This is a genomic window from Vibrio penaeicida (assembly GCF_002933855.1).
Taxonomy (GTDB): domain Bacteria; phylum Pseudomonadota; class Gammaproteobacteria; order Enterobacterales; family Vibrionaceae; genus Vibrio; species Vibrio penaeicida_A.
The window spans coordinates 1-42,295 of sequence record NZ_BFAQ01000051.1 but is presented as its reverse complement, the minus strand read 5'-3'; the positions used below and the strand labels follow the sequence as shown (position 1 = coordinate 42,295).

Below are 42,295 nucleotides of genomic sequence, written 5' to 3'. Positions count from 1 at the left end.
CCGCTCGACGCCGAATAGCAAGCTATTCTCGTTTCCGCTCGACTTGCATGTGTTAGGCCTGCCGCCAGCGTTCAATCTGAGCCATGATCAAACTCTTCAATTTAAGATTTTGTTCGGCTCAATGAATACTGACTTCAAACTACGTATGTAATTTAAAGCTATTATCGTTCCAACAGAACGATAATGAATTGACTGTGCCAATGACTCCTTTCTAAAGAAAGTCATCATCGTATTGGTCACTCAGTTCATTGAAACCTAAATTGTTTCCGAAGAAACTATTTGGATTATCATCAACGAGTGCCCACACAGATTGATAGGTCTATATTGTTAAAGAGCGTTGCTTTTCGAGAAGTTTTTCTCTCAAAGCGGAGGTGCATTCTAGCGAGATAATTTGAAGAGTCAAACACTTTTTCAAATTTATTTTCTCAGAAGTTTTTCACCTCTCTAACACTGCTGAAGCCTTGTGGCGTCTGCCGTGTCAGTGAGGCGGCATTATAGGGAGATTAATGGAGTGCGCAAGACCTTTTTGATAAAAAATCGAAAAAAATGCGTTTTCGATGAATAATCCATCAAAAACGAAAAAAGAGGGTTAAAAAACCCTCTTTTTCTTTCATTTATCTCTACTAATTAGATAAATGCATACGCGTCAGCGTACATCTGATCTCGCTTAGCTTGTTTAGATTGAGTAAATTGCTCTCTTGCTGCGCCGGCCATTTCAAAACGACCTGCAATGTAGATATCTACATTCTCTAAACTATTAAAGTCTTCTTCTACCGCTTGAAGTACATTGCCTAACTTACCAGACCAATTTGCATCTGCTTCTTCTACTACAGGAACGAAGTGAACATTGCTGTGAGCATTTGCGATTTCAACCAACTCTTCTTTAGCATAGAGCTGGCACTCATCTTTCGCACCCCAATATAGGTGGATCGTGTTATTCAATTTTTGACTGACGCAATGGTCAAGTATAGAACGCACGTAGCTAAATCCGGTTCCACCAGCTATCAGTAACAGATCGTTAGTACTCTCTTCACGTACCCACGCATCACCATGTGGTGCATCTATTGCGATCTCGCTGCCGTCTTCCAGTGCTTTTTGCATTGCTTCGACGACTTCACTTGCATAAGCATTATGCTCCGCAGCACCGATATGCAGCTCGAGCTCTCCTTCGTGACGGCAAGGGCTACTTGCGATTGAAAATGGGCGTTTGTCTTTCTCCCCCATTTCCACCAGCAGGTATTGACCTGCTTTGAAGCTGACTGGTGTTTCTGGGTGCAACAATATTTGATAGGTGTTGCACGCCAAAGGCTCGATGGACTTTACTTGGCACTTAATTGTCATGGTTTCCTCTTACTCACTTTCGAACGTGAGCAGTAAATCACTTTCGGCGTATGCCTGACATGGGAAGATCCAACCGTGAGCTATTTCTTTTTCCGTAAGCATAGGCTCAAGGTGATAACTGACTTCCCCTTCTAATTTTCTGCACATACACATAGCACATGCACCTACTGTGCAACGATGCGGGAAGCGATAATTATTGTTGAGCGCTGCTTCCAGTATTGTTTGCCCAGTAGAAACTTCAAATACCCATTGCTGAGGCATTATTGTGACAGTTTGAGTCATTCTATTCCTAGTTGATCCCAAATCTCATCAATTTTTGCGACTACCGCAGGATCTTTCTTAATTGGTCGACCCCATTCACGCTGCGTCTCTTCTTCTTCGACTTTATTGGTAGCATCTAGCCCCATTTGGGTCGTTGGAAGATTGGCTTCTTGCTTCATCAGCGTGTCACGAGCTGGGTCCATACGCGTGGTAATCGCCCAAATAACATCATTCCAATCTCTTACATTCACATCCTCATCGCAAATGATGATGTATTGAAGATGGATATGCGCCTCAAACTCTTCCCATAGTGCGTTCATCAAACAATGACCTTGCCAGGCTTCCGTTTTGTTGATGCTCACAATTGCCATGCTTCTACCATTTGCAGCTTCAGGCAAATGCAGATCAATCAGCTCTGGGTATTTCTGTTTGAACTGAGACACTAACTTATCGACGACTTCCGTCTCAGGCATGGTTTCTTTCGGCTTTGATGAAACCGACAGTTCAGCTTCCCATTTGATGGTGGAATCCAATCCCATTTTTGACCCAAGCCCAACCACTGGAGAGGCAAAATCTAATGAGTCTATCGGTGTATTTTCTATCATGACCGTATCGTGGACAGGATCCATCTGCGTTGTCATGGCACGAACCACTTCACTCCAATCACGAGTATTTACACTCTCATCAACTACGATGACAAATTTGGTATACATAAATTGACGAAGGAAGGACCAGACTCCCATCATGACTCGCTTGGCATGTCCTGGGTATTGTTTCTTCATCGACACGACGGCCATGCGATAAGAACATCCTTCGGGTGGCAGATAGAAGTCCGTAATCTCTGGGAACTGCTTCTGTAAAATAGGCACGAACACTTCGTTCAATGCTACCCCTAATACTGCGGGTTCATCTGGCGGACGACCTGTGTATGTACTGTGGTAAATCGGGTTTTCGCGCATCGTCACATGAGTTACCGTAAAGACGTGGTGTTTCTCCACTTCATTATAGTAGCCCGTGTGGTCACCATAAGGACCTTCGTCGGCATATTCATTTGGATCTATATACCCTTCTAATACAATTTCAGCACTGGCTGGTACTTCAAGCTCGTTACTGACCGATTTTACGACTTCGGTTTTGCTGCCTCGAAGTAAACCAGCAAAGGCATATTCAGATAAAGTATCTGGTACAGGAGTCACAGCGCCAAGAATGGTTGCGGGATCAGCGCCAAATGCAACCGATACGGGGAAAGGTTTACCCGGGTTTGTTTCCATCCAATCGCGTAAATCGAGGGCTCCACCACGATGGGCGAGCCAACGCATGATAACTTTGTTCTTACTCAGCTTTTGTTGACGGTAAATTCCAAGGTTCTGGCGCTTTTTGCTCGGACCTTTCGTAACCGTTAACCCCCAAGTAAGAAGTGGTGCAACGTCTTCAGCCCAACAGCTCATCACCGGAATTTTGTCTAAATCGACTTGCTCACCAGACCAAACAATTTGCTGACAAGGTGCTTTTCGCAAACGCTTTGCTGGCATATTCAAAACTTGTCGAAAGACTGGGAGTTTGTCTAGGGCGTCTTTAAATCCTTTAGGCGGTTCTGGTTCTTTCAAGTAAGCCAGTAATTTCCCAACTTCTCGTAATTCGGATACGTCACCGCGCCCCATTCCTATTGCCACTCGCTCGGTCGTACCAAACAAGTTCGCTAATACTGGGACATCATAACCAATTGGGTTTTCAAACAATAAGGCAGGACCACCAGCGCGCAATGTACGATCGCTGATCTCGGTCATTTCGTAATGTGGGTCAACTGGGTGGGTAATGCGTTTTAATAAGCCTTCATTTTCAAGGTGTTCAATAAAATCGCGTAAATCCTTAAAACTCATAGACCTTTCTTGTAACAGGTTAAATTGCGCGCATTATATCAAAGACAAATGCAATATACTCTCGTTACCGATAAACTCTCGGCAAGGATAGATACGTGAATGGCGGAATCTAAGAGCAATTCTATTTGTCTTTTGTTCTCGAGAGCACTTGAAGCAACGATTTGGTGTTCAAGCCTCGATGATTTTCAGCCAATTGCTCAACCCATCCCCTGTGTCCATGCTTAACAAGGTTGCGAGCGACAATAGAAGCATCGTTTGACTGCTTGAGCTTCTTAATCAGAAAAGTTTTCACTTCCAACGGAATAGGATCTAAACGTGTCAACTCATCCAACGCAGCATCATGCAGTGATGGGTTATCACTCGCAAGCATGAGTTGCTGAAGTGAAAACTCGCTTTTGATTTTAGCCAGTCGCTTCAATTCTGACTTACTGTGACTATCCGCTTTCATGCGCCATAGCAACTTATAGACTTCTGGATCTTCGCTAACTTGAGCCATACGAACGACCACTTGGGTCGAAGGAAGCCAATTGGTGATGGGGTTTTGTGTGATTTGCTTTATAAGGTAGTCCAGCGCCTTAGGAGATAAACCGTCTAATTCACGGATCAACAACGCTTCTCTTTCTTTATTTTTCTTACTCACCCCTTCCGTTAACCACTGAGACAAAACCAGGTCGAGTTGCTCTGCTTTAAGGATAAAGGTCAATATTTGTTGGTCGCTATGCCAACGCTTCAGTAAGCGGCTGGCAACTGCACTGGAGTCAAAGGCAGGAACCGAGAATTCGTAGCCATCACCTTGTTTACGCACTTTATAAGGCGAAGGGCGACCAATTTGTTTTTGAACAAACTTAGCCATCTTAGGCGTGAGAATAATCTCCTTGTCTTCCATGTGCTCTAACAGCAGAAAACGCACTACATCTTGCTGAGGCAGACTAAGTCTTTGCAAAGCAAAGTCCAAAGAACTTACTTCATCTTCCAAAACTAACTGATAAAGCTCATCGGCTTTATTCAGGACTTGCTGGTCTAAAACCCACTGCTGAGCTTCCTCGTGTGACAGCTCTTTTGCTGACAATGGGGAAAACAATAGAAGTAAAGATATAAACCATGCCAACCTTCCATGTTGCATATTCACATCCTGTTAACGATTTTGTCTATTTTGCAACCATTATGAATTAGACGCAAACAAAAACACCACCCTTAAAGGTGGTGTTTTGTTAAACAATATTAACGTATTTTACTGTCGACGCATTGCATCAAAGAACTCATCGTTCGTTTTGGTCATTGCCAATTTATCGATAAGGAACTCCATCGCATCGATTTCACCCATTGGATGAACAATCTTACGGAGAATCCACATCTTTTGAAGCTCATCCGTTTTTGTTAGAAGCTCTTCACGACGAGTACCACTGCGATTAAAGTCAATTGCAGGGAAAACACGCTTCTCAGCAATCTTACGGTTCAGGTGTAATTCCATGTTACCTGTACCTTTAAATTCTTCGTAGATAACTTCATCCATCTTAGAGCCAGTATCAACTAGCGCTGTAGCGATGATAGTCAGACTGCCGCCTTCTTCTACGTTACGTGCTGCACCAAAGAAACGCTTTGGACGGTGCAATGCGTTTGCGTCTACACCACCAGTCAAGACTTTACCTGACGAAGGAACCACGGTGTTGTATGCACGCGCTAGACGCGTAATGGAATCCAAAAGGATGACCACGTTTTTCTTGTGCTCTACTAAGCGTTTAGCTTTTTCGATAACCATTTCAGCAACCTGAACATGGCGAGAAGCAGGTTCGTCAAACGTCGATGCAATCACTTCACCTTTTACTAGGCGTTGCATCTCAGTTACCTCTTCCGGACGCTCATCAATCAGTAGAACCATCAGTTCACATTCTGGGTGATTGTGCGCAATACTTTGTGCAATGTTCTGAAGAAGCATCGTTTTACCCGCTTTTGGCGGAGCAACGATAAGACCACGTTGACCTTTACCGATTGGTGAGGCTAAGTCCAGAACACGTGCAGTGATGTCTTCTGTTGAACCATTACCGCGCTCCATTACCATGCGCTCGTTGGCATGAAGAGGTGTAAGGTTTTCGAAAAGGATCTTGTTGCGAGCGTTGTCTGGTTTGTCGTGGTTGACGGTGTTGACTTTTAGAAGGGCAAAATAACGTTCACCGTCTTTAGGTGGTCGAATCTTCCCTGCAATGGAGTCACCAGTGCGTAAATTAAATCGACGAATCTGGCTTGGTGAAACATAGATATCGTCTGGACCAGCTAGATAAGAACTGTCGGCACTACGTAAGAAACCAAACCCATCTTGAAGAATTTCCAGAACCCCATCACCAAAGATATCTTCACCACTTTTTGCGTGAGCCTTTAAGATGGAAAATATAATGTCTTGTTTTCTTAAACGCGCTAGGTTTTCTAAACCCAGGCTTTCACCTAGTTTCACGAGCTCAGACACAGGTCTGTTCTTCAGTTCTGTCAGGTTCATAGTAGTGGATACTTGTTTAGTCAAAATAGGATCTGTTGTGTTAGTTAGAGAGATTTGGTCACAGGATCGACCAAGAAATGAACATTTGTTTAATTAGCGTGCGATAAATTAGCACTAAAATCAAGCCTAGTCTAGCCATTAAAAAAAATCAAAACCGTGCATCTAGATATGGAGCACGGTTTTATGACTAAGTTTGCATTCGCTATTAAATATTAGCGTCCAGGAACTCTTTCAGTTGAGTCTTAGAAAGTGCGCCAACTTTAGTCGCTGCAACGTTACCATCTTTAAATAGAAGTAGCGTTGGAATACCGCGGATACCAAACTTTGGTGGTGTACCCGAGTTTTGATCGATGTTTAGCTTACCGATAGTGAGCTTGCCTTCGTACTCGTCTGCGATCTCGTCCAAAATTGGAGCAATCATTTTACAAGGACCACACCATTCTGCCCAGAAATCTACCAGAACTGGACCTGCAGCTTGGATTACATCTTGTTCAAAACCGTCATCTGTAAGCTGCAAAATCTTGTCACTCATCTTCCACTCCGTTGTGTTTTTCAGGAACTGGTTGGATGATAACCAGTAAATAGATGCCCTATTGGAATGTATTTACTTTCGTAATGCAAGCTTAAGCTGATATTCTATACCCATGAAAAAGACGCATATCACAGAGCAAAAGTTCGCCGATTTGGATTTACACCCCCAAATCATTGAAGGGCTTGATAAAAAAGGGTTCGAGTTTTGTACCCCTATTCAAGCCTTGGCGTTGCCGGTACTGCTCACCGGCCAAGACATTGCAGGCCAGGCCCAAACGGGCACTGGTAAGACCCTCGCGTTTCTTACTGCTACTTTCAATCATTTACTGACAACGCCTGAACACGAAGGTCGCAATCCATCGCAACCACGTGCGATAGTGATGGCACCGACCCGAGAGCTTGCTATCCAGATCCACAACGACGCTAAGCCCTTGATGGAGTCGACTGGCGTTAAGATTGCTTTGGCTTACGGTGGCGAAAGCTACGACAAGCAACTGGCGACCATTGAACAAGGTGTTGATATTCTTATCGGTACAACTGGTCGTATCATCGATTTCTACAAGCAGCGTGTTTTCAACCTGAATAACATCCAAGCGGTTGTTCTTGATGAAGCCGATCGTATGTTTGACCTCGGTTTTATTAAAGACATTCGTTTCTTGTTCCGCCGTATGCCTGAACCGAAAGACAGGCTGAACATGCTGTTCTCGGCAACATTGTCATACCGAGTGCAAGAACTGGCTTTCGAGCACATGCACAATCCAGAGCATGTTGTTGTAGAACCTGAACGAAAAACAGGTCACCGTATTCAAGAAGAACTTTTCTACCCGTCTAACGAAGACAAGATGAACCTACTTCAGACGTTGATAGAAGAAGAGTGGCCAGATCGTGCGATTGTATTTGCCAACACCAAGTACAAGTGTGAATCCATTTGGGGGCACCTAGCCGCTGATGGACACCGTGTAGGTTTATTAACTGGTGACGTACCACAGAAGAAGCGTGAGCGTATTCTAGAGCAATTCACACAAGGTCATGTTGATCTGCTGATTGCAACCGATGTTGCCGCTCGTGGCTTACACATTCCTCAAGTTACGCACGTCTTTAACTACGACCTGCCTGACGATTGTGAAGATTACGTGCACCGAATTGGTCGTACCGGTCGTGCAGGCGAAAGTGGTCACTCAATTAGCTTTGCGTGTGAAGAGTACGCCATTAACTTGACCGCTATCGAGGATTACATCGAACACCCGATCCCTGTGTCAGATTATGATGGTAGCGCATTACTTGAACATCTGCCGGCTCCGCTTCGCCTACGCCACAGCAAAATGCAGCAGCGTCGCACTAACACTGGTGGAAACAAACACGGCGGTAACCGCAAGCGCCATTCGCGCCCAAGAGCACCTCGTCATCAGTCTTAAGGAACACAGCAAATATTTATGAGTCAGTCAGCTACTTCGCCGCTTTACGCTGCTATCGATCTCGGGTCGAACAGTTTTCATATGCTCGTTGTGCGTCACATAGATGGCAGCGTTCAAACCATGGCCAAAATCAAGCGCAAAGTGCGTTTGGCTGCTGGGTTAGATAAGGACAATAAACTTAGTACTGAAGCCATGCAGCGAGGGTGGGATTGTCTCAGCTTGTTTGCAGAAAGACTGCAAGATATATCGCCAGAAAACATTCGCATAGTCGGAACCGCGACATTGCGCACCGCAACGAATGTGGATGTTTTCTTAGAAAAAGCGAATGATATTTTAGGTTACGACATCAATGTCATTGCTGGTGAAGAAGAAGCTGCCACAATCTATAAAGGGGTAGCTCATACTTCAGGCGGCCTAGGTCGCCGATTGGTTGTTGATATTGGTGGTGCGAGTACGGAATTGATTATTGGTGAAGGTTTTGATGCAAAAGCACTCACCAGCTTGAAAATGGGTTGCGTTACTTGGCTGGAACAGCATTTTAAAGACCGACAGTTAACCATAACCAATTTCAATACCGCGATTGAAGCCGCCAAAAGCACCCTAGCCCCGATTCTAGAGCAGTATAAAGGCATCGGCTGGGACGTATGCGTAGGGGCGAGCGGTACTGTACAGGCACTTCAAGAAATCATGTTGGCACAAGGTATGGATGAAGTGATCACCCATGCCAAATTAAAACGCCTACAAAAGCAAGCTATGCTGGCAGATCACCTAGAAGAGCTGGATATTGATGGCTTAACGCTTGAGCGAGCTCTAGTTTTCCCTAGTGGTCTGTCTATCCTGATTGCCATTTTTGAGCTTATGGATATAGATTCAATGACACTGGCTGGCGGCGCACTGCGTGAAGGTATGGTTTATGAAATGATGGCAGAAATGCGTCAAGACGACATTCGAGCCAGAACTATTGCCAGCATACAGTCTCGCTACCAACTTGATTCCGAATATGGGGAGCTAGTCGCCGATTCAGCCAGCCAGCTACTCAAGCAATGTGGTGGCGAAGATTGGATTGCTGAACCACAAGCGCACTATCTCCTATCTTCTGTTGCGAAGCTTCATGAAGTTGGGCTGACTATCGATTACAAATGCGGTGGAAAGCATAGTGCGTACTTACTACAGCACTTGGATCTGCCAGGTTTTACCCGCGCGCAGAAACACTTACTGGCTGAACTCGCCAGGCGATACAGAGAGCAAGTAAGCTCTTTACCAGAGCAGCATGCATTGTCGGGTCAAAGTGCCAAGCGTGTACTGAGACTGCTTAGATTAGCCGTATTACTGACACACAGGCGATGCTCCGAACTTCAACCAAGAGTAACGTTGAATGCAGAAGGTGACAGGCTCGAACTGTGTGTCGACAAGCAATGGTTGGAAAACAATCCTCTTACCAACGCTGAGTTAGAAATTGAATCGAATAGACAATCCGACATGGGCTGGCCGCTTGTACTCAAAGCATGCTAATCATTAGGGATTGTTTCATTAAAATCTATTGAAATATCGAAGCCTCACATCATGCGAGGCTTTCTTTTTGGTAAACGCAACATTACTTAATCGCAACGGATGCCAATATGCGTCTCTTTCCGGTAAAAGGTTGTCTTGCATGCAGAACGGTGTAGTTGTTAACCAACAATACATCCCCTGCTTCCCAGCGAAAGTTAACACTGAGTTCTTCCATGGCAGTTTTGGTTTTCTCCATTACCTCCGCATCCATTAACGCTCCACCACCACTTGTCACCGCTCTGGTTGAAACATTTCGGCTATCATTCCATCCGTCATATACTGCAACGATAGAATTAAAGAACGTTTTCTCCTGCGTTTCTTCATCAAATCGGATTGCGGGCAAAATAGAGGTTTCTGTTTTCAATACGCCTTCTTCTCCCCATTGCCAACTCATTTCATGTTCACGTAACTTCACTTCGCATTCCTCACGCGTTTCTACGTGGAAAGTTTCTTTCCAAGAACGCCCAATAGGAGATGAGTTATCGGTAGCCTCTGGCATGTAACGTACATATCGAACACCTTCTTGCTCGATTTTTTCTGCAAACTCAGGGGCAATATCAAAAAAGCGTTGGCAGATCTCAGAAGAATGAAGAATGGACGTCGACCCACCGGTTTCAGAAGGAATATCACAGTAGAAGAAAATGTACCCTGGCGGATTGGGCGTCTGTGCCATTTCATGGTGAAACGGTATTTTTTCGGTCGCTGGGGCTTCATTAGCCGTCACTATACGCGATTGTGTCACCTGCACGCGAGGTGCTGCCCCACCAATGTAAGGCATGTTTTTGTAGTCCGAATGATTCAGAAGCTGCTCAAACAAATCAGCGCCCTGTACCGGAAATCCTCGTAATAGTATCGCGCCGTGAGTAATCAATTTTTCGTGAACCGCTTCTTTTACACCAGAAAACCAATTCAACATGGCGGTAGGTTCTAAAGCCACAGCATCATCAGGTGGAAGAATAACCAAAGGAAACGCGCGCCCATTAACGCTTTTTTGCTCCGGTATATTTCCAATATTCAAAGTCATTCTTCTCTCCAATAAATAAATCAATAGTGAATGAATTATAACCACCCTATCACACCCCACAGAAATGTAAATCAATTGTGAATGAATTTACATCCTGATCACGAAATACGATATATGCCATATCGTATCGTCGGTACTAAAGGGTTGAATTCCCCAAACCAATGCGATTGAGTTTGGTTATAAGAGTGGCTGTATGCGCAGCAATCTTCGCTACACAAACAAAAGACCTCTCCACTTTATTCAAGCCAATCGAGCTTTATGTCGAAAAGCGCTTAGTGGAGAGGCAGGAGCATTTCTATTTCAATTCAGCAGCGTAGGTATCGGCAATGGCTTTTTCGGCATTACCCGCTTCTGAGACCAAGAGCTCGTAGTACTTCTTGCCTTGTTTCACGTTCTTAGAGAACCATTGATACACTGGCTGTGCCTTTTCTTTGAATTGATCTTTCTCTGCTTTGCTAGGTACATACAGCTTTCCGCCAGCCTTTGAGAAATCTTGATAAGCTTTAATGGATTTGCGCTTAGGTGAGGCAAATGTCGCTTGTTGGAGTGCATAAAACCCATCTACAACCACTTTACGCAGATCTTCTGGCATTTTGCTGAAGTGCTCGTTATTCATAAACCACAATGCCGCCATGTACGCATGGCCATCGAGTGTTACGTACTTCAGCCCTGCTTCTGGGAATTTCATGCCCATAATGTCGGTAATACCGTTCTTAGACCCTTCCACAACACCTGTTTGGAAAGATGTATAAAGCTCTGGCCACGGGATGGGTGTAGGGCTTGCACCTAGAGATTTCACCAACTCCTGAGGTAAATCAGCCACAACGGTACGAATCTTCAACCCTTTAATATCATCCGGGGATTTCACCGTACGCTTTGTATTAGCAAAGTTACGCCACCCACCCGTATTACCGATGGTCATCAAGCGGACTTTGTTGCCCGAATCTTTCAAAATGTCGCTGCGCATTTCCTGCACAAACTGACCGCTTAGCACTTCTTCAGCAACTCGGTCGCTTGATAGGATGTAAGGTAAGTCGAGCACTTGCACGTAAGGGAACATGTTCGCGGTACCACCCGATGTGGACACATAAATATCGATAGAGCCATCTTCCAGTGCTTGTACACATTCAGTGCCGTTGCCACATAATTGAGTGCCAATGAATAAGTCCACCGAGATCTTTCCATTAGAGCGCGATTCCACAAAATCTTTGAACACGACCAAACCATCATAGTCTTCATCGTTTTCATTTGAGTTGGCTACGGCTCTTAATCGAAAATCTGCAGCTTGAGCAGCAGTTATCGACGACGCAAGAACCAGAGCAGCAAGACTGTTCACCATCGCTTTAGCAAATTTCATAATTTCTTATCCTTTTGAATGTTTCACTTTCCTGTTTTACGTGTTGCGCACTGGGCTTATTGTTATCGCTTTCCTCAGCAGCAGCACTTTCAGACCTTGCGGTCAAACATCAAGGTCACCCACCCGGCTGACCTCAAATTCATTGAACTAATCCAAGCCATTTTGGAATGGTCATGGAAACGGATGGGAAAAAGGTGATGATAAAAATCACCAAAACTTCGACAGCTAAGAACGGGAGTATCCCCTTGGCAATAGATTCCACCCTTTCTCCCGACACACTCGAAGCCACAAACAACACCAGCCCCATAGGTGGTGTGGCCAACCCAACGGTTAAGTTCACACTCATAATGATCGCAAAGTGAACTGGGTCTATTCCGATAGAGATAAAGATAGGGGCAAGAATAGGACCAAGAATGATGATGGCGGGACCGGCGTCTAGAAACATACCTACGACAAATAACAAGATGTTAATGGCAAACAGTAAAATCAGCGGGTTGTCACTGATAGCCAAAACCCATCCAGCCAAATCTTCTGCCGCGTGAGACAAGCTCACGACTGTCTTGAATGCCAATGCGGAGCCTACGAGAAGAAGAACCACGGCAGAAGACGACGCTGAGCGAGCAAAAATCTCGGGTAAGTCTCTTAGGTTTATGGTTTTGAGCATGAAAAGGCTCAGGAATAACGCATAACCCACTGCAATGGCAGACGCTTCCGTAGGTGTGAAAATTCCTCCCACAATCCCACCCAAAATAATCACGGGGGTCATTAAAGGCAGAATCGCGGCGCGAGTTGCTTGTCCGCGCTCTGGCCACGTTGACTTCTGGCTGGCTACAGGGAAGTTGTGCTTTTTCGCTAATAATGTTGTGACTCCCATCAACGCCAAACCAATCAACACACCCGGTACAACACCCGCCGCAAACAAGGCAGCAACCGACACTTCCATGGTGTAGGCGTAGATGATCATGATGCCAGATGGCGGAATAATAGGACCAATCACAGAACTGGCTGCGGTAATCGCCGCCGCAAAGCGCCGTGAGTAACCATTCTTCTCCATCGCGGGGATCAGCATAGAACCCAAGGCAGAAGTATCAGCCACTGCAGACCCGGATAGCCCTGCAAAAAGCATGCTCGACATAATGTTCACGTGTGCCAATCCGCCTCTAACATGCCCAATGAAAGCTTGAGAAAAGTTAACTAGCTGAAGAGTAATGCCTCCACGGTTCATCAATTCGCCCGCCAACATAAAAAACGGAATAGCCATCAAAGGAAACGAATCAATACCGTTGTAAATGTTTCGAAATAGCAGAGGTAAGTCACGATCCATATCCAACGCCAGCATCATTGCACCAGGGGCGAACAGCGTTGCAAAGAAAACAGGGAGCCCAATCAAGAGAAGAAGCAAAAATAAGGGTAAAAAGAGAACGAGCATCACTTACCCCCTCGCCGCTTCAGTGTCGGGCGATGAAACGCTAACACCTAAAATATTCTTTAGGATAAGCTCCACATTCACTATTAACATGGTAATGAAGCACACGGGCATAGCGAGGTAAATCCAAGCGCGAGATAGTTGAAAAGAAGCGGCACGGGTACGAAAACCACGCTCAAAAAACTCTAACCCGAGGCTAGATAGTTGGAACAACACCAGCGCAGAAAGAACCAGTAATGAGAGCTTGAGTAGCTGCGCCAACTTACTGGGAACAAAGTCGTGGAGCATTTCTATCGCAACAAACCCACCAGTTCGATAAGCACCAGCGGCAACAAATGCCATCATCCATATCATTAATGCCCTCGCCACTTCCTCTGGCCAAGGTAATGCGTTCGACAGTATGTAACGACAAAATACCTGCAATAAAATAGTCGCAACCATTGCAAACACTAAAACCCAAGCGATTTGACGACCCGCCCAAATCATGCGGTTGTTGACAGCTTCCAGAAGCCGCAAGCTTCCATGCAACACCTTCTTCATTAACTCTCTCCAGCGATAATCCGTTATCAGCTCTCACTGTAACGTGGGTGACATTCGGAATAAGAAGAGGTTAAGAATACGAAATCGGTTGAACATCACATATTTCACCACAAATGCACTATCTGGTTAAAATCGCTTTAACCTCTGGCATTTAGCTTCCCAATCCGAATAAAATCACTTTCATTCACAATTCATTTATTTTTTTAGTTTGCAAGATTACCCTAACAGTGTATTCTCAACATGTAAATCAAATGTAAATGAATTGATGCAAAAATGAGTATCTGTTTTAATTCAAACTAGTTACAAACTGCGGAAAATTCGAGAAAATAATGGCTATTGATTTTCAGTCCAATACCGGACAGAGCAAACAAAAGAAGCGCCCAAAGTACGTTCAGGTCAGTGAATTACTGATTCGTGAAATCAATGCTGGTCATTGGAGGGCGGGAGAAAGGCTGCCAGTAGAAGCAGAATTGGCGGTCGAGTTGAAGGTGGCGGTTGGCACTCTGAGAAAAGCGCTCGCTCTGCTGGAACAGGACGGCTTACTGGAACGTCGCCAAGGCAGCGGCACCTATGTCAAAAGCCCACCGAAAGAAGCCATTTACCAACTATTTCGCTTGGAGCTTCTCGAAGGTGGTGGCACACCACATGCCAACACGTTAACGGTGCGAAAAGAGCAAAATCCCGATGTCGCTGAACATTTTGGAGCGGAAAAAGATAGCTACTTTTGGCGAATAGAGCGCAAGCGGTTTCTCAATAATACGGTCATTGCGGCAGAAGAGATGTGGATCCGAGCGGAACACTGCGATTCCCTCAGCTCAGAAGAGTTAGATGAATCTCTTTACCGACATTACCGTGAACATTTCAATTTTTGGATAAGCCGTGTGGAAGACCGCATTAGTGTTAAACAAGCGGATCAATGGGCAACCGATATTTTAGGTATTGCTCCTCACACAATGATCGGCTGGATTGAGCGTATCAGTTGGTCAGATGATGAAAAGGTTGAAGAGTATTCCAGAACTTGGTTTAACCCTGAAACCTGTCACTACGTTTCACGCATGTCTTAAGATTATATGTCTTAAGGGCTCTTGATGCTCTTGAGGCAACGCCTCAAAAGTCAAAAGGAGTTGATATGGCAATTCGATACGCCATCATTGGATGCGGTATGATGGGACAAGAGCACATTCGAAATATTCTATTATTGCCTGGTGCCAGTATTACCGCTGTTTTTGAACCTGACGAACAGATGAAAACAGCCATTCATGCACTAGACAGCTCTATTGAATTCGAGTCATCGACCGAATCGCTTCTTAAACGTCAGGATATCGATGCCATATTGATCGCCAGCCCTAACCATTGCCATGCCGATCAAATATTGCAAGTAATCGAACACACTCGTTTACCCATATTGGTTGAAAAACCTATCGTCACATCACTAGAGCAAGCGCACCAAATTCGTTTAGCGGTAGCGAAACATACAGCTCCGCTTTGGGTTGCAATGGAATATCGCTACATGCCGCCTATTACCAAGCTTATTGAACTCATCAATAACGACCAAGCTGGTCGCGTAAGCCAGCTGAGTATCCGTGAGCATCGCTTTCCCTTTTTAGAAAAAGTAGGCGATTGGAACCGCTTCAACCGGAATACGGGGGGTACATTGGTTGAAAAGTGCTGCCACTTTTTCGATTTAATGCGCCTGCAAACGCAAAGTGAAGCAGTTCGCGTCTATGCTTCTGGTAGCCAACACCACAACCATATTGATGAACAGTATCGTGGTGAAACACCCGATATCCTCGACAATGCGTATGTCATTGTCGATTTTGCCAATGGTCAGCGTGCCATGTTGGAACTCTGTATGTTTGCCGAAGGCTCACGTTATCAAGAAGAGATTTCCGTAGTAGGACACCAAGGGAAAGTAGAAGTTTTTGTTCCCGGTCCAACCCGTTTTTGGAATGCGGAGCTTGGCGATCCGCCAACCCCTAAAGTTGTGATTTCGCCAAGAACACCTTCAGGACCTGAAGAAATCGATACCCCTGTCGACCCAGAACTACTCGAAGCTGGCGACCATAATGGATCAACTTTCTACCAGCATCAAAAATTCCATCAAGCAATCACGGAAAATGGAAAGGTAGAAGTCACGGTTGAAGATGGCTTAAAAGCCGTCATCATTGGGCTCGCTGCGCAGCAATCGATAGCAAAAGGCAAAGCGGTTGATATTACTGATGACGGTTGGGTATTTTAATTCAGCAAATACAAAGATCAAAAAAGGAGCTAATGCTCCTTTTTCTTTGAAATTCATACCCACACAAATACGTTTACGCTTGCTGCGTTTCCAGCTCAGGCTTTACAAGCGTTAGCTTCTTCACGATGTAATTCAACAGCACTCCGTACATCGGCACAAATAAACCTAAGCTAATAACCAGCTTAAAGCCGTAATCCACCAGCGCTATTTCTGTCCAATGCTCTGCCATAAAAGGATCGCTGCTTTGATAAAAAGCGATAGAGAAAAACGCGAGTGTATCTAAAGCATTACCGATAAGCGTCGAACAAGTTGGGGCGACCCACCATGCTTTCATTTGACGTAAGCGGTTAAACACGTGCACATCCAAAATCTGACCTAGCATGTATGCCATAAAGCTCGCGATGGCGATTCTAGCAACAAACAGATTAAACTCGGAAAGCTGCCCAAAACCTTGGAATTGACCTTCAAAGAAGACGACCGATAACAGGTAGGACACCGCTAATGCAGGCAACATCACAAGGAAAATGATTTTCCGAGCCAACGCAGCACCAAAAATTCGCACGGTCAAATCGGTTGCTAGGAAGATAAACGGAAACGTAAACGCGCCCCAAGTGGTATGAAAACCGAATATGGTAAAGGGTAGCTGAACCAAATAGTTGCTAGATGCAATGATGATCAGATGGAATAGAACCAAAAAGAAAAGGGCGTTGCGCTGCTGCGCAGGGGTAAAGTGACTCATATTGTACCTTTTTCGTTTTATTTGGGGGTGAGGGAACCCAAATCGAAGCAAAATGCTTCATGACTGTGAATTAAGGATGGGGATTATACTGCAACTTGAAAGCGGTGCAATAGATGATTTATTAGGCAATCGTTTAACTGTAATAAACCAGAAAATCGGTGTAAATTGAATGTTTCATGTGAAACATTCAATACCAATATCTATGCTCGGTAATCTCAAATGGCATTGAAGGGAAACATTACGTTAAAGAATATTGAAGCCTTTTTGGAATAGGCCAGCAAGGTAATCGAGGTCTTCCCCGTTATCTTCTTTAGAAAGCACTTCCAACCACAACGATTCGCTGTAATGCTCTGCTCTTAAAAACAGTTGGCATCCTTCAAAATCGATGAGCCATGAATGAATATCGGCATCCGATTGCTTTTCAAGCACATCGGCAGACAAGGTTTTGACTAGTGCCTCGCCAAGTTCAGGAAAAGAATCATAATCGAATCGCGGTGCTCGGATAATGATTCGACCCTGCTCTTTCTGATATTCCACCAAACCGTAATCTGTATTCATGTCATTAGTCACTTCTTGTTTACCCGCGAGAACCTTGTTTTACATCCACCTAATGTTCGCTATTACTTTTATTAGCTACCGTTAGTCAGGTGCTCCTGAATCAAATCTAAAAATGGATCAGCGTACTTTTCTAGTTTTCTTTGACCAACCCCATTCACCGCCAGCATTTCCCCATAAGAGGTTGGCAGAATATCCGCCATGTCTATTAAAGTGGCATCACTGAAAACAACGTATGGTGGTAAACCGTCTTCGTCAGCAATGGACTTACGCAGCTTGCGCAGTTTGGCAAACAGCTTTTTATCGTAATGCTTGTTCACCATCTTGTCCGATTTCGCTGTACGAGCTGCCGTATCTAGCCTTGGCACCGCGAGCTCTAGCGATTGCTCACCGCGTAGAACAGGGCGAGCCTCTTCAGTAAGCTGCAAAGTTGAGTTACGGGTAATATTTTGAGTAAGCAATCCTTTGTGAATAAGCTGCCTAATGATACTCACCCAGTAGTCGTGGCTGTGTTCACGTCCGATCCCATACGTAGAAAGCTTATCGTGACCATTTTCGCGTACACGAATGTTTTGCATGCCGCGCAGTACTTCCACCACGTACCCCATTCCAAAACCTTGATTGACACGATATACGCAAGATAGGGCTTTCTGCGCCGATTCAATACCATCAAAATGCTTAGGTGGATCAAGGCATATATCACAGTTACCACATGGCTTTTCGCTGTATTCGCCAAAATAGTTAAGCAATACCTGACGACGGCATGTTTGCGCTTCAGCAAACGCGCTCATGGCATTGAGCTTGTGAGATTCAACCTGCTTTTGAGGACCGTCGTCTTTCTCATCCAACATTCGACGTAACCAGTTAATATCGGCTGGGTCGTAAAGCATCATCGCTTCCGCGGGTAATCCATCCCGCCCTGCCCGACCGGTTTCCTGATAGTAGGATTCGATGTTTCGCGGAATATCAAAGTGCAGCACAAAGCGAACGTTGGGTTTATTGATGCCCATTCCGAATGCCACGGTTGCGACAACGACCTGAATATCATCTTTCTGGAATGCGTCTTGTACGTAGGCGCGCTCATCAGCATCCATACCCGCATGATACCCCGCGGCGCGAATGTGATTGTTGCACAGCTTTTCCGTCAGCATTTCGACTTTCTTTCGGCTACCGCAATAGATAACACCACACTGGCCTTGCTGTGTGGCAAGGAAGCGAATGACTTGCGATACGGGTTTGTGCTTTTCGGTCAATGTATAACGAATATTAGGTCGGTCAAAGCTGCCTAGGTATTCGAGCGGATCGTTAAGTTGAAGCCGAGAAATGATGTCTTTGCGGGTGGCTTCATCCGCTGTTGCCGTCAGAGCCATAATCGGCGCATAAGGAAAACGTTGCTTGAGCTCGCCCAGCGCAGCATATTCTCGGCGGAAATCGTGTCCCCACTGGGATATACAGTGCGCTTCATCTACCGCGATCATCGATAGCTTTAAATGTTCAAGCCTTTCTAGAAAATCCCGTGTCAGGACACGCTCTGGTGACACATACACTAATTTCAACTGACCAGAGTTCATTCGGTTATACACGCTGATCAGCGTATCGCGCTCCATTGAGGAATTAATACACTCGGCCGCGACACCATTGGCTTTTAGCTGGTCGACTTGATCTTTCATTAAGGAAATCAAAGGCGACACCACCAGCGTCACCCCTTCTTTGACCAATGCCGGGATCTGGTAACACAAGGATTTTCCGCCACCAGTAGGCATGATCACCAAACTGTCTTTGCCATCGAGCACCGAATCGATGACTTCTTCCTGCCCAACACGGAATGACTGGTAACCGAATACATCGTTCAATACCTTGATGGCACTGTTAGTTTCTGGATCTATCGGCTGAGCTAGAGCGGAGTCGGACATTCGATTCTCTGAGGGACAATTGGATTGCGGCAAAGCGTCATATTGTAGAGCGCTTTAACGGTTAATTAAACTTAAATTAACCTTTGCTGGAGATAATTCCTTGCACAGAAAATATCCCTAAAGACCTATTAAATTACTAGGGCATTAACAAGGCTATCGATATACTGTGTTTTTCCTCTAAATGTAACGTTCTGTTACGAAAACGCGAAAGATAAGAATGACGGAAGAGCAACAAAGGTCACGCCAAGGCGGCATATTAGCTGTACTTGCCTATACCATGTGGGGCATCGCACCCATCTACTTTAAAGCACTCGATAATGTCCCTGCTTTGGAAATCCTAAGCCACAGGGTAATTTGGTCGTTTGTGTTTTTAGCGATATTGCTGCACATAGGAAGAAGTTGGCATTCTGTCGTCACTGTACTTAAAAATAAAAAGCGTTTGGGTTTACTTGCCCTGACTGGGGTTCTGGTTGGTGTTAACTGGTTAATTTTTATCTGGGCGGTCAATGCGGATCACATGCTGGATGCCAGCTTAGGGTATTACATTAACCCTCTTCTTAACGTTCTGATGGGAATGATCTTTCTTGGAGAGCGCCTAAGAAAGCTACAATGGTTTGCCGTCTCACTCGCCACAATAGGTGTGATCGTTCAGCTCGTGGTCTTTGGTTCTGTTCCTGTCGTTGCCATTGCACTTGCCTTTAGCTTTGGTTTTTACGGCTTACTTAGAAAGAAAATCAATATGGAAGCGCAAACTGGTCTGTTTATTGAAACCATGGTGATGCTTCCTGCCGCCGCTATCTATGTCCTATTCATTGCAGACAGTGCAACATCAGATTTGAGCAGCAATGCATTAACACTAAACCTTCTGTTGTTGGCTGCTGGGATAGTCACCACTCTCCCCCTTCTATGCTTTACGGGAGCGGCGACGCGTATCAAGCTATCGACACTGGGCTTTTTCCAATACATCGGTCCAAGCTTAATGTTTCTACTAGCCGTATTGGTATACGGAGAAGCGTTTACACTCGATAAAGCTGTCACCTTCGGTTTTATCTGGAGTGCTTTGTTGGTTTTCAGTTTCGACGGAATTCGAAACGGTCGGAAAAAACGTTGACTGTCTGTTTTTTACAAGACAACGGTGCACGGGCTATGCTGTAGTCTGGTTATCTATATGGTGACTATCTGTAACTGACTACAGTACTCCGCTTTTTGTTTTCGATTAATCAGACTTAGGTTATGGACAACGTTAAATACTCTCTATCTGGCGATCCCAGTATCCAACTAATAGACGCCGATTATAAGAAGTTTGCCTTTTCTCGCCATTACCATCTCGACTTTCATATCGGGTTGATTCAGCGCGGCGTTCAAAACTTCAACCACTCAGGTAGCCGTCATCAAGTTGGTCAAGGGCAGATTATTGTCATGCCGCCAGATGAAATGCATGACGGTCATTCAGAGTTGCAGAGTGGCTATCAAGTGAAAGTGTTTTCGGTAAAACCAGAATGGTTTACAGATCAACTGGATCTGGGTAATAAACAAGCAATGACACACTTTACTCAGTTGATCATTAACGATCCTGCACTTTTCCACCAATTATCCTGCCTTCACACACAACTTATGCACAATAGGGTTTGCCAACTTGCGCAGGATTGTTTGCCTTTCGAAGGTTTCGACAGCATGTTGGATCGATATGGAAGCCTAAAGCCAGGAGTGGCTTTGCCTTTAGGTAAGACAACGATTCAATCTCTGCGTGAATACTTAATGGGGAACCTTGATCAGCCCATACGATTAAAGGCTTTGGCCGATATGTGTGACCTAACACCTTCTCAATTCCAGCGCCATTTCAAAGCCAGTATGGGGATAACACCTTACGCTTGGTTAATGAGGTTGAGAATGGAGCAAGCACTTAGCCTACTGTTGTATGGAGTCAACAGCATCAATGTCGCCATACAAGTTGGGTTTTACGATCAAGCCCACTTCGTTAAAGCCTTTAAAACCACCTATGGCACGACACCTAGTCAAGTTCAGTGTCACTAATTTACAAGATCTCTTGGTATCCATTTAAGATAATGGGGTTCTTTGCACTTTAGAGTCTGTTAGATGAATGAAACTACGCTATTGCTCACCCTTGCCACAGTCCATTTTATAGCGCTATTAAGCCCGGGACCGGATTTTGCGCTTGTGGTTCAAAATGCCAGCCGACATGGCAGGCAAACTGGCGTCTACATTGCATTTGGGCTTTCCGTTGGCATTCTATTGCATTCGGTCTTCAGCCTCACTGGCGTCAGTTACCTTGTTCACCAACACCCTTCTATCTTTCAGCTGTTGCAAGTCGCCGGTGGTGGTTACTTACTTTATCTCGGCTTGGGCGCACTTCGATTTGTCTTTCAATATAGGAACCAACCTATTTCCCAAGCCCCCTCGGCACCCAATATGGTGCTAAGTAATCGTAAACAAGCCTTTTTACGTGGATTTATCACCAATATTTTAAATCCGAAAGCGTTAGTCTTCTTTGTCAGCCTTATGTCTTCACTTGTCCCTGCCAGTATGTCCTTAAGCGGAAAAAGCGCAGCGCTTCTTATCTTATGGAGCCTTTCCTTTGCTTGGTTTTCGGCGCTCGCATGGATGCTTTCTACGGCTCGCTTTCAAGCAAAGTTGAAACGCATGTCGCTGTACATTGATGGACTATGCGGGCTGATATTTACAGGCATTGGACTCAGTATCTTGTATCAAGTTTTGAGTAACGTATTCACTTCTGGAATTTAGGCGTAGCAAATCTGGTACATTGCTTACAAAAGCATCTCCCGTATATAGACCGAATTCCGTTGTCCTGACAGGCTGAAGATCCAACAAAAGGAGAAGCTTATGTCATGGAAAACAACTCTCACACAAATGACGTCCTGCTCACTCTTGCTTGTCAGTTCCTTTGGCTTTGCAAATCAGGCAGCAGATGGCGTTGCACCGGAAGAAAGTACCGGGCTTGAAAATAAAACACTAACCACAGCTAAGAAATGGATGGTCACCGCCGCAAACCCAATTGCAACGCAAGCAGGGGCGGATATTCTCGCTGCTGGCGGAAACGCCATCGACGCAATGGTGACGGTTCAATTCGTTCTCGGACTCGTAGAACCCCAATCCTCCGGAATTGGCGGCGGCGCTTTTCTGGTGTACTGGGATGCCAAAGGCAATCGCCTCACCACCATTGATGGCAGAGAAACCGCTCCTTTGGCGGCAACCCCGACTCTATTTCAAGATGAACAAGGCAACCCGCTCAAGTTTTATGATGCTGTTGTCGGTGGTCGCTCTGTTGGTACCCCTGGAACTGTTAAATTGTTGTGGGATACCCACCAGCAACATGGAAAGTTATCTTGGAAGCAAGTCGTTCAGCCAGCAATCGACCTAGCGCGAAAAGGGTTTGCGATCAGCCCTCGCCTTGCTGGCTTGATAGCAAAAGATAAAGAACGCTTGAGCCGCTTTGATTCAACAAAAGCGTACTTCTTTAATGCCGATGGCACACCGAAAGCCGAAGGTACGATGCTTAAGAACCCTCAATACGCGGATACTCTGGCTCAAATTGCAAACAATGGGGCGAAAGCATTTTATTCCGGCAACATTGCAAAAGACATTGTAGAAACTGTGCAAAATGCACCAGGTAACCCAGGGGTACTTGGTATGCAGGATTTTGCAAATTACCGAACAAAAGAGCGCGCGCCTGTCTGTGCTCCCTATCTGTCTTATGACATATGCGGCATGGGTCCTCCAAGTTCTGGCGCATTAACGGTAGGACAGATCCTCGCCATTACTGAAAAGTTTGATTTGAAGAAGCTCGGTGCTGACAACCCAACCAGTTGGCAGATCATTTCTGACGCTTCTCGTTTAGCTTTTGCGGATCGTGGACGCTATATGGCTGACAGTGATTACGTGCCAATGCCGACACAAGGGCTACTCGAATCAGGCTACATTGCTGAGCGTGCTAAGTTAATTACCCCAAGCAAGGCACTAGAGAATGTCAGCGCAGGTTCACCTCCATGGAGCCATGCCATGCGTTTAGCCGATGATGAATCCATTGAACTGCCCTCCACCAGCCACTTTAATGTTGTGGACTCGGAAGGCAACGTTGTCTCAATAACCACGACCATAGAAAACGCCTTTGGATCGCGCTTAATGGTTCGTGGATTCTTGCTCAACAATGAATTAACGGACTTTTCTTTCAAAACGCATAAGGATGGAGCTCCCATAGCAAACCGACTTGAGCCGGGGAAACGACCTCGTTCTTCAATGTCGCCAACCATCATCATGCAAGATAACAAACCTTACATGGCGATCGGTTCGCCAGGGGGAAGCCGTATCATTGGTTACGTGGCTCAATCCATCATCGCGCATTTACAGTGGGGAATGGATATTCAACAAGCCATCAATCAACCTCATTTGGTCAACCGATTCGGCACGCTAGATGTCGAGAAAGGGACCGCTGCCGAGTCCATGCAGCCAGCACTTGAAGGCATGGGGTATAAGGTGAACATTCGCGATCTCAACTCAGGATTGCATGCCATTCGAATGAGCGAAGGCGGCTTAGAAGGTGCTGCCGACCCACGCCGTGAAGGTGCCGCTGTTGGTGAATAGGTGAATCTAGACGTTGTGCCAACGCCCTTGTGAGAGATCTCTTACAAGGGCGTAAGTGAACGCGGTTTCATTTATATCAACAAGAGAAAGGAATAAACATAAGGCATTGATATAAAACAAATAAGACTATATTGATGCTTATTTAAGCAAAGGTTTTTCCTACCCGTATATTGAGGAAAATCCTCAATCTCTTAATATTAACCCTGTCGGAAGGATGCTGACACGGAACAGGAAAAGCCAAGGATTTGGTTATCTTCAGGATGAAGATTTGATTATTTAGGATGAATAATCAGCATGGAGCAAAAAAGGACATTGAACGGACTCAATCGTTATCAGGAAGATAGCGCAAGGAAGACAATGGACACCTCTAGGATGAGGCAAGGAACAAACATCAGGATGATGTAAAGGACACCGCTCAAGGAACAAGTGAGCACGCTAACGAGGAACGTTGGCTGATCAGGATAAGATCATGGACACCGCTAGGATGGCGATGAAAAGGATTATGCTGAAGGATTCAGTATTGCTATCAAGGATTTGATGCATGGAGCAACTTTAGTAGCCGGATTGCTGCGAGTAAGATTATAACCCCGATGGGCATTGCTCTCGGGGTTTTTCTTTATCTGTACATAAGTAACCTTTCAGCCTAACGGTTTTATCACCTGTGCCAGTATTCAGTGATAAAGCTAGTCAGTGATAAAGCTAGTCAGCGATAAATATAGCCAGAGATAAAGCGAACCTGTAATGAGACAAAAAAAGCCCGCTTGCGCAGGCTTTGATTCCATTCATTGTCGCGGTTAGAGCTTTTCTAGCTTGGCGAATGCCGTTACTAACCATTTAATCCCTTCACCATTGAACGCGACTTGGACACGGCTTTGAGGACCACTGCCTTCAAAGTTAATAATCGTCCCTTCACCAAATTTCGGATGCATCACCCTCGCTCCTAATGAAAAGCCCGTTTCGTTGAAGTTTTCTTTCACGACTTGCTGACTAAACCGCCCAGATGATGCCGGTCGGCTCACTTGTGCTTTCATTCGAACTTCATCCAAGCACGTTTCAGGCAGTTCACGAATAAAGCGTGAAGGTTTATGGTACTTATCTTGCCCGTATAGACGACGCATTTCCGCGTAAGTGATGTAGAGCTTCTCTTTCGCTCGTGTCATACCCACATAGCAAAGGCGTCGTTCCTCTTCTAATCTGCCCGCTTCTTCAGCCGACATTTGGCTTGGGAACATCCCTTCTTCGACACCAACCATAAATACGAGGGGAAACTCCAACCCTTTAGCACTGTGAAGAGTCATGAGCTGCACCGCGTCATCGAATTCGTCAGCTTGTCCTTCACCCGCCTCAAGAGCAGCGTGCGTGAGGAATGCCGTGAGTTCTGATAGTTCTTCGGCTTCTTCTGGCTTTTCAAATTGACGAGTGGCGGTTACCAACTCCTCAAGGTTTTCAATTCGAGCTTTCGATTTTTCGCCTTTTTCTTGTTCGTACATCGCGTACAAACCAGAATTCTTAATCACATGATCGGTTTGGTGATGCATCGGCATTTCAAACGTATCGTCTTCAAGTGCATTGATGAGCTCAATAAATCGACTTAACGCACCAGCGGCTCGTCCGGCTAGAACCTTTTCTTCCAACAACGCTTGTGAGGCTTGCCAGAGTGTGGCACCACGATCTCGCGCAGCAAAGCGGATAGTTTCGAGTGTTTTATCCCCCATTCCACGGGTTGGCGTATTCACAACACGTTCGAATGCGGCATCGTCATTCCGGTTAGACATCAAACGCAAGTAACACAATGCGTCTTTGATTTCTTGCCGTTCGAAGAATCGCATACCACCGTAGATACGGTAAGGTAATCCGGACTGAATTAACGCTTCTTCCAGAACACGGGATTGGGCGTTATTACGATAAAGCATGGCGGTGTCGTTCAGTGCCCCACCTTTCTCTTGCCACTCTTTTATTTTGCTCACGGTAAAACGAGCTTCATCGAGTTCGTTATAAGCCGAATACACAGAGATAGGCTCGCCGTCATTGCCATCCGTCCAGAGCTCTTTACCCATGCGTTCCGTATTGTTGGATATCAGTTCATTAGCTGCCGATAAAATGGTCTTGGTTGAACGATAGTTTTGCTCTAACCGGATGGTTTTTGCGCCGAGAAACTCATCAAGAAAACGCTGAATGTTTTCGACTTTCGCACCACGCCACCCATAAATGGATTGGTCGTCATCACCCACGATCATGACGCGTGCCTCAGGTCCCGCCATCATACGAAGCCAAGCGTATTGAATGTTGTTGGTATCTTGAAATTCATCGACCAAGATATGTTTAAATCGCGCCTGATAATGCTCGCGGATGTGCTGCTTATCTCGAAGCAACTCATGCGCACGGAGCAGTATTTCAGCAAAATCCACCAGCCCTGCTCGGTCACACGCTTCTTGGTACGCGGTGTATATTTGAAGGTTTGTTTTAGTAATGGGGTCTTGATAGCAATCGATGTGGCTTGGGCGCAAACCTTCGTCTTTCTTGGCGTTAATCCACCAAGCAGCTTGCCTTGCAGGCCACTGTTTTTCATCGAGGTTCATGGCTTTGATCAATCGACGCAGAAGTCGTTGCTGATCCTCAGAGTCCAATATCTGAAAGTCTTCTGGAAGCTTTGCATCCAAGTAATGCGCCCGAAGAATTCGGTGGCAAATACCATGGAAGGTACCGTTCCACATTCCCGACGCGCTGCCCATCATGAGTTCTTCGATACGCCCACGCATTTCGGCTGCAGCCTTATTGGTAAACGTCACCGACATAATAGAAAACGGAGAGGCATTCTCGACAGCCATTAGCCAAGCAATTCGGTGTACCAGCACGCGTGTTTTACCACTGCCTGCTCCTGCAAGCACTAGCATATTTTCAAGTGGGGCAGCTACAGCTTCGCGTTGTTTGTCATTCAAACCATCAAGTAATAGGGAAGCGTCCATCGTTTTCTACTGTGTATTTATACATAACTAGTCATTATAACCGAATTCCAATCAAGAATAAGGTTGAATTCACAATAAATATTCCAAATAACAACCGCCTTAAAATCAATACATTACAAATCTTTTAAAAAATAAGTAAAAAAAAATCGCGTTTTTTGTGAAAGATTTGTCGTTCATTCCTAATCTTATTCTGTAAGCAACCTGACAAACGCTTGTCCATCGCGAAACAGGTTGTCTTTATTAAAGAAACTAAGGATCAAGTTCGAGGATTGAAATATGAAAAAGTCTAATCTTGCTGTTACTGCTGCTGTTACGGGCCTTCTTGCCATCGCTGGTACTACTCTAACTGCTACTTCTGCGGTCGCAGCAGAAAAAGAGAAATGCTATGGCGTTTCCAAAGCAGGTAAAAACGACTGTGCAACCAAAACTAGCTCATGTGCTGGTACGTCTAAAGAAGATTTCCAAAAAGACGCTTTCATCGTAGTACCTAAAGGTCTTTGTGACCGTTTGGCTGGTGGAAGCAACACGTCTTCTTAAGCCTTTCCCTCTTAGCCATTTCAGGGCGATGAGTCATGCTTATCGCCCTAATTTATGGAGTGGCTTTGTGAAAAAGGCTTGTAATCGCTAAACGCTTACAGCTCAGCAATATTGGTTAAGTCTTGATGAGCCCACCGGAGAGAGACATGCACAACAAAGTTGGCGTTGGATTAAGAACACCACATTTGGATTACTTTTCTGAGGAAGCCACTGGATTGAGCTGGTTGGAAATCCACAGCGAAAACTACTTTCTTCCTAATTCACTGCAACGCCAGCAGCTTAATCAAATCGCGAACAACTACGACATTAGCTGCCATGGTATTGGGTTGTCTTTAGGTTCGGTGGAAGGTGTTAGTCAGTCACATTTGGCGCGGCTAAAAAACCTAGTCAGTGACCTACAACCCATTCTCGTTTCTGATCACTTAAGCTGGAGTGAAAACGGCGGTCATTACTTTAACGATCTTTTGCCGCTTCCCTATACGGAAGAAGCATTGGATGTATTTTGTCGGAATGTACTGCAAGTTCAAGATTCAATAAAGAGGCCGTTACTCATTGAAAACCCATCGAGTTACGTGAAGTTTTCTCACTCAACGATAGATGAATGGGTTTTTCTGTCAGAAGTACAAAAGCGTACTGATTGCCGATTATTGCTCGACTTCAATAACATTTATGTCAGCGCGTTCAACCATGGCTTCGATAGCGAAGAATACTTAGCAGGCATCGATGCTACAAAGGTTGATGAGATACACCTTGCCGGTTTCACCATTAAGCAGCATGAGAAAGGGGAAATCTGGATCGATACCCATAGTCGCCCTGTTTGTGATGAAGTTTGGTCGTTATTTGATGCGTGGATAAAAGAACATGGTGAGCGACACACTCTTATAGAGTGGGACTTGGATATTCCTGAGCCTCAAATTTTGATTCAGGAGGCAAGTAAAGCCAGTCACTACTTAATGCAGATCCAAGGAGAGTCTTATGGCGCTTTCCCTCGCTGAGCTACAAAGTCAGTTTGCCAAGGCACTGCATTACCAAGCCACTGGAGAGTCCTGTGATTTAGTGTCAGACGAGTTTTCTGCAGACGAGCGTATGCAGATTTATCGCAATAATTTCGTGATGAGTTTGTGCGAAGTGATAGAAGCTACTTACCCCAAGGTGTTAGCACTAGTGGGTGAGGAATGTTTTCAACAACTTGCACGCCAACACGTTTTGACTCGTCCTTTAACCGAAGGCGATGTCTCGGGATATGGTGAAGGATTTGCAGACACGATACGACAGTTTGATCAAGTTATCGCTGCCGTACCTTATCTTTCAGATATCGCTGACATGGAATGGAAACTAGACTTAAGTGAAATGGCATTATCTTTAGCAAAAAAAAAGCCATACTTATCTTTGGAAAAGCTAGCTTCCGTTACTGAAGCACAACAGCCGTCGCTTGTCTTTCATCTTGCTTCAAATATTCAGCTTATATCCAGCCAATTTGCCGTTTTTTCTTTGTGGGAAGCCCTAGAAAAAGAGAAATTTGACGGGCTGGAACTGAACAACGCCGAGCAAGGCGTCTTATGGCTTGATTCCGCTCGCCACCTTCATATTGATCCCATATCAGATGAAGTACATCTACTTATTCAATCTTGTTCGATGGGGTTATCCCTAGCAGAAATCGAACCCGATTTATTAGGACATTTGAACACTTTAATGGCTTCAGGCTACTTAGATGGGTTCAGTATAAAAGAACAACAAACAGAGGAAGAATTATGAGTTCAGCTATCCGAAATATTATCGACATCTATGACGAGATCATAGACAAGCTTCAAGCTGGATTTATTCCATTGTTACTCGTATTTTGCCGTTTGTGGGTAGCCTGGGTCTTTTTCAATTCAGGGCTTACCAAAATTGCATCATGGGACAGCACTTTGTATCTCTTTGAATTTGAGTATGTTGTACCACTGCTACCTTGGGAGTTTGCTGCATACTCGGGCACAGCCGCAGAACTGATTCTACCTGTATTTCTGGCGCTCGGGCTATTTACGCGCCCAATGGCCGCCATTTTATTTGTATTTAACATTATTGCCGTTATCTCTTACCCGCTTCTATGGGAGAAAGGCTTCTACGATCATCAGCTATGGGGTTTGATGATTCTCATAAATGTCGTTTGGGGGGCAGGTCTGATTTCAGCTGACCATATTTTAAAGAAAAAGCTTACTCAATAACCAATCTCCCTTTAGTTAAGTAGCAACCTGTAAGCTACCTACCAATTAGCCCCAGTTTCTGGGGCATTTTTTTCAACGCCTCTAAGCCATAAGTGCTTGTCTTAGGTTCCAATAAACACTCTATTAACATCTATATCATTATCATCGTCTGTGCAGTAAACACTGATGCAGTTGAGATGAAGATAGAAGATTGATGTATTTCGTCACCACGTCCATCCCTCACCGTGGATGACCAAGGCGGCAGTAATAAAGCCGCCTTTTTTTATCACCCTATGCTAACTGAGCTACATATCCAGACTATTTAGAGCAAGTACCTCGTTTTTAATGCTTCAGGTATGCAGCTATCAATAAGAATGTAGGTGGATAAGTCTTAAGATATTAATGGCAGATATTGAAAATATAATTAGGTAAGGTTGGATGAGAGCCTAAATTATTAATTTGAATAATTTTGAGAAATATATTAACAGCCAAAAGCCTTTCGTATTTGCTAAATATTGCTAGGAATTCCGCAGATAAATTAAAAGCCAGCACTGAGGCTGGCTTTTAATTTTAGAATCCGATTATTTCTTAGAAAGGAATTCTTTCAATTCATCTGGTGAAATACCTTGTTGAGCCAATTCAGCAGCGAGTTGCTGAACACTTTCACTCTTACGTGATTCAATCACTTGCTGAAATTGATAAACAATATCTCTTAGCATATGCAAAGGAACTTGTTTGGCTGCGCTTCGAATACGCTCTTCACTCTGATTCCCGAGTTCACTAAGCAGTTTTCCGAACATTACTTTTTCTGGAGACTCTTCTAATTGCTCTAAAATACGAGCCATCTCATATGTTGTCATCGACATTGAATATGTATCTTCCAAATAGATCGGGGAAATAATTATATATGTGCCGCTAAATATACACCCCTTTCGCTGTTGGGAAAACAATCAATTTCAATTATTGGGCATTTATATTTAGAAAAGGCAGTTAGCTTGTTGCTTCAGCATGCCAATTCCTACCTACATGGCTGTAAAGAATGATTAGTGCTGGTGCCAAAAGCCACATATGCAAAGCAATTAGAGTCTCTGGCTCAAATGACAACCTTTGCATAATACCAACCATAAGACCAGAACCACTCATTTGAAATAACCCCAATAGAGCCGCCGCTGTACCGGCTTTATCACCAAATGGTGCCAGTGCCTTTCCTGCACCAGCGCCCATGATACTTGCAAAGCCTACCGATGATAAAAAGATGGGTAACATAAACCCTAAAGGCGTTTGCCACGATTTCATACCGAGCATCATGGCACCGCCAACCAACAAGGTGACAATACCAAATACCAAGGTACCGTGCGTGCCCCAGCGATCCATCAGCTTTGGCGCTACCATGCAAAAAACGATATTAATGATGGCATTGATCCCAAACCAAAAGGTAAAGGCATTCATCGAGATCCCCATGTTAGTCATTAACACTACAGGCGCAGACGTTACATAAGCCAAAATGACAGCCATTCCTAACATACAAAGCGATGCATGAAATATAAAACTGGGGTGTTTTAGTACGCTAAAATATCTCGTAGGTTTAAATAGTGGCTCTTCTGAACGTGATGGATTGGTTTCTTTGAAATTCACCAGCATCATAATACCACCCACCACAGCAAAACCCGCCATAAAGCTGAAGTTACTCCGCCAACCAAACTGTTGGGTTAGCCAGCTCCCTAAAATTGGTGCCAATGCAGGTATAAAGCATATTGCCCCGTTTAGGTAACTGATCATTCTGCCGCTTTTTTTAGGTCCAAACATATCGCGAACTGTTGCAAAAGCTGCTACCGATGTTGCGCAAGCACCGAAGCCTTGCAGCAGCCGAGCCATTAGCATCCACTCAATGGATTGAGCAACCCACGCCAAATAAGCGCTCAACCCGTAAATAACTATGCCTCCTAATGCAACAGTTCGACGTCCGTATCTGTCGGCAATGGGACCTGCAAATAGCTGCCCAACACCCATAGCAAATAAAAACCAAGTCACCGTATCTTGAGCAAGCGTCGCTTCCACTTGAAACGCTTTTGCCATTGTTGGCAACGCAGGAAGATAGATATCGATTGCCATAGGGCTAAATAGCACCAGCATGATAAGCATGGAGAATTGAAGCCTTGATACTTTTTCTGGGTTTATTGCCGACATAATAACCATCACTTCTGTTTTCTTAGAACGCAGTTTATTATCGTAGTGATATGAATGGAAATGGACTGTTTTCATCTCAGATATTCCACAGGGGAATTTCTTAATGAACATTGAACAACTGGGTAGAATCGACCTCAACCTTCTGGTTTGTCTTAACGTACTGCTTGAAGAAAGAAACGTAACTCGAGCTGCTTCTCGGCTCTGTCTAACCCAATCGGCGGTGAGCAAGTCTCTCGCGAAATTGCGCACGCAATTTGATGACCCATTATTTTACAGAAGTGCACACGGATTAAACCCAACACCACGCGCACTGTTACTTAAACCTAAATTGGAAGCTCTGATCTATCATTTGGAATCCATAACACAACCAGAAAATTTTGACCCAAAAACATCCAATCGTCGATTCCATATATCATTGGTTGAAAGTGTGTACCCACTTATCTTGCCCCACTTTCTTCCCAAGCTTTTTCAAGAGTCACCAGGCATCAAACTCACTACACACCCTTGGAATAAAGAAACCTTTAAACTTCTTCAATCGGGAGATATAGATTTCGGTATAACAGGAAAAGACATCGATATTACCGATGCCACCCTAACCATGTTGCCCCCAAGCGACATAGAAATGCAGGAAATATTTCAAGACCAACAGGTTTGCTTGGTTCGAAAATATCACCCTGTATTGAGCCGCCATTGGGATTTAGATGCGTATCTTGCAGAGCGACATGTTCAAGTTCGATGTGATGGAAACGATCGCTGGTTACTTGACTACAAGCTCGCCGACAAGGGCTTGGAACGTGACATCGCATTGTATGTTCCCGATTTCAACAGCGCTGCTAGCTTGTGTACCTATACCGATTTTGTTTTCACCGCACCCAGACATTTCGCCCAGTACATCTCTGGATACCTCGACTTGGTATTATTGCCTTTACCCACGGATCTGCCTCCAATGGCTTATACCCTTTTCTGGCACAAAGACAGAAAACAAGACGCCGCTCTTAGCTGGTTTAGGGACATCATTACCTCGCATACACACCACTTAAACAAAGAAACTTGAAGCTCAGTGATTGACTAACTGAGGCTATATTTTGATACGTTTAAAATTGCTTACAAGCCCGATACCATCTCCCAGTAGAATACATTGCTTGTCTGTTAAAAAAACGATAGTTTGTACGCAATTTCGTCGTAAGCACGGATAATTAGACAGTCGAAAAGGAATCATACGGATGGATGTCATGATTAAACAAAGAGTAGAAGCCCTTCGTCGCTGGTTAAGCGAAAACAACGTTGATGCAGTCATCATTCCCCACGAAGATGAATTTTTGGGAGAATACGTTCCTGCTCATCACGAACGTTTACTTTGGGCTACCGGGTTTACAGGCTCAGCTGGTGCAACTGTGATCACTGCTGACAAAGCTGCAATTTTTGTTGATGGTCGCTATACCGTTCAGGTAACGAAACAAGCTCCTGCCGAAGTGTTTGAATACTGCCATTTAACCCAACAACCTCCTCTAGACTGGGCACTGGAAAATCTTTCGACCAATGACAAGTTAGCGATCGATCCTAAAATGCACTCGCATTCTTGGCTTTTAAAAGCACAAGACAAAGTCGCCAATAAGCTTGAGTTGGTACTTGTCAACGACAACCCAGTCGATCATATCTGGTCCGACAGACCCGCTCCAGTCTATACAGATGCTCGCTTAATGGGGCAAGAACTCGTTGGACAAGCAAGTGAAAGTAAGCGTCAAGAAATCGCTGAAATTGTGAAAGAAAACCGTGCCGATGCAGCATTGCTAACACAGCTTGATTCCATTTGTTGGCTGTTGAATGTTCGTGGCTTGGATGTCTCTTGCTTACCGGTACTTTTATCACATGCGATTGTTCATTCCGACGCTAACGTAGAGTTCTTTATCGATCCAGCACGCTTACCAGGCGATTTTTCAGAGCATGTCGGTCAAGGTGTTACGGTTTATTCTCCAGAACAACTTGAATCTCAGCTTCACGCGCTCTCAGGCAAAAATGTCTTAGTAGACCCCGTAACAAGCAACGCTTGGTTTACACTGACTCTACAAAATGCCGGTGCTGAAGTTATTAATGGTGACGACCCATGTTTACTTCCGAAGGCAGCGAAAAACTCAGCAGAAATTGAAGGAATGCGCGCATCGCACCTTCGTGATGGTGCCGCAATGGTTAACTTCCTGTCATGGCTTGATGCCGAGGTAGAAGCAGGAAATTATCATGATGAAGGTCTTCTCGCAGATAAGCTTCATGAATTCCGTAAGGCCGATCCAACGTTGGCAGATTTAAGCTTTGACACTATTTCTGCTTCAGCTGGCAATGGCGCAATGTGTCACTACAATCACATGAACCAACCAGAGCCCGGTAAGTTAGAACCAGATTCACTTTACCTAGTGGATTCAGGTGGTCAGTACCCAGATGGTACAACAGACATAACACGTACTATTGCGATAGGTAAACCTAGCCACGACATGATCCAGCAATTTACGTTGGTTTTGAAAGGTCATATTGGTCTTGCTAATGCAATATTCCCTCATGGAACAACAGGGCACCAACTAGACATTCTTGCGCGTCAGCATCTTTGGGCAAATGGCTATAATTTTGATCATGGTACGGGTCATGGTGTTGGGCATTTCCTAAGTGTTCATGAAGGTCCTCAGAGAATCGCGCCTGTCGTTAATAACGTCGCTCTACTGGAAGGCATGGTACTTTCTAATGAGCCAGGTTATTACCGTGCTGATGAGTTCGGTATTCGAATAGAAAACTTGGAATTGGTCGTTGAAGTTGAAACGCAAGGCGATACGAATATGCTAGCGTTTGAGTCACTAACGCGATGTCCTATCGATAAGCGCAATATTGATGTTGCTCTTTTGACCGATCCAGAATTAACTTGGTTAAACAGCTACCATTCAAAAGTGTGGGATGAGATCAGCCCGTTAGTATCTGGTTCATCGTTAGGTTGGTTAAAGCAAGCTACTGAGCCACTAGCTCGATAAAATTTCTGAAGAGTTCAAAAAACGAAAACCCCGCTAAGTTTAGCGGGGTTTTTATATGGATAATATAATACCAATCGTAGTAAGTAATTACTCATTCTAGCTTGTTAAAACACTCGATAACTGCGTTAAAAAATTTGATTGTAGAATAACTACTTATCGAAATTTTTTGCCTTGTTCTCAAGCGTTTTCCCTTCGCTATTTATGAACACTTACTTACTGTGATTGGTATAAGTCAAAACGATACGAAGTTGGATCACTGTGTTTCACGTGAAACATTTCCCAAGAAAGTCCTTTCTAATCACCTTCAGGAAAAATCACTTACCCAGAATAAGCGTGGTGCCAATCTTTCCAAACAGGTTCAAACCCCTTACTCCTAACGGCGTTTGCCACTTGAGCGGAAGAACGCTCGTCGCTTATCGCAAACTGCTCAAGTTCTTCTTCATCATTGGCGTATCCCCCTGGCTGAGTCTTTGAAGCAGCTGAAATACTTGTTACACCAAGAGGTAATACATTGTCTCTAAATTCTGGCGACTCTCGAGTCGAAAGGGAAAGTTCAACTTCCGGATTTAGCATCCTGTAAGCGCATATCAACTGAACTAGCTGTTTGTCGGACATCACTGACTTTGGCTGCAAAGATCCTTCACAAGGCCTCAATCGAGGGAAAGAAATCGAATAGCGGGACTTCCAATAAGTCTGTTCCATATAGTTAAGATGAGCAGCAACAAAGAAACAATCCGTTCTCCACTCTTCCAACCCAATCAGTGCACCCATACCAATTTTATCTATACCTGCAGAAGCCAATCTATCAGGAGTATTCAAACGATAGTTAAAATCCGTTTTGTTGCCACGTAGGTGATGCTGACCGTAGGTCGATGGGTGATACGTTTCTTGGTAAACCATAACCGCATCTAAGCCGAGTGTTTTTAACTCTGCATAACACTCTTGGTCCAGAGGTTGAACCTCCATAGCCAAATAGCTAAATCGTTCTTTTATGGCTGGAACTACTTCGCGAAAATACTTCATGCCGACTTTTGTTTCATGCTCACCCGTTACGAGCAAAACCGAATCGAAGCTCATTTTCTTGATCGCATCAATTTCCAACTGAATATCATCCACGTTCAATGTTCTGCGCTTAATTCGATTCTCCATAGTAAAACCACAATAAGTACAAGAATTCGCGCATAGATTTGACAGGTACAATGGAATATAAAACCCTATAGTATTGCCAAAACGTTTTCGTGTAAGAGCGTAAGATTGTTGTGCCATTTGTTCCAGAAAGGGTTCCGCTGCAGGCGAAATAAGCGCTTTGAAATCTTCTAAATCACGCTTTGATTTCGATATTGCTCTTTGTACATCTTCAGACGTTTTACTGTAGATAGACATGCGGATCTCATCCCAATTCATCTTTACAAACTGGTCTGAAAAACTCATATTGATCACTCCAAGAATGATGTGAGTGGACTAGATGCGACAGCGTGATTCACTTGCCCCGCCAAACCAGCTTCGTAACCTAGGCGTCCACTTTCAACAGCAAGCTTAAAGGCTTTAGCCATTTGAACTGGGTCAGCTGCAGCTGCAATTGCCGTATTTACCAATACTGCGTCGGCGCCAAGCTCCATGGCTTTTGCAGCGTGAGAGGGGGCACCTATGCCTGCATCTACAACAACCGGAACATTTGCTTGGTCGATAATGATTTCCAGAAAGTCCTGCGTTGCGATGCCTTTGTTTGAACCAATAGGCGCACCTAATGGCATTACCGCAGCACAACCCACTTCTTCAAGGTGCTTACAAAGTACCGGATCAGCATGGCAATAAGGTAATACGATGAACCCTTGCTCAACCAGCTTTTCCGCAGCTTTTAGAGTCTCAATGGGATCCGGCATTAAGTATTTAGGATCTGGGTGAATCTCCAACTTAAGCCATTTTGTATCCAATGCTTCACGAGCTAACTGTGCTGCAAATATCGCTTCTTTAGCATTCTTTGCGCCCGATGTATTTGGCAGTAAATCAATTCTATTTCCAATAAGAGGGGAAAGTATGTCGTCGTCCTTGGTATCGAGATCCACTCTCTTTAACGCCATCGTCGCAAGCTGGGAGCCAGAGGCAATAATGGCCTCGCTCATCACTCGGCTGTTTGCAAATTTTCCGGTCCCCGTAAACAAACGAGAATCAAATGTTTTCCCTGCTATCGTTAACATCTTTAACCTCCGGCAATTGCTCTAAATACCACAACATCGTCACCCGCTTTTAAGCGAGTATCAGACCACATTGTTTTGGTTTGAACTTCTTGGTTAACTGCAATTGCAATGCCCGCCAGTTCAATTTTTTTGTTTTCCAGCAAATCGACAAGTGTCATTTCATTTGAAATCGAAATTGACTCGCCATTAAATGTAATTTTTAACGTACTCATTATTTTCCTTGAGTATCAAAAGTTGAGTTGCACACACTACAAGAATTGTCTTTTGAAATAGCAAATTGATGGAACTGCATAGATAATCCATCGAACAGCGTAAGGCGATTCGCTAAGTCTCGTTCTAATGTGACTAAACGAATAGCGACGAGAGCTTGATGAGTTCCAATGATCCCAACGACCGGACCCACCACACCAGATTCTGAGCAACGCGTATTGGGTTGTGACTCATTGATTGGATATAGGCAGTGATAGCAGGGATCTGAGTCTTTATACATGAAGGTAGCCAATTGACCTTCCCAACCGATCGCTGCTCCTGATACCAAAGGTGTTTTCGACTTATAACAAGCGCGATTAATCTCTTGCCGTGTTTCAAAATTGTCTGTGCAGTCTAGGACGATATCGGCTTGCATGCATTCAAGTTCGAGCCGATTACCTTTTAGTTTCTTATTGATTACTCGGACGCGTGCACCTGAGTTAATCTTAGTGATGGCGTTTTTTGCCGCAGCTACCTTGGCCAAGCCTATATCTTCACTTGAGTAAAGTATTTGCCTCGGGAGGTTACTCACCTCAACAACATCATCATCAGCAATAACAATATGACCTATACCCGAAGCAGCAAGATGCTGAATGGCAGAACACCCTAACCCACCACACCCAACAACCAAAATGCTTGAATCTCTTAGTTTTGCTTGTCCGATCTCTCCAATCTCAGGTAACGCTACCTGACGCTGATACCTCAGAAACTCAGAATCTGTAATCGTCACGGAACTACCTACTACTTAGAATTTCATGAAAATCGCTAATAGCTTTCTTTGGGTCAGAACTTAGTGTAATCGCGCGAACAACGGCTAAGCTCGATACGCCACAGTTCCACACCAGTGGTGCTCGTTCTAAGTCAATTCCACCAATCGCAACGGTGGGAAACTTTCCTGATAGTGCTTGGTAAAGCTTAAGCCTCACTAACCCTTGAGGACGTGAAGGCATTACTTTAGTGGTTGTTGGAAATATATGACCAAGTGCTATATAGCTAGGATTGACCTGTTTGATTCTAAGTATTTCGTAGTAACCGTGAGTGGATAAACCTATCCGTACGCCAGCTTTTGCTATCTGGTCAAGATCGGCGAACTCTAGATCTTCCTGCCCTAAATGCACGCCATAAGCGCCATGCAATACTGCTAATTGCCAGTAATCATTAATATAGACTTGAGCGTTATACTGACGTCCTAATTCGATTGCCTTTGTAATCTTTGTTTCTAGCTCTGGGTCATCAGCATTTTTTATCCGAAGCTGTGCTGTCTTTACTCCAAGTTCCAGAAGTCGTTCTACCCATTCCACCGTGTCTACAACCGGATATAAGCTAAGATATTCGGCATTTGTATCAGGGAAAGGCAAAGTGTTTTCTATATCCCATCCTACATGGATATCTAATAGCTCATCAGAGAGTATCGGTGTTGGAAATTCCAATAGATTCTGAGGCCATGTTTCACGTGAAACATCAGATCGTACTGCACCTCTTGCTAACACGAGTGCATCTTCAATTGGAAAATCAAGTACAAGAGATGTCAGTAACCAAGCCAGATAAGATTGCTGTTCCTGTCTAGATAATGGTGCTCCTTCAAAGCTCAACGCTCTATTGGATTCAACATGACACCATAGATCAACAAGTTGAAAATCATGATAAACGTCAATCAGCAATAAATTTGGCTCTTTTGATAGCTGGGATAAAGCCAAAGGCGAAGCCTGACCATTTGAAAATCGGCAAACATGAGTTGCTTCCCTATCCGATTTATCAAATGAAAGAGACACACACCTGTCATCAACGTAGCATTGCGTCAAATGAGTTGGGCTTACACCCAACTCGATATCAGCAATATCAAAGCCTTGCTCCTGCGCTAACAACAGTCTAGATTGAACGAGACCTGTTAACTCGACTTGAGCCTTTGGCAGTAATAGCTGAGCCATTTAATCCTCCAAAACACTCTGCTTGGCAGGATGGTACAACTCTGAACCAGTCGCTTTAAACTCTTCGGATTTCCTGCGCATACCTTCCAACGGGTCATCGAGCATCTTAATCTCAATGGCCTGATCTTGAGCGACTTGCTTGGTGTCTTTTGCGTATTCCCTGACTTCCTGAGAAATCTTCATTGAACAGAACTTTGGACCGCACATTGAACAGAAGTGAGCAACTTTTCCTGACTCTTGTGGAAGTGTCTCATCATGAAACTTACGTGCGGTTTCAGGATCTAGACCCAAGTTAAATTGGTCTTCCCAGCGGAATTCAAATCGAGCTTTTGAAAGCGCATTATCGCGAATTTGAGCACCAGGATGCCCTTTAGCTAAATCTGCTGCGTGCGCCGCTAACTTATAGGTAATCAAACCCGTTTTAACATCTTCTTTGTTGGGTAAGCCTAGATGCTCTTTCGGTGTCACATAGCAAAGCATGGCACAGCCATACCAACCAATCATAGCTGCACCGATACCTGAAGTAATATGATCGTAACCAGGGGCAATGTCTGTTGTTAATGGGCCAAGAGTATAAAATGGAGCTTCATGACAGTGCTTAAGCTGCTCGTCCATGTTTTCTTTGATCATGTGCATTGGGATATGCCCAGGACCTTCTATGATTACCTGAACATCATATTCCCACGCTACTTTAGTTAACTCACCTAAAGTTCTAAGTTCAGAAAACTGGGCTTCATCGTTCGCGTCTGCTATCGAGCCTGGGCGTAAGCCATCACCAAGTGAAAGCGCCACATCGTACTTCGCACAAATTTCACAGATTTCACGGAAGTGGGTATACAGAAAGCTTTCCTGATGATGAGCTAAACACCATTTCGCGATAATAGAACCACCACGAGATACGATACCGGTGACACGCTTTGCTGTCATAGGCACGTAGCGTAATAGCAAACCAGCGTGAATAGTGAAGTAGTCTACCCCCTGCTCTGCCTGTTCGATTAGAGTATCTCGCATGACTTCCCAATTGAGGTCTTCAGCGACGCCATTCACTTTTTCTAGTGCTTGGTACATAGGAACAGTACCAATGGGAACAGGGCTATTACGCATGATCCATTCACGTGTTTCATGAATGTTTCGACCTGTAGACAAGTCCATTACTGTATCGCCGCCCCACCGAGTCGACCAAACAAGTTTTTCAACTTCTTCCTCGATTGAAGATGACACAGCGGAGTTGCCAATATTCGCATTTACCTTAACAAGGAAATTACGCCCAATAATCATAGGTTCTGATTCAGGGTGGTTAATGTTGGAAGGAATAATAGCGCGTCCTTCAGCGACTTCTTTACGAACAAATTCAGGAGTAATTTCTTTAGGAAGATTCGCACCAAAGCTTTCACCTGGGTGTTCGATGTTCAGTTGATCATCAGCAAATTTGTGACGCTGCAAATTCTCACGAATGGCAATGTATTCCATTTCTGGGGTAATGATGCCTTGGCGAGCATAGTGCAACTGAGTAACACACTGACCTTGTTTAGCACGTCGGATTTTTGGAAGGTTGCCATAACGCAAATCGTCTAACGTATCGTCTTCCAAACGCTCTTTGGTGTAAACTGAGCTCACATCCGACAAGACTTCAGTGTCATTTCGCTCTTTAATCCAATCTTCGCGTAGCTTCGGCAGACCACTATAAAGGTCAATCTCATGTTCTGGATCGGTATAGACCCCAGACGTATCGTAGACACGTATTGGTTCATTAGGCTCGAATATTGGGTCTTTTTTAGTCCCGCCAACTAAACTGTCTGCGAGAGAGATCTCTCTCATTGGCACTCGAATATCACTTCTAGAGCCTTCTACATACACTTTGTGAGAGTTTGGATACGGTTGAGTCGACAGGTTATCAATAAACTGTTTGGCTTCCAGTCTCGCTTGCTTGCGATTCGACATAGCATTTTTCCTTGCAATCATTATTTTTAGGACAAAGTCCCTAGGAAGAAAATGCTTGGCGGATTGTTGTTACAAGAGGGCAAATGTGCGTGAGTAACGCCATCTGAAAGTAGATAGATCCCGACTAATATCAGGTGAGGTATCTTCTCTTGTTCCCTTCGCAGATATTAGTCTGATCAGGTTCAACGGATCCCGCTAATGCGGTCTCAGCTCGCCCAATAAGAATTAAGCGGAGCACTCCGACAAGTGAAGCCAGTATAAGGGAAAGGTTAGGTCAAAACCAAGACCAAAGTTTAAAAAGATTAACTTTTAATCAACAATTGAAAGCCAATCCATGCAGCAGAGATACTCAGAACCACATTCAGTAACACATTTATACCCATTTTAAAAAATGCCCCTTGCTGCATGAGTAAAACGTTATCCATAGAGAAGGTAGAAAAAGTAGTTAATGCCCCAAGGAACCCTAGCCCGATTATCTGCCTCCAAGGCTCCGTGGCAAGGCTTCCATTCTCGAATGAAGCTATCAGCATTCCCATCGCTAATGAACCCACTACGTTCACGGTGAGCGTGCCATATGGAAACCCTCTACCAAATAGGCTTGCGCATATCTCTGACACCAAAAAGCGAGAGCATGCGCCAAATGCACCACCCAATGCTATGAAACCAAGAATGGATAACTGTCCCATCAATACCAACCCTAATTTATATGTTAAAGCTATTCTATCTCTATATATGCAAAAATTCGTTTTTAATTTCGGGTAATACTCGACACAAAGAAGGTTAAATATAAAAAGTTACAGGAGTCACCTTTTGTGATGCGAAGCATACTTTTTATCTCCGATAAACGAAAAAGCCCTGATCAATGATCAGGGCTTGTCAATTTGAACCTGGCGATGTCCTACTCTCACATGGGGAAACCCCACACTACCATCGGCGCTATTGCGTTTCACTTCTGAGTTCGGCATGGAAATCAGGTGGGTCCACAATGCTATGGTCGCCAAGCAAATTTGTTTTACTCTTAGACTGTCTTACAATCTGAAAGCAATAAATAATGGTGCTAGTACCCAGATTTGAACTGGGGACCTCACCCTTACCAAGGGTGCGCTCTACCAACTGAGCTATACCAGCACATTCAATTCTTATATGCGTTGGACTAAAAAAGCCCGTTTTTTCAAACGGGCTCTTTCAATAAATTTAAAGCCTGGCGAT

Annotated in this window: 37 protein-coding genes, 1 tRNA gene, 2 rRNA genes and 1 riboswitch; of the genes, 14 read left to right on the top strand and 26 right to left on the bottom strand. The window is 44.5% G+C overall.

Annotated features, from left to right (window positions below; translation table 11 throughout):
* The 7 genes from VPNCDNU1_RS25615 to trxA form a co-directional block, all read right to left on the bottom strand.
* Positions 1 to 103, bottom strand: a 16S ribosomal RNA gene (locus VPNCDNU1_RS25615); the annotation flags it as partial.
* Positions 104 to 627: 524 nt separating this feature from the next.
* Positions 628 to 1,341, bottom strand: a complete 714-nt coding sequence (gene fre / locus VPNCDNU1_RS25605; RefSeq protein WP_104402997.1) for an NAD(P)H-flavin reductase — start codon at positions 1,339 to 1,341, stop codon at positions 628 to 630.
* A gap of 9 nt (positions 1,342 to 1,350) precedes the next feature.
* Complete coding sequence (locus VPNCDNU1_RS25600; RefSeq protein ID WP_004399134.1) at positions 1,351 to 1,623, bottom strand: 2Fe-2S iron-sulfur cluster-binding protein; 273 nt, start codon at positions 1,621 to 1,623, stop codon at positions 1,351 to 1,353.
* Entirely contained in the window at positions 1,620 to 3,482 is a 1,863-nt protein-coding gene (gene ubiD / locus VPNCDNU1_RS25595; protein WP_104402996.1) for a 4-hydroxy-3-polyprenylbenzoate decarboxylase, read from the bottom strand. Before ubiD ends, VPNCDNU1_RS25600 begins: the two co-directional genes overlap by 4 nt.
* Positions 3,483 to 3,603: 121 nt before the next feature.
* Positions 3,604 to 4,605, bottom strand: a complete 1,002-nt coding sequence (locus tag VPNCDNU1_RS25590; RefSeq protein WP_104402995.1) for a hypothetical protein — start codon at positions 4,603 to 4,605, stop codon at positions 3,604 to 3,606.
* A 108-nt stretch (positions 4,606 to 4,713) separates the two neighbouring features.
* The gene (gene rho, locus VPNCDNU1_RS25585) at positions 4,714 to 5,973 is read right to left on the bottom strand and encodes a transcription termination factor Rho (RefSeq protein WP_101111407.1); all 1,260 of its coding nucleotides are present in this window, start codon (positions 5,971 to 5,973) and stop codon (positions 4,714 to 4,716) included.
* A gap of 205 nt (positions 5,974 to 6,178) precedes the next feature.
* Positions 6,179 to 6,505 carry a thioredoxin TrxA gene (gene trxA, locus VPNCDNU1_RS25580; RefSeq protein ID WP_104402994.1) on the bottom strand — a complete coding sequence of 109 codons (327 nt, stop codon included), beginning with the start codon at positions 6,503 to 6,505 and terminating at the stop codon, positions 6,179 to 6,181.
* A gap of 112 nt (positions 6,506 to 6,617) precedes the next feature.
* On the opposite strand from trxA, the gene rhlB reads away from it, so the two are divergent.
* On the top strand, positions 6,618 to 7,919 hold the full coding sequence (gene rhlB, locus VPNCDNU1_RS25575; protein ID WP_104402993.1) for an ATP-dependent RNA helicase RhlB: 1,302 nt from the start codon (positions 6,618 to 6,620) through the stop codon (positions 7,917 to 7,919).
* A gap of 18 nt (positions 7,920 to 7,937) precedes the next feature.
* Positions 7,938 to 9,431 (top strand): guanosine-5'-triphosphate,3'-diphosphate diphosphatase, encoded by a 1,494-nt coding sequence (gene gppA, locus VPNCDNU1_RS25570; protein ID WP_104402992.1) that lies wholly within the window; start codon positions 7,938 to 7,940, stop codon positions 9,429 to 9,431.
* An 82-nt stretch (positions 9,432 to 9,513) separates the two neighbouring features.
* On the opposite strand, the gene VPNCDNU1_RS25565 is transcribed toward gppA, so the two are convergent.
* The 4 genes from VPNCDNU1_RS25565 to VPNCDNU1_RS25550 form a co-directional block, all read right to left on the bottom strand.
* Positions 9,514 to 10,494, bottom strand: coding sequence for a TauD/TfdA family dioxygenase (locus tag VPNCDNU1_RS25565; protein WP_104402991.1), 981 nt, complete (start codon positions 10,492 to 10,494; stop codon positions 9,514 to 9,516).
* A 295-nt stretch (positions 10,495 to 10,789) separates the two neighbouring features.
* Positions 10,790 to 11,851 (bottom strand): TRAP transporter substrate-binding protein, encoded by a 1,062-nt coding sequence (locus VPNCDNU1_RS25560; RefSeq protein ID WP_101111412.1) that lies wholly within the window; start codon positions 11,849 to 11,851, stop codon positions 10,790 to 10,792.
* A 139-nt stretch (positions 11,852 to 11,990) separates the two neighbouring features.
* Complete coding sequence (locus tag VPNCDNU1_RS25555; RefSeq protein ID WP_104402990.1) at positions 11,991 to 13,280, bottom strand: TRAP transporter large permease; 1,290 nt, start codon at positions 13,278 to 13,280, stop codon at positions 11,991 to 11,993.
* A 3-nt stretch (positions 13,281 to 13,283) separates the two neighbouring features.
* Positions 13,284 to 13,817: a TRAP transporter small permease gene (locus VPNCDNU1_RS25550; RefSeq protein WP_104402989.1), complete on the bottom strand. Its 534-nt coding sequence runs from the start codon at positions 13,815 to 13,817 to the stop codon at positions 13,284 to 13,286.
* A 329-nt stretch (positions 13,818 to 14,146) separates the two neighbouring features.
* Between VPNCDNU1_RS25550 and VPNCDNU1_RS25545 the strand changes: the two genes are divergently transcribed.
* Both VPNCDNU1_RS25545 and VPNCDNU1_RS25540 read left to right on the top strand, forming a co-directional pair.
* Positions 14,147 to 14,881, top strand: a complete 735-nt coding sequence (locus VPNCDNU1_RS25545; RefSeq protein ID WP_104402988.1) for a GntR family transcriptional regulator — start codon at positions 14,147 to 14,149, stop codon at positions 14,879 to 14,881.
* Between the two features lie 65 nt (positions 14,882 to 14,946).
* Positions 14,947 to 16,056 (top strand): Gfo/Idh/MocA family protein, encoded by a 1,110-nt coding sequence (locus VPNCDNU1_RS25540; RefSeq protein WP_104402987.1) that lies wholly within the window; start codon positions 14,947 to 14,949, stop codon positions 16,054 to 16,056.
* Positions 16,057 to 16,129: 73 nt separating this feature from the next.
* Here the strand turns inward: VPNCDNU1_RS25540 and VPNCDNU1_RS25535 are convergent, their stop codons facing one another.
* The 3 genes from VPNCDNU1_RS25535 to recQ form a co-directional block, all read right to left on the bottom strand.
* Positions 16,130 to 16,795 (bottom strand): 7-cyano-7-deazaguanine/7-aminomethyl-7-deazaguanine transporter, encoded by a 666-nt coding sequence (locus VPNCDNU1_RS25535; RefSeq protein WP_104402986.1) that lies wholly within the window; start codon positions 16,793 to 16,795, stop codon positions 16,130 to 16,132.
* A 243-nt stretch (positions 16,796 to 17,038) separates the two neighbouring features.
* The gene (locus tag VPNCDNU1_RS25530; RefSeq protein WP_104402985.1) at positions 17,039 to 17,353 is read right to left on the bottom strand and encodes a DUF3630 family protein; all 315 of its coding nucleotides are present in this window, start codon (positions 17,351 to 17,353) and stop codon (positions 17,039 to 17,041) included.
* Between the two features lie 71 nt (positions 17,354 to 17,424).
* On the bottom strand, positions 17,425 to 19,263 hold the full coding sequence (gene recQ / locus VPNCDNU1_RS25525) for an ATP-dependent DNA helicase RecQ (RefSeq protein ID WP_104402984.1): 1,839 nt from the start codon (positions 19,261 to 19,263) through the stop codon (positions 17,425 to 17,427).
* Between the two features lie 217 nt (positions 19,264 to 19,480).
* Here recQ and rarD point away from each other — a divergent pair, with 217 nt between their 5' ends.
* The 4 genes from rarD to ggt all read left to right on the top strand — a co-directional run bounded on the left by rarD (position 19,481) and on the right by ggt (position 23,883).
* A complete protein-coding gene (rarD, locus tag VPNCDNU1_RS25520) occupies positions 19,481 to 20,374 on the top strand; it encodes an EamA family transporter RarD (protein WP_104402983.1) in 894 nt (297 codons plus the stop codon).
* 122 nt (positions 20,375 to 20,496) lie between these two features.
* Positions 20,497 to 21,297 (top strand): AraC family transcriptional regulator, encoded by an 801-nt coding sequence (locus tag VPNCDNU1_RS25515; protein WP_104402982.1) that lies wholly within the window; start codon positions 20,497 to 20,499, stop codon positions 21,295 to 21,297.
* A gap of 63 nt (positions 21,298 to 21,360) precedes the next feature.
* On the top strand, positions 21,361 to 22,026 hold the full coding sequence (locus tag VPNCDNU1_RS25510; protein WP_104402981.1) for a LysE family translocator: 666 nt from the start codon (positions 21,361 to 21,363) through the stop codon (positions 22,024 to 22,026).
* 99 nt (positions 22,027 to 22,125) lie between these two features.
* Entirely contained in the window at positions 22,126 to 23,883 is a 1,758-nt protein-coding gene (gene ggt, locus VPNCDNU1_RS25505; RefSeq protein WP_104402980.1) for a gamma-glutamyltransferase, read from the top strand.
* A 794-nt stretch (positions 23,884 to 24,677) separates the two neighbouring features.
* Here ggt and uvrD read toward each other — a convergent pair.
* A complete protein-coding gene (uvrD, locus tag VPNCDNU1_RS25500) occupies positions 24,678 to 26,849 on the bottom strand; it encodes a DNA helicase II (RefSeq protein WP_104402979.1) in 2,172 nt (723 codons plus the stop codon).
* 276 nt (positions 26,850 to 27,125) lie between these two features.
* On the opposite strand from uvrD, the gene VPNCDNU1_RS25495 reads away from it, so the two are divergent.
* From VPNCDNU1_RS25495 to VPNCDNU1_RS25480, 4 genes are all read left to right on the top strand, one after another.
* The gene (locus VPNCDNU1_RS25495; RefSeq protein ID WP_101111426.1) at positions 27,126 to 27,386 is read left to right on the top strand and encodes a BufA1 family periplasmic bufferin-type metallophore; all 261 of its coding nucleotides are present in this window, start codon (positions 27,126 to 27,128) and stop codon (positions 27,384 to 27,386) included.
* A 146-nt stretch (positions 27,387 to 27,532) separates the two neighbouring features.
* On the top strand, positions 27,533 to 28,381 hold the full coding sequence (gene bufB / locus VPNCDNU1_RS25490) for an MNIO family bufferin maturase (RefSeq protein WP_104402978.1): 849 nt from the start codon (positions 27,533 to 27,535) through the stop codon (positions 28,379 to 28,381).
* The gene (locus VPNCDNU1_RS25485) at positions 28,362 to 29,141 is read left to right on the top strand and encodes an HvfC/BufC N-terminal domain-containing protein (RefSeq protein ID WP_104402977.1); all 780 of its coding nucleotides are present in this window, start codon (positions 28,362 to 28,364) and stop codon (positions 29,139 to 29,141) included. The genes bufB and VPNCDNU1_RS25485 overlap by 20 nt, the downstream gene beginning before the upstream one ends.
* Complete coding sequence (locus VPNCDNU1_RS25480; protein WP_104402976.1) at positions 29,138 to 29,593, top strand: DoxX family protein; 456 nt, start codon at positions 29,138 to 29,140, stop codon at positions 29,591 to 29,593. Before VPNCDNU1_RS25485 ends, VPNCDNU1_RS25480 begins: the two co-directional genes overlap by 4 nt.
* A gap of 560 nt (positions 29,594 to 30,153) precedes the next feature.
* Here VPNCDNU1_RS25480 and tsrA read toward each other — a convergent pair.
* Together tsrA and VPNCDNU1_RS25470 are read right to left on the bottom strand one after the other, a co-directional pair.
* Positions 30,154 to 30,438 carry an H-NS-like global regulator TsrA gene (tsrA, locus tag VPNCDNU1_RS25475; RefSeq protein ID WP_101111430.1) on the bottom strand — a complete coding sequence of 95 codons (285 nt, stop codon included), beginning with the start codon at positions 30,436 to 30,438 and terminating at the stop codon, positions 30,154 to 30,156.
* Positions 30,439 to 30,562: 124 nt separating this feature from the next.
* Positions 30,563 to 31,759 carry a multidrug effflux MFS transporter gene (locus VPNCDNU1_RS25470; protein ID WP_237324220.1) on the bottom strand — a complete coding sequence of 399 codons (1,197 nt, stop codon included), beginning with the start codon at positions 31,757 to 31,759 and terminating at the stop codon, positions 30,563 to 30,565.
* A 103-nt stretch (positions 31,760 to 31,862) separates the two neighbouring features.
* Between VPNCDNU1_RS25470 and VPNCDNU1_RS25465 the strand changes: the two genes are divergently transcribed.
* Together VPNCDNU1_RS25465 and VPNCDNU1_RS25460 are read left to right on the top strand one after the other, a co-directional pair.
* Positions 31,863 to 32,813 (top strand): LysR family transcriptional regulator, encoded by a 951-nt coding sequence (locus VPNCDNU1_RS25465; RefSeq protein WP_104402974.1) that lies wholly within the window; start codon positions 31,863 to 31,865, stop codon positions 32,811 to 32,813.
* A 169-nt stretch (positions 32,814 to 32,982) separates the two neighbouring features.
* Positions 32,983 to 34,770, top strand: a complete 1,788-nt coding sequence (locus VPNCDNU1_RS25460) for an aminopeptidase P family protein (protein ID WP_104402973.1) — start codon at positions 32,983 to 32,985, stop codon at positions 34,768 to 34,770.
* 318 nt (positions 34,771 to 35,088) lie between these two features.
* On the opposite strand, the gene thiH is transcribed toward VPNCDNU1_RS25460, so the two are convergent.
* From thiH to VPNCDNU1_RS25415, 9 genes are all read right to left on the bottom strand, one after another.
* Positions 35,089 to 36,201: a 2-iminoacetate synthase ThiH gene (gene thiH / locus VPNCDNU1_RS25455; protein ID WP_104402972.1), complete on the bottom strand. Its 1,113-nt coding sequence runs from the start codon at positions 36,199 to 36,201 to the stop codon at positions 35,089 to 35,091.
* 5 nt (positions 36,202 to 36,206) lie between these two features.
* On the bottom strand, positions 36,207 to 36,968 hold the full coding sequence (locus VPNCDNU1_RS25450) for a thiazole synthase (RefSeq protein ID WP_104402971.1): 762 nt from the start codon (positions 36,966 to 36,968) through the stop codon (positions 36,207 to 36,209).
* Between the two features lie 2 nt (positions 36,969 to 36,970).
* Positions 36,971 to 37,180 (bottom strand): sulfur carrier protein ThiS, encoded by a 210-nt coding sequence (gene thiS / locus VPNCDNU1_RS25445; RefSeq protein WP_104402970.1) that lies wholly within the window; start codon positions 37,178 to 37,180, stop codon positions 36,971 to 36,973.
* Positions 37,180 to 37,947 carry a HesA/MoeB/ThiF family protein gene (locus VPNCDNU1_RS25440; protein WP_104402969.1) on the bottom strand — a complete coding sequence of 256 codons (768 nt, stop codon included), beginning with the start codon at positions 37,945 to 37,947 and terminating at the stop codon, positions 37,180 to 37,182. The genes thiS and VPNCDNU1_RS25440 overlap by 1 nt, the downstream gene beginning before the upstream one ends.
* A gap of 4 nt (positions 37,948 to 37,951) precedes the next feature.
* Complete coding sequence (locus VPNCDNU1_RS25435) at positions 37,952 to 39,145, bottom strand: thiamine phosphate synthase (protein ID WP_104402968.1); 1,194 nt, start codon at positions 39,143 to 39,145, stop codon at positions 37,952 to 37,954.
* Positions 39,146 to 41,086: a phosphomethylpyrimidine synthase ThiC gene (thiC, locus tag VPNCDNU1_RS25430; RefSeq protein ID WP_104402967.1), complete on the bottom strand. Its 1,941-nt coding sequence runs from the start codon at positions 41,084 to 41,086 to the stop codon at positions 39,146 to 39,148.
* A gap of 136 nt (positions 41,087 to 41,222) precedes the next feature.
* Positions 41,223 to 41,338, bottom strand: a riboswitch (TPP riboswitch).
* A gap of 50 nt (positions 41,339 to 41,388) precedes the next feature.
* A complete protein-coding gene (gene crcB / locus VPNCDNU1_RS25425; RefSeq protein ID WP_104402966.1) occupies positions 41,389 to 41,772 on the bottom strand; it encodes a fluoride efflux transporter CrcB in 384 nt (127 codons plus the stop codon).
* A gap of 199 nt (positions 41,773 to 41,971) precedes the next feature.
* Positions 41,972 to 42,088, bottom strand: a 5S ribosomal RNA gene (gene rrf / locus VPNCDNU1_RS25420).
* 50 nt (positions 42,089 to 42,138) lie between these two features.
* A tRNA-Thr gene (locus tag VPNCDNU1_RS25415) sits at positions 42,139 to 42,214 on the bottom strand.
* Between the last annotated feature and the right edge of the window lie 81 nt (positions 42,215 to 42,295).

Coding starts and splice junctions, on each gene's coding strand:
- VPNCDNU1_RS25565 (WP_104402991.1), bottom strand. CDS start 10,494: ATGACTTTGAATATTGGAAATATACCGGAGCAAAAAAGCGTTAATGGG.
- VPNCDNU1_RS25460 (WP_104402973.1), top strand. CDS start 32,983: ATGGATGTCATGATTAAACAAAGAGTAGAAGCCCTTCGTCGCTGGTTA.
- VPNCDNU1_RS25600 (WP_004399134.1), bottom strand. CDS start 1,623: ATGACTCAAACTGTCACAATAATGCCTCAGCAATGGGTATTTGAAGTT.
- rhlB (WP_104402993.1), top strand. CDS start 6,618: ATGAAAAAGACGCATATCACAGAGCAAAAGTTCGCCGATTTGGATTTA.
- VPNCDNU1_RS25590 (WP_104402995.1), bottom strand. CDS start 4,605: ATGCAACATGGAAGGTTGGCATGGTTTATATCTTTACTTCTATTGTTT.
- VPNCDNU1_RS25485 (WP_104402977.1), top strand. CDS start 28,362: ATGGCGCTTTCCCTCGCTGAGCTACAAAGTCAGTTTGCCAAGGCACTG.
- VPNCDNU1_RS25480 (WP_104402976.1), top strand. CDS start 29,138: ATGAGTTCAGCTATCCGAAATATTATCGACATCTATGACGAGATCATA.
- rho (WP_101111407.1), bottom strand. CDS start 5,973: ATGAACCTGACAGAACTGAAGAACAGACCTGTGTCTGAGCTCGTGAAA.
- VPNCDNU1_RS25540 (WP_104402987.1), top strand. CDS start 14,947: ATGGCAATTCGATACGCCATCATTGGATGCGGTATGATGGGACAAGAG.
- thiC (WP_104402967.1), bottom strand. CDS start 41,086: ATGTCGAATCGCAAGCAAGCGAGACTGGAAGCCAAACAGTTTATTGAT.
- VPNCDNU1_RS25465 (WP_104402974.1), top strand. CDS start 31,863: ATGAACATTGAACAACTGGGTAGAATCGACCTCAACCTTCTGGTTTGT.
- VPNCDNU1_RS25515 (WP_104402982.1), top strand. CDS start 20,497: ATGGACAACGTTAAATACTCTCTATCTGGCGATCCCAGTATCCAACTA.
- VPNCDNU1_RS25555 (WP_104402990.1), bottom strand. CDS start 13,280: ATGCTCGTTCTCTTTTTACCCTTATTTTTGCTTCTTCTCTTGATTGGG.
- VPNCDNU1_RS25510 (WP_104402981.1), top strand. CDS start 21,361: ATGAATGAAACTACGCTATTGCTCACCCTTGCCACAGTCCATTTTATA.
- VPNCDNU1_RS25535 (WP_104402986.1), bottom strand. CDS start 16,795: ATGAGTCACTTTACCCCTGCGCAGCAGCGCAACGCCCTTTTCTTTTTG.
- gppA (WP_104402992.1), top strand. CDS start 7,938: ATGAGTCAGTCAGCTACTTCGCCGCTTTACGCTGCTATCGATCTCGGG.
- crcB (WP_104402966.1), bottom strand. CDS start 41,772: ATGGGACAGTTATCCATTCTTGGTTTCATAGCATTGGGTGGTGCATTT.
- recQ (WP_104402984.1), bottom strand. CDS start 19,263: ATGTCCGACTCCGCTCTAGCTCAGCCGATAGATCCAGAAACTAACAGT.
- VPNCDNU1_RS25435 (WP_104402968.1), bottom strand. CDS start 39,145: ATGGCTCAGCTATTACTGCCAAAGGCTCAAGTCGAGTTAACAGGTCTC.
- VPNCDNU1_RS25450 (WP_104402971.1), bottom strand. CDS start 36,968: ATGTTAACGATAGCAGGGAAAACATTTGATTCTCGTTTGTTTACGGGG.
- thiH (WP_104402972.1), bottom strand. CDS start 36,201: ATGAGTTTTTCAGACCAGTTTGTAAAGATGAATTGGGATGAGATCCGC.
- thiS (WP_104402970.1), bottom strand. CDS start 37,180: ATGAGTACGTTAAAAATTACATTTAATGGCGAGTCAATTTCGATTTCA.
- fre (WP_104402997.1), bottom strand. CDS start 1,341: ATGACAATTAAGTGCCAAGTAAAGTCCATCGAGCCTTTGGCGTGCAAC.
- uvrD (WP_104402979.1), bottom strand. CDS start 26,849: ATGGACGCTTCCCTATTACTTGATGGTTTGAATGACAAACAACGCGAA.
- VPNCDNU1_RS25470 (WP_237324220.1), bottom strand. CDS start 31,759: ATGTCGGCAATAAACCCAGAAAAAGTATCAAGGCTTCAATTCTCCATG.
- trxA (WP_104402994.1), bottom strand. CDS start 6,505: ATGAGTGACAAGATTTTGCAGCTTACAGATGACGGTTTTGAACAAGAT.
- VPNCDNU1_RS25495 (WP_101111426.1), top strand. CDS start 27,126: ATGAAAAAGTCTAATCTTGCTGTTACTGCTGCTGTTACGGGCCTTCTT.
- VPNCDNU1_RS25545 (WP_104402988.1), top strand. CDS start 14,147: ATGGCTATTGATTTTCAGTCCAATACCGGACAGAGCAAACAAAAGAAG.
- VPNCDNU1_RS25560 (WP_101111412.1), bottom strand. CDS start 11,851: ATGAAATTTGCTAAAGCGATGGTGAACAGTCTTGCTGCTCTGGTTCTT.
- ggt (WP_104402980.1), top strand. CDS start 22,126: ATGTCATGGAAAACAACTCTCACACAAATGACGTCCTGCTCACTCTTG.
- rarD (WP_104402983.1), top strand. CDS start 19,481: ATGACGGAAGAGCAACAAAGGTCACGCCAAGGCGGCATATTAGCTGTA.
- ubiD (WP_104402996.1), bottom strand. CDS start 3,482: ATGAGTTTTAAGGATTTACGCGATTTTATTGAACACCTTGAAAATGAA.
- VPNCDNU1_RS25530 (WP_104402985.1), bottom strand. CDS start 17,353: ATGAATACAGATTACGGTTTGGTGGAATATCAGAAAGAGCAGGGTCGA.
- VPNCDNU1_RS25550 (WP_104402989.1), bottom strand. CDS start 13,817: ATGAAGAAGGTGTTGCATGGAAGCTTGCGGCTTCTGGAAGCTGTCAAC.
- bufB (WP_104402978.1), top strand. CDS start 27,533: ATGCACAACAAAGTTGGCGTTGGATTAAGAACACCACATTTGGATTAC.
- tsrA (WP_101111430.1), bottom strand. CDS start 30,438: ATGTCGATGACAACATATGAGATGGCTCGTATTTTAGAGCAATTAGAA.